The following is a 57,671-nucleotide window of genomic DNA, read 5'->3' on the forward strand; positions in this document are numbered from 1 at the left end:
TACGAACATCGCAAAACGCGTAATCCAGGAATATCAATCTATAATAAACAATAATGTCAATGATCTATAAATTTCTTACTTACCCCTTGTATTGTCATATGACATTATCTAAAGGGGACTTATAGAGAGTGCAGGATATAAATAGAATTTCATAGTCAAAACATTCATTCGCTCTGTTTTTCATTTACTTACTGCGACAAAAGTCCCCTTTAGAGGGATTTAGGGGCAGTAAACAAAGAACAAAACATTTCTCTCATGAAGAAATCAATCATAACAAAATCACTCCTCACCCTGGCGACAATCGGGTACACGATTCTGGGAATAACCGGCTGTAAAGGCAGTGACCCGGTCGTCAATCCCATCGATACGACTAAAACCGATACCACAACCTTTGCCAAAGGAGCCGACATCAGCTGGGTGACAGAGATGGAAGCCAGCGGCAAGAAGTTTTACAATTCGTCAGGCGTTGCCACCGAATGCACCGCTCTGATGAAAAGCCTCGGAATGAACAGTATCCGTCTGCGCGTGTGGGTAAACCCGGCCAACGGCTATTGCAACACCAACGATATCCTGATTAAGGCTACGCGCGCTAAAAACCTGGGGATGCGTATTATGATTGATTTTCACTACAGCGATACCTGGGCCGATCCCAGTAAACAGACCAAACCGGCAGCCTGGACCTCACTCAGCTTCACCGACCTGAAGGCAGCGGTAGCCACTCACACAACCTCAGTCCTGACCACTTTAAAGAACAACGGGATTACCCCAGTCTGGGTACAGGTGGGCAATGAGACCAGTGACGGTATGCTGTGGGAAGATGGAAGGGCTTCAAAATCGATGGCCAACTATGCCGCCCTGACCAATGCCGGATACAATGCGGTGAAGTCGGTTTTTCCCAATGCCAAGGTCATTGTGCATCTCAATAACGGGTACAACAACTCCCTGTACCGCTGGATATTTGACGGACTGAAGAATAACGGCGCGAAATGGGATGTCATCGGCATGTCGGTCTATCCAAATTGGTTCACCACCGCCAACGACTGGGCGACCTGCAATACTCAGGTTTTGGCAAACATGATTGATCTGGTGTCACGCTATGGAACGCCGGTGATGGTCGTGGAGTGTGGCATGAGCTGGGATTCACCGGTTGCCTGCAAAAGCTTTCTGACCGACTTGATTACCAAGGTAAAATCCGTTTCCGGCAACAAAGGCTTGGGCGTCTTCTATTGGGAACCGGAATGTTACGGCGGATGGAAAAGTTATACATACGGCGCATTCGACAACTCCGGCAAACCGACCGTTGCACTCGACGCTTTTAAATAATCCTACGATATGTCTGAGTATGAAGCCTCCCTCCCATTTCTTTTTGTGATGGTTTAAAGGTTGGGAACCGGAGGCTTCTTCACTTTCAAATAGAATTCGATTCAGCTGAAGATATTGATTTGGGAAAATAGTATGCTGAAAGAACAATAGGTTTTCATTTGGTAGATAGTATGTTTAGGTAAATTTGAAGAGACTCTCTCCGCAAGGGGAGGGTCTTTTTCATGCCTATCCTTTTCCCGGATTATCTAAACTCAAAGGTTTTGGTAGAGTTATCTGGCAAAAACACCCCGGAGGCCCCCAGAAATGCGAGAGCGGCAGACAGAAATGCGTGAGAAGCAGACAGAAATGCGAGGGAGGCGGTCAGAAATGCAAGGGAGGCACGCAGAAATGCGATAGCGGTAGGCAGAAATGCGTGAGAGGCAGACAGAAATGCGAGGGAGACGGTCAGAAATGCAAGAGCGGCAGCCTCCTGACCATTTTTCAAAGAAGAAACTCAGTTCGTCATAGTCTTTTTTCTATTTGTAAAGAACGTCAGGTCCAGGTAATATGCCTAATACAAAAAAGCCGCATATTCAGGTATGATCCTCCTGACAATGCAGCTCGTTTGTATTAAGTCTTAATCCGTTTCTGAGAATAAACCTAACAGGTCTTCAAGACCTGTTAGGTTTGATCTTTCGGAAATTCTCTCTCGTTTTTATCAATAAAAAACTTATCGTCGTTTATCAATCTCAGCCAGTTTCTCACAGGCCAGTGCATCAAGCACCGACACTACTGTGAGATTGACAATATCACGCACAGAGCTTTCGATATCGGTAAAGTGGATCGGTTTGTTTAGTCCCATCTGGATCGGACCGATGATCTCGGCACCACCCATGTTAGCCATTAGTTTGTATGCAGCATTTCCGGAACTAAGGTTCGGGAAGACCAATGTATTCACATCCTTACCGGCCAACTTGCTGAATGGGAATTTCGAATCGCGTAGATCTTTGTCCAGTGCGAAATTCACCTGCATCTCCCCATCGACATCGATGTGCGGATAATTTTCGTGAAGCTGTCTCACCACCTCATGAATGGAAGCCGGACTACCTTCGGTATCCGTTCCGAAGTTCGAGAAAGAGATCATCGCCATCACCGGTTTGATGTTGAAGAATTTTACCGCACGATTGGTCAAACGGGTAATGTCAATCAACGTCTCGGTCGAAGGGAGACGGTTAATCATCGTATCGGCGAAGAAATAAGGCCCTTTTTTGGTGTTGACGATGTGCATCGCACCAAAGCAGTTATACCCTTCACGGATGCCAATCACCTCTTTGGCAATACGGCTGGTTTCGGAATATTTCGTATAAGTACCGGTGATAAAGGTATCAGCATCTCCCGATTCCACCATCATCATACCGAAGTAGTTGCGGTCATTCATTCTCTCCAGGGCATCGTTAAAGGTAATCCCCTTACGCGCATTCTTATCAGCCAGGATGTGTGCATAGCGGACACGGCGTTCCTCTTCGCGGTCATGACGCATGTTTACAATCTCCACGCCTTCGAGGCTTAGCCCAAGTTCTGCCGCAATCTTCTGAATGCGCTCCTCATTTCCCAACAATATAGGGAAACAATAACCGTCTTGTTTGGCCTGAATAGCCCCTTTGAGCATATTGGCATGATTTGCTTCTGCATATACTACACGACGAGGGTTTTGACGGGCAGTTTCAGAAAGGCGGCGCATCAGTTTATTGTCATAGCCCATCATCTCCTGCAAATGCAGATCATAAGCTTTCCAGTCTGTAATCGTTTTCAGTGCAACACCTGATTCTATAGCCGCCTTAGCCACAGCCGGAGCTACCGTGGTCAACAGACGAGGATCAAGCGGTTTCGGGATTATGTATTCACGTCCGAAAGTCAGGTTGGTAATGTTATAAGCGGCATTTACCACATCCGGAACAGGCTGTTTGGCCAATTCTGCAATGGATATAGCAGCAGCCAGCTTCATCTCTTCGTTGATACAACTGGCATTTACATCCAATGCACCACGGAAGATGTAAGGGAATCCGAGCACGTTATTGATCTGGTTAGGATGATCCGAACGTCCGGTTGCAAAAATCAGGTCTGAACGTGACGCTTTGGCATTCTCGTACGAAATCTCCGGATTCGGGTTTGCTAATGCAAATACGATAGGATCATGATTCATTGAACGTACCATCTCTTTAGTCAAAACATCGGCAACTGAAAGTCCGAGGAATACATCGGCGCCTTCCATCGCTTCGGCCAAAGTCTTTATAGTGCGGGTGGTGGCAAATTCCTTTTTAGCAGGAGTCAGGTCACTGCGATGTATCGAAACAACGCCCTTACTATCCACCATCGTGATATTCTCTTTTTTCGCCCCCAGCATCTTATAAAGCCGGGTACAGGAACTGGCAGAAGCACCGGCTCCATTCACCACGATCTTGACCTCATCTATCTTTTTGCCAACGATCTCCAGCGCATTGATCAATCCGGCGCCTGAAATAATAGCCGTACCGTGCTGGTCATCGTGCATGATGGGGATATCAAGTTCCGCTTTGAGACGGTTTTCGATCTCAAAACATTCCGGCGCCTTGATATCTTCCAGATTAATACCGCCGAATGTCGGAGCGATAGCCTTTACGGCCTGGATAAACTTCTCGGGGTCTTTTTCATTAATCTCAATATCGAAGACATCGATTCCTGCAAATATTTTGAAGAGCAGGCCTTTCCCTTCCATCACCGGCTTACCGGCTAAGGCGCCAATATCACCTAAACCCAATACTGCCGTACCGTTTGAAATTACAGCAACCAGGTTTCCTTTTGCCGTGTAACGATAAGCGTTTGCCGGATCTTTTTCGATTTCGAGACAGGGATCCGCTACTCCCGGAGAGTATGCAAGAGATAGGTCCGCTTGCGTACTGTAGGGTTTGGTAGGGATCACCTCTATTTTGCCCGGTTTGCCTTGTTCATGATAGGCAAGGGCCGCTTCTTTGGTAACTTTTTGCATAGATGTGTAGTTTATAATAGGGAGAAAAGGGTTATTCTCAGTCGTTTGGCTGATAAAAGCAAATTTAGCCATTTATTTATCGGGAAAGGAATGAGCCCTATTAAATTATAATAAAACTTTGACGGTTGGGCTTATCTGCTTACAAAATGTAAGGGTATCGCGTACTTGCGGATAGAAGTGTAATACCGGCATTACAAACACTGCAAATCCGGAGTTCGGCGATTGACTTTTTTTAATGGCAGGGGCGTGGGAAACTCATTAATAATGATTCGTTTAACAATTAATCGTAGAACTTTACTTATTCATGTAGTGTTTTATATCTGTGGAAAGCGACAATATCCGACAACCTAAATCAATGAAATGAATCAATTTTGAAGGGATAAACCTGATTTCAGGGTTTTAAAAGAATTTTCCGGGAATATAGATTATTGACGGTGTAATTCTTAAGCAATATGTTATATGTAATACAAAATGTGATGAATAAAAGAACGAATTCATCATTTTAACCTGAACATTTAAGTAGGAAGAAAGACTAAATCTGAAAGAACTTTTCTCTTAACTATTCAAAGAAACTTAATGGAGGGATTGGTAACCCGTTGAATCAGAAGCCGAAGTAGATTTACAATTAAGACAGAAGAAAAATCTGTTTTTAACCTAAACCCGAAACGATATGCTATATGGAGCATATAAGAAATAACGCAACAGTAAACTACCTTTCAACTATCTGACTTTCATTCTCAAATAAGAAGATGCACAAAATGTGACAGACCGATCAACCGTTTGTCACCTGTTTTGGGCTCTATTCGTGGCTACTACCCTCCTCTTTATCAGCAATTAACTTAAGCCTATAATATGAAAACAAGTCGTCTAAATCAGTTATTAAGAAGCAGGCTTTTCATTATTATGACAATGCTTCTCATTTCATGTATGCTACAAGGACAAACTTACCGGTTACTGAAAGCATCCAATGATCCCGGCGGATATGCTGATCGGGACGAGGTGACCAGGGTATTGACTACTGATGAGCTGAACAGCTTTAATTTTCTGAGTGTCACCGCTAATCTGATTGGCTCAAAAGATGGGCAGGAATTTACTTTGACCTGCATCCCTGGTATTTGCCAACGTGCACATAGTACTATTCCTGATTTTAATGCCATGGGATCAAACTGGATCAATACCAATCCTGCACTGGAAATGGTCGTTCTGGATATCTCCAATGCTGAGGATATTAACCAGATGACAGGAGTTACCAATTTACTGAAACAGGCCTCATCTGTACATTATCTGGTATTGCAGACTTACCCTAAACTCTACGAATCCGCTGATCCGTCGATGTATGAAGCGCGAGCAAGGGAGCTGATAGCCCCGGCTATCAATGACCAACTTAGCGCACTATACGATAAGGGGATCAGGGTCTTTATTGCAGCAATTAAATTTAAATAGTCAGTAACCTTTAAAGGTAATGGATATGAAACCGAAAAATTATAACTCCAAACGGACTTTCGCATCTCCTATCGGAAATGTCGGAAGTATTGGCATGTTTTGGGTAATGCTTATCGCCATAGCGGGATTGACACTTACTCAGTCGGCATTCGGCCAGGGGGGAGTCAAAGTGCCCTTTATGATGAGACACCACCCGACAGATGTCCCTAATGGAATTTTTACCATTAAGGGGGATTTCCATATTATAGGTAATACGAACCTACTCGGTATTGCTTCCGGCGATAATGGTGCAGGTACAAACTTTGACTTCAGGTTTGTAGATGTTGACAATGATGACTCTACATTCAACTCTTCGACAGCAGAGCTAGTGCTGGCCAATAAAGCAGCCTTAGACTGTAATCCATCCAAAATCAAATATGCCGGATTGTACTGGACCGGACGGGGAGATTACAAAGTCCTCGCAGACCCTCTGTCTGCAACTAAAACCCAAAGGACAGAAAGTTTTCCCAAACCGCCTACGAAGTATTATTACTGGACAAGGGCTAACCTGAACGGTGTAACAAATACCTCTTACTACAGGCTTTATTACAATGATCAGAATCTGACCAATCCGTATGCTTATGTCTATCTGACTTCACCCAATGGGAATCCTTATATTTCCAAGTCAACACCTCCGGGAGCTGCAGGCACTAGTTCCTGGGGGGGCGGTAGTACTAAGTATTACTACTCGACTTCCACAATATGGAAGCAACAAACCAGCACATGGACACCAGTTGAAAAGGGTCATGTATTATTAAAAGGCCCCGGAGCTACATCCTATTTCCCTCTTGATGCAGCACCAGCTGATCGTTGGACACTCGGTACAAAACAACAGTATGTCTGCTTTGTAGATGTTACACCATACGTTAAAGCTCATGGTGTAGGAAATTACACCGTTGCAAACATCAAAACCCAGGAAGGCTCCGGTGGTGATATTGGAGACTACGCCGGTTGGGGTATGGTCATTGTGTATGAAGACCCGGATGAGATCACCCGGAATATTACCATTTTTGATGGTTTTGCCGATCTTGATCCAAACGGAACCAGTGGATATGCTTTTAAAATCGACGGATTTAAATCCGTGCTATCCGGCCCGGTTAGTCTGAAACTGGGAGTAATGGCCGGAGAAGGAGACTCTTCTATTGTACACGACTGGTTTAATGTGGCATACAAAACATCACTGGACAATTTCACAACTGATTATCTGGTTAGTAATCCACCGAATGCCAATAATAGCTTATGGTATTATATTCCTAATCCTTACAATCACGATCCCGATAATTTCTTCTGTTCATCTATCTATACCGAAGGGAATCGTATTCCCAGAATGGGGGATAACGCAGGCATGGATGCCGATGAATTCCTATTGGATAATTCCAATAAGCAATTGATGGGTAACGCCCAGACCAAAACTGTATTCAGTTACAGAGCAAATACGGATGAAATTGTGGTATTCATGGTGGCTATGTCGGTTGACGCTTATACGCCTGAACCCATTTTGGTATTCAATAACAACGCCACTATTGTAGGTGGTAATCCACAAGTTAATCCGGGTGACCAAATACAATATGACCTGAAAATAACGAATATTGGAACCGAAAGTATAGACAGTTTCTTTGTTAAAATTCCGATCCCTTATAATACATCTTACGTCAACGGTTCTTTATCCGGAGCATTCTATTTGCCCAATGGCACCTGCTACCAACCGAACAGTATGATTTATAATCCGGCCTTGCACCAGATTGAAATCAGCATGAAGCATTTGCCCGGTCCTAATGATAAAACCGGATCCTGCACCTTCAATCCTCCGATAGCCAACTGGGATTCTACCTATATTTGGGCAGATGCGACATTCAAGTTGCGGGCTACAGATAGTTGTGTTTTCCTGAATAATGAATGTGCCCGGGATATAAAACTGATCGGATATGTCTCCGGTATTGGAACTCTTAGCGGAACACGTTTTAATGCAACTTCGGTAAATGGATGGACTATACCTTCCGGCCTTTGCAAAAGTAAACCGATCTACGGACCGGATACAGTCGCCATTCATGTTAACGGATTCTGTGAAGGAAAACCCGATTATATAATGATCAATTTCTGTCCGGGAAAATATCCGACTGGAATTCCGCTGGCACAGATTATATCAAAACTTCCGGATAATACATACTCATTCTATGCGGCTGATGCTACATGGAAAAAGACTGGTTCAGAATTAAGTGTACTGGACGGTGTAAACGGTGGCAATTATCTGGCCATTCCGGTGAACAAGTTTGATACGCTATGTGATGCTGCAATCAAGATCAAGATAACCATCATACAACCACCGAAACCTAAAGATAATGGAGACAAAGTCTATTGTATGGGAGATGAATCCATATCATGGTTCAATGTTGTAGAAGCAACTAATGGTAACGAACTATACTTTTCTGAATTGGACGGAACTCCGGTCGCTTACAGTAATCTGATGGATATGACCAAAGTTATTCCATCACCGGGAAGCTCCTTTACCAAGACTTATGTCGTAACGCAATCCAAAGACCCGTCATGTGTAAGCGATACCATCCACGTATCTATTACGATTACTTATCATGACCCGACTTTAGTCGACATTTTGGCGGATACAAAAACTTGCGGAAGCTTACGTTGGTGTACCCGAATGGCCCCTGATGGTTCCACAATCACATTCGCCCCGGGATTACCACAGAAAGGAACAATCTCTTTGAATTCATCTTTTGGACCAATACCGATCAGCAACAAAAACCTGACCATTGATGGTTCTGCATTGGTATTACCGGTAATGGATGGACAGAATGCTATTCGTCTGTTTGATATTATCAGTACTGATTGTGCTTCGCCAAAGAGTGTTACTTTCAAAAACCTGGCATTGGCCAATGGTAAAACAACCGTGACAGGCTTAGCCGGTCGTGGTGGTAGTATTCACAATGCGGGTAATCTGACTTTAATCAATTGTGAGCTATACAACAACAAGGACATCACAGTCAATACAGGTAGTCAATACGGTGGAGCCGGAGCTCTTTTCAGCGAATGTGGAAATGTCAGTCTGCAAAACTGTTACGTTCATAATAACAGTGCCGAAGGAACTTCTAATTCGGCCTCCGATGGTGCTTATGGCGCTTCCGGAGCAATGTCTGTAATCAATGGCAACCTGACTATTACCAAATCAACAATTTCCAATAACAGTATAACCGGTACCAGTACCGCTACCGGTCAAACTGAGGCTTATGGTTCAGCGGGAGCTATAATGGTTAAAGCCCTTCCCACTAACAATGTAACCATCATTAATTCTACGGTATCTGATAACACCATTGCGGTTAGCGCTGATGGCGGATCCAGATTAAATCCAGGCTCTCCGGCAACTGCCGATAAGAGCGTTGGAGCTGCAGGCGCCATGATGATAATTGATGATGGCACGGTTACGGTGAAATCAAGTACTCTGTTTAATAACTGTATTCTGGGAAGCGGTAATGACAACGATAATACGTCAAGGTTAACCTCTACCGGAGGTATCTGTCTGGCAGCAGCCGGATCCATCGCCTTTGGTGGCAATATAATGGCCGACAACCATGCCAAAACAGAAACCGGAGGAGATTACATGATCGACTTGCGGATTATTGATGGCATTTCAATAACAGACCTGTTTACCAGATTAGGTTACAATGTATTTAATGGTGGCACCAAAATGGGAGACGGACTTCCGGAAACTTCCTATGGGGCAACTGAATATTACTTCAACCATTCAAGTAGTGAAGTGTTGAGCAATACATTGTCCGGATTTAATGTAACCGCATCCAAACTGACTGCTCCGACTGATTCTCTGATCTATGGCAGCCCTGCACTGACATTTGTTCCGAAACCAACCTGGGGACCAGCCGACGATGAAAGAGATGTCGTTCGTCCTACACCGACAACTGATGCAGCATTCGATGCAGGAGCCTATGAATATACCAATTACACGGATCAGGCTGTTTCACTGCTTAAAAACTGTGGTTCTTCCAATACAGAAGCAGTCCTGACATGGCAAAGGGATAATCGTTCAGGTGATGGTACGGTTGTGTTTATTGCGCCTAAAAATGTACCGCAAAGCAAATTACCTATGCTGCATATGCTTACGGAAGGTGCAGCAATGACAGCCGGTACTAACCTGGCATCTCCCGGTTCTTCATTTAAAATTGGAACTGCCCCGAATGATACAACGTGGTATTGTGTTCAATTTGGAAAAACCGGCGAAACGACAGTCAGTGGATCAACTGTAAGAAATAACGTAACGATAACCGGTCTGACCCCGTCAGTTGATTATACCGCTTACGTATTGACATTCAAGAATAACGGTGGTGTTTACCAGTACAATGTCAAATCAGCTACAAATTATCTGGCATTCAACGCATCTGCCGAAGCTCCACCGGTGATTACCTGTAATTCAGACGCGACCATTTATATGGATGAATCTGAAAACGGCTGCTCTAAAGCGCTTTCATTTACAGCTCCGGCTGCCTACGATCCTTGTGATGGTAACAAAACTTTAACTCCTCACTGGGAACTAAGTGGTGCTACTTCAGGATCTGGCAATGGAAACATTAGCAATGTCGTATTTAATACGGGAGAAACAACAATCACCTGGACAGCGACTGGTATTGGTGTGGGCAGAACAGCCAGCTGTACTCAAAAAATAACATTATATAGCGGTAAATTACCTGTTGTGGTAGGTGGAAGCATTACCAATGAAACCGTAAATGTGGCATCTGACCAATGTTCGGCTACTGTTGTAAAACAATACACCTTTGACGATGCCTGTACAGCAGATAATACACTAGATATCAGGTTAACAGTTAATGGCGTTGCACAAAGTCCGGATGCAGGCACTTCAGCCCCTAATCCTAAATTCACTTTGTCAATTCCTGATTATGGAACAAATCTCCCATTCGGAACCTACAATCTGGTTTGGACAGTGAAAAACACAGCACAGAAAGAAGCTACATTCAATCAAACAATTGTAATTAAAGATGCACATAATCCTGTCATTAACGGATTGCCTTCAAGCCAGACAATCACACGGGAAGACAGCGTTTGCGGCGGATATTATACTGCTCCTGATGTTACGACAACCGATTGCAACGGTCCGGTTACCTTAACCTGGCAAATTATCAACAACAGTGTCGTACTATGGAGTGGCAACGACAATATGGGTAAACACCTGTTGCCTGAAGGCGATAATATCCTCCGATGGACCGCTACGGACAACGCTGGTAATGTCACCACAAGTCCTGATATTATCATCACAGTTCCTGCTGTAACTTACGTCAACCGGGATCGGATTTACGTAAGACAAGGCTGGTGTAGTGACGGTCGCGACTGGGCTCACGCTATGGGAGATCTGCAACATGCTATCAACCTTGCAAATAAAGAAGTGTGGGTAGCCTGTGGTGAGTATGATGCCAGTGATTACGGAAATAACGGCTATTTACTCAAAGACGGATTGAAGATTTACGGTGGGTTCAGACCATATCCGAACGATGCGATTGATAATGACATCAAATACCGCAATCCGATCTATCGTCCAACCCGACTGAGACAGTCATCGACTGCCACAATGCCGATATTGAAGAGTCCGGCAACTGTAGAACAGGGGATCAAAGTAAATGGATTCTTTATTGAAGGAAATGGTCCCGGTACTATTAATTACGGAGCTGCCGATTTAATAAGTGGTGTTTCTTTGGAGTATTCCGTAGTCCTGCTTAACAATACAGCAACCCGTCCGGTAATTAATTGCAATGGTGGTCAGGTAATTAACTCTCTGATCGGTAAAAACGGCAGCACCAGTGCAATTCTGAACTTAACCGGTACCGGTGCTATGCACTTCTCAACCCTGGTTGAAAATGAGGGAACCGGAGTAAACGGTGATGGAACGATTACGAATTCTATTATCTATAATAATACAGTTCAGGTCAACGGCTTACTTAACATTTCCTATTCCGGAGTTCAGGATCTCAATGGTACGACATACGGACCGACGACAAACAACAACATTGCTCTTGATCCTGTAAACGATCATACCTGGGGACCAAACTTTGGCGATGCACCAAATTATTCATCTGACGATTACTACAGGGGATACTGGTTGAATCTGTTCTCCAAACTGAAAGCCGCAGGTGATAATAGCAAAGTGGCAGCCCTTGGCTTAACAGCCGACCTGAAACTTTCACAACGGATCAAAGGGCGCAATGTTGACATGGGCGCATTTGAATCACGTTACCTGTTGACCGAGCCGAGCGATATAAGCTGGTCTGGAAATACCGTCAACTTAACCTGGCCGACAACAGCACAACAGATTAATCCTGAAAAGAAAGACTTTGTGCTTCTTGATCCAGGCTCACACCTGAAACTAATGGGAGATGTTGATATAGACGGACTGATCTTCAATGAAGGTAAAGACGGGGCTCTATCGGGTGAATTAGGTTACGGAACAACTGGTGTTGCAAGTGTTTATTCCGGAAGTAATACCCTGAATGTTGACAATGTTTATTACGCACGTCGGTTTGCGCCTAACAAATGGCACTTCATCTATCTACCATTTGATGTAAGCACCACAGGCGGAGTATTAGACTCTTTGATGAATCCATTACCATTCAATGTTTCCGGAGGATTCTCCGTAAGAGAATATGATGGTATCCGCAGATCATCAGAAGGTAGCCTATATAACCAACCGAGTAAGAACTGGAGCTACCTTGATGTCAATAACGGTATGACCAAATACAAAGGTTACAACTTTGCTGTTCTGCCGGATGAACGTTTGGTTTACTTTAAATCATTGGATAACAACGGTAACCGCGACTTCCTGAATGACCAACCGAAGTCATTGCTCATGAGCTACAAATCACTCTCTTTGAGTAATAGTGGCACCGGTGGTGGCAATGATGGAGACCAGGGCTGGAACCTTGTCGGAATACCTTATTCATCTTATTATAAGATTAAAGGAAATGTACTGTTGCCTCAATGGCCTTATGAAACCAAAAACTTCTGGCCTTTCAACGTGGTATATTGGAAATCCGACGAGACTACTTACGATAAATATATCCCAACGGTAGTGAACCTGGAAACCAATGCTAAGGCATTCAGTCCGTTTACCCCGATGTTCATTGAAATTCCTGACACCGTTCCGTTCAAGTGGAATACAGACTATCAGTTACAACCTGAAGGTCGTCAGGATATCTCAAAAGCTGATATTTTGAATACTGACAATGTCTATCAGGCACGCTCTGTTACAGTAGGAGATCCGTTATTATTTGCCCTGAATATCAAGAAGGCCAATTATAGTGACCGTGCATTGATTGTCCTCAACGCTGATGCTTCCAAATCATTTGAAGTAGGACGCGATATGGGCAAATTCGGAAGCAGCAATACTAAATTACCTCAGTTGAGCATGATCGTGGATGGTAAGGCATTATGTATTAATGATATTCCGGAAGATCCGGGAGTTACCCGAGTTCCTTTGAATGTCTATATAGGTGAAGAAGGTTTCTACCGGATCAATCTGGAAAATAATCCGTCCATTGCCGCCAGTGGTTACAGTGTTGTATTGGAAGATACCTACACAAACGCTGCCAATGTGATAGATGGTACAGACTATGAGTTTACATCATCTACCGGAACATTCAGCAACAGGTTCGTCCTCAACATTGTGAAGTCAGCAACCGCGGTAGTCACTCCGGTCGGCTCGCTTTGGATGTATGTAAATAACGATCAGTTAACCATCAAAGGTCTTGAAGCGGGTAACCGTATCGAAATCTTCGATGTCACAGGTCGAATGCTCTATACTTCAGTGGCTCAAAAAGATACCGAAATCTTCGGGTTGAGTCAGAAGGGTGTCTATTTTGTAAAGGTTTACCAGTCAACCGGAACAGTATCAAAGAAAGTTATTAACGAATAACACTGCAAGATTATGAAAACCTATATTATTATAGCACTGCTGTTTCTCGGGTTGTCAGTGTATGCTGAGGATGCTGTACCGGTCCAACCATTCAGTAATGACTGGCCCTCTCAAAATACAGCAATGAGAAGTGCTCAAAGCGATAATCCGTTTGATGATATCAATTGCAATCCGGATCCCGACCCGGTTCCACTGGGAGATAGTCTCGGCTGGGTATTAATACTGGGTGTTGGATATGTTGCCGTCAAATATTGGAAACCGGCGATTAAAAGCTTTAAGAAGAATAAATAAGAAACGATAAAAGGCGGGAAATCCCGCCTTTTATGCAAAAGAGGAAATTCGTTGCTGAATTTCCTCTTCTGTTATAGATAATATCTTATTAAAGAATACCTTCTATTTTCGATACAAATGTAGCTTTTGGTGCCGCTCCTACCTGTTTATCAACAAGCTGACCACCTTTAAAGAAAAGGATGGTTGGAATATTACGGATACCAAACTGAGCTGCTACTTCGCTGTTTTCATCCACATCAATTTTACCGATATTCACTTTGCCTTCATATTCGGTGGCAAGTTCTTCGATGATTGGTCCAACCATACGGCAAGGTCCACACCATTCTGCCCAAAAATCAACCACTAAAGGTTTACCGTCTTGCAGAAGCTCCTGGAAGCTTTCGTCTGTAATTGTAATAGCCATAATATATAATATTGAATGTGTAAAAAATTGTTGTTTTAATTCGCCTCAAAGGTATAACTTCCCGTCAAAAAGGACAAACATCAGTTGATTTTAAATGCGAGATTTTCATTTTCCTGAATGAAATTGATCAGCTCTTTGGAAACGTTGGTTTTGACATTCCGGGAAACAAGCGGCACCTGATAGTGGTTTGCGGCATCTATCACATTAAAGTGAAGCTCGCATTTTCCCTGGCCCTCTTTCAGTAATGCGGAGATATCGGTAATAAACTCTCTTGTAATCTCTTCCAACGGCACATGAATGGTTATTTTCTCAATCAGAGACTCTTTCACATCAGGCAAAAGCTGAACCGATACGATCTTAAAATCAAGCTCGTTTTCGTTGTACCTCCGGGGGATATATTTTCCCTTGATATATAAGAACAAGTTTTCCGTAAAATAGTTCCTGTACTCCAAAAAATCATTTCCGAACAAAGCAATCTCTCCGGCACCGGAATAATCTTCTATTTTCATTACGCCAAATGGCTTTCCGTTTTTCGTTGTTGCCATACGCACATTGGTCACCAATCCCCCCATGGTAATGTCACGTCCGGCTAATGCCGCCCGGTCGGATAGTTCCGCCAGTTTAGTGTTACAAACGTGATTCAGGATAATGGCATACTCATCGAGCGGATGAGCTGAGAGATAAATTCCGACCAACTCCCGTTCCCGGTTCAGGCGTTCAAGGTCAGACCAGGACTCTGCCTGAGGAATATCGGGGGTTGCAATTTCCACTTCATTTACTCCACCGAAAAGAGAGTTTGCCTGAATGGATTTATCCGTTTGCAACTTGTTCCCGTAGCGAAGCAAAAGCTCCATGAAAGTTTCGCCCTTGTTATTCTCACCAAAGAACTGTTCCCGTTTGATTTCGGTGAAAGCATCAAATGCTCCGGCCAATGCCAGCGCCTCGATGTTTTTACGGTTACAGGCCGTCAGGTTTACCCTTTCCACAAAATCGAAGATACTCTTGAACGGTCCGTTTTGTCTTCTCTCTTCCAGGATCGATTGCACGGCATTCTCCCCTACACCCTTGATAGCACCAAGCCCGAAACGAATATCCCCTTTCTTATTTACAGAGAATTTGTGCCAACTTTCATTGACATCCGGCCCCAATACCTGAATCTTCATGGCCTTACATTCGTCCATGAATTTGGTAATATCGGCAATATTCGAGATATTTCGGCTGAGTACCGCTGCCATATATTCCGAAGGATAATTAGCCTTCAGATAAGCGGTCTGGTATGCCACCCAGGAATAGCAGGTCGCGTGCGATTTGTTGAACGCGTATGAGGCAAACTTTTCCCAGTCGGCCCAGATCTTTTCACAGACCTTGGTATCGTGTCCGTTAGCTTTGGCGCCTTCGAGGAATTTTGCTTTCAGGGCATTCATCTTGTCGATGAGCTTTTTACCCATCGCCTTACGCAACTCATCTGACTGACCGCGTGTAAAGTTGGCCAACAGACGAGACAAAAGCATCACCTGTTCCTGATAGACGGTAATCCCGTAGGTATCTTTCAGGTAACGCTCCATGACCGGAATATCGTACTCGATGGGCTCATGACCGTGCTTACGGGCAATAAACGACGGGATATAATCCATCGGGCCCGGACGGTACAGGGCGTTCATCGCAATAAGGTCTTCAAACTTGGAAGGCTGCAGCTCGCGAAGATATTTCTGCATACCGGCGGACTCGAACTGGAATGTTCCGGTTGTCTTACCGGTACTGTACAGCTCGTAGGTCTTTTCGTCTTCCAGGGATATTTTGGAAATATCGAGATCGATATTGTTTGTCAGTTTGATATTATCAAGAGCCTCCTTGATGATGGAAAGAGTCTTCAACCCAAGGAAGTCCATCTTCAACATACCGACGTCTTCAATCATCGAGCCCTCGTATTGAGTCACGAGCATCTCCTCGTTGGTCTCTTTATCCTTTGCCGTACTGATCGGCACAAAGTTGGTCAGGTCATCCCGGGCAATGATGATACCGCAGGCATGTACTCCGGTATTCCGCACTGTACCTTCCAGCATCTGTGCATACTTCATCGTATTGCGAAGCACCACATCCGGAGATTCGGTCGCCTGACGGAGTTCCGGCACATATTCAATCGCATTACGCAGATTGACTTTTTTGTCGGGGATTTTATCCGGTACCAGTTTGGTTAACCGGTCTGATTCCTGCAATGACAGTTTCTGTACACGGGCCACGTCTTTGATAGACGATTTGGTTGCCATAGTACCAAAAGTTACGATGTGGGCAACTTTCTCCTTACCGTATTTTTCAGTTACCCATTGAAGGACCTGTCCGCGGCCGTCATCATCGAAGTCGATATCGATATCGGGCATGGAGATACGGTCCGGATTAAGGAAACGCTCAAACAGCAGGTCATATTTAATCGGGTCAATATCCGTAATTCCCAGACAGTAAGCCACAGCCGAACCTGCAGCCGAACCACGTCCCGGACCAACGGCAACCCCCATATTGCGGGCAGCGGCAATAAAGTCCTGCACAATGAGGAAGTATCCGGGGAATCCCATGTTGAGAATGGTCTCAAGCTCAAAGTCAATACGCTCCTTAATATCTTCCGTCATTTCAGGATAGCGCTTGTTTGCCCCGATGTAGGTAATATGCTTCAGGTATTCACCGTCGTCTGTAAAGCCTTCCGGAAGAGGAAACACAGGCATAATCGGCTTACTATTGATGCTGTAAACTTCTACTTTTTCGGCAATCTCCAGCGTATTTGCCAATACATGAGGCATATCGGAAAAGATGACATTCATCTCCTCCTGAGTCTTAAGCCACTCCTGTTTGGTGTAGCGCATCCGGTTCGGATCATTCAGGTCGGCACCGGTATTGAGACAAATGAGGTGGTCATGTGCCTCGGCATCTTCCTCATTTACAAAGTGAACATCGTTCGTGGCAATCAGTTTTACACCGGTCTTCTCAGCCAGCTGAATGATCACCTCATTTACCTGCTGCTGCTTTTTGAAAGTCTCGCGGTCAGCATTCGGGTTATCGGTCTGGTGACGCTGCATTTCGAGGTAATAATCCTCCCCGAAAAGATTTTTAAACCAAAGAATTGACTTTTCGGCTTCTTCCAGTTCTCCGTTGGCAATCAATCGGGGAATCTCACCACCCAGACAGGCTGAGCTGATGATAAGGCCCTCTTTGTGTTGCTCCAGCAAATCCTTATCAATACGCGGACGACCGTAAAATCCATCAATCCACCCCATCGAAACCAGCTTCACCAGGTTGTGGTAACCGGTTTTATTTTTAGCCAGAATGACAAGGTGATTTCCGCTTCGGTTCTCCTTGCCGTTCTTGACATGACGACCATTACGCGCTACATAAGCTTCACAACCAAATATGGGTTTGAATATCTTCTTCGAATTCTCCTCAATCTGAGCTTTAAGCTCTGCAATCTTAGCTTCATCAGGAGTCCCTTCTTCTGCTTTGAGTAAAGCATCCAATTCCTTTTTCAGCCGGGATATTTCATCGTTGTATTTTCCGTTCTTTTTACTGACGTAATTGAAAAACTCCTTCACCCCAAACATATTACCATGGTCGGTCAGGGCAATGGCTTTCATGCCATTGGCCATAGCCTTATCGACAAGAGCCGGGATTGACGCCTGTCCGTCAAGGATAGAATACTGGGAGTGAACGTGTATATGGATAAATGGTTGCATAGAATCTGCATAAATTGATAGCTTGCAAAATTACGATATTCTCATGTTACCCGGGACATAAAGCTTCCAAATTATAGCTAATTCGGGGCCTGCGTTTAAGTTAATTCGGCAAGCCAGTTAAATAAACACGAATGCACAAAAAGCCTTTTCAGGGCAGATTCAGAGACCGGTTATTAATTCCAGAACAATCATCCGGTGATGACAACCCGACTATAGGCGATTAGTAAGATTATCTGATGTTCAGCACGTTGTCTTTTCTTTTATTATAAGTCTTGCATAGGTTGACTTTAGGTATTCATTATCCTTTTGCAATCTTGAAATAAAGATAACACAGAGATAACATAGTACTTATAAAGAGTATTTTATCACTATTTTATCTCTATGTTATATTTGTGTTATCACTATATTATCCTAAAGTCAACCTATAGCGAACCTATACTAAACCATAGCATAACCCCAAAGGAAAATATTGTTTGAAATAGAAGAATTTGCCCGTCTGATGTTTTTCCTTTGAAACAAATATGCCATTCTAAAAATCCTTAATTTCAATCTAAATGCTCATTTATCAGGGATTAGAAGGTTATAAAGTGATAATGGCAAAAAGCTTAACTCGAAAAAAATCATTTACTTTGCATCCTGCATTTGAAAAACAGGGATTTGCCTGTTTTTGAAACCACAAAATGAGTAATCTTTTTTATTAAGTATGGCACAACAGGAAGAGGTTTTTAAGAAACTTGTATCGCATTGTAAAGAATACGGATTCGTATTCCCTTCGAGTGAAATCTATGACGGTCTTGGCGCTGTGTATGACTACGGTCAGATGGGTGTTGAGCTGAAAAATAACATCAAAAAATACTGGTGGGACAGCATGGTGCTGCTCAACGAGAATGTAGTGGGGATCGACTCTGCTATTTTCATGCACCCAACCATCTGGAAGGCGTCGGGTCACGTGGACGCATTCAATGACCCGTTGATCGATAACAAAGACTCTAAAAAACGCTATCGTGCCGACGTGTTGATTGAAGACCTGATGGCGAAAATCGACGATAAAATAGAGAAAGAGGTGGAAAAAGCCGCTAAAAAATTCGGCGAATCTTTCGATGCTGATCTTTTCCGTCAAACCAATCCACGTGTTCAGGAGAATGTGGCAAAAAGAACTGAAATCCACACCCGTTTTGCGAAAGCATTAAACGATGGCAACCTGGAAGAATTGCGCCAGATCATCATTGATTACGATGTGGTTTGCCCGATCAGCGGAACTAAAAACTGGACAGAAGTTCGTCAGTTCAACCTGATGTTTGCAACTGAAATGGGATCGACAGCAGACGGAGCGATGAAAGTTTATCTTCGTCCTGAAACTGCTCAGGGTATCTTCGTAAACTTCCTGAACGTTCAGAAAACAGGCCGTATGAAGATTCCTTTCGGTATCGCTCAGATTGGTAAAGCGTTCCGTAACGAAATCGTTGCCCGTCAGTTCATCTTCCGTATGCGTGAGTTTGAACAGATGGAAATGCAATTCTTCGTTCGTCCGGGTGAAGAACTTCAGTGGTTTGAATTCTGGAAAGACCGCCGCCTGAAATGGCACAAAGCTATCGGGCTGGGTGACAAAAAATACCGTTACCACGACCACGATAAACTGGCACACTACGCAAATGCCGCTACCGACATCGAGTTTGAAATGCCATTTGGATTCAAAGAGGTGGAAGGTATTCACTCCCGTACAGACTTTGACCTCGGTAGCCACGAAAAATTTTCAGGCAAAAAAATTCAGTATTTCGACCCTGAACTGAATAAATCATACGTTCCTTACGTTGTAGAAACGTCTATCGGTGTTGACCGTATGTTCCTGAGCGTTTTGGCCGCTTCTTACGATGAAGAAAGACTGGAAGGTGGCGATACCCGTGTGGTATTGAAATTGCCTGCACCATTGGCTCCGGTGAAACTTGCAGTGATGCCATTGGTAAAAAAAGACGGCCTGCCTGAAAAAGCACGTCAGATTATCGATGACCTGAAGTTCGACTTCAACTGTCAGTACGATGAAAAAGACTCTATCGGAAAACGTTACCGTCGTCAGGATGCAATCGGAACTCCGTTCTGCGTTACCGTTGACCACCAGACTCTGGAAGACAACTGTGTAACCATCCGCCACCGTGATTCTATGCAGCAAGAGCGCGTTGCAATCAGTGCACTTCGCGGAATCATAAGCGAGCAGGTGAGCATGAAGAACTTCTTCAAAAAAATCACTGAGTAATCCAAAATACAAACATTTCCAAGGCGTAAAAACTTTGGAAATGTTACAAATACATCAACTTGCATGAAACTCAAGTCTTTATTATTGCTCCCATTAATATTGGTTGTTTTGTTTCTGACATCATGCCTGGACACCCAGACTACAGCAGAGCAGTATGCAACCTGGAAAGCGGCCAACGAAACTTTCTTTGAAAGCTATAAGGACTCTGCTGGATTTAGTAAATTAAGCATCCCAACCGACAGAGGTGGAGGTTATATCTACTATAAATCTATCTACTCCGGCGATCCAACAACCGTGACTCCGTTATATAACGACTCGGTATTTGTCCATTACAAAGGGTGGCTTATGGGTGGCACAGTATTTGATAAAACCTACTCCGGAGCTGATCCAGTATGGGACAATAATGAAGATTCGACAAGCTTTCGCGTCAATAAACTGATTAAAGGTTGGACTGAAGCGTTGATGAGCATGCATGTCGGTGACAAATGGAGAATAGTCATTCCCTGGACTAAAGGATACGGAGAATCCGGGACTACAGGTATTAATCCTTATTCCACTTTAATATTCGACGTAAAACTCACCCGGATTGTAAAATCAACAGATAAATAAAAAAAGCCGCAAATGCGGCTTTTTTCTTTTACAACACCTCACATTTATAACCAAATCCAATATATAATTGTTATAAATAAAGAGGTTGAAATGTTTTCAGTTTGATATTGTTATGAGACACAAAAAAGGACCGTTTTCTATTCGAAAACGAATCAAAAGCTTTGAATATGCAATAAACGGCATTATTTTACTTTGCAAAAATGAGCAAAATGCACAAATCCACTTATTGGTACTGTCTCTGGTCGTGATTTTCGGATTATTCTTTGAGATCAGCCCCTCCGAATGGATATCAATAACCATTGTATCTGGCATGGTCTTGCTATCTGAAGGATTTAATACAACCATAGAATACCTTGCGGACCATGTTACACCCGACTTCCACGAGGTTATCGGCAAAGTAAAAGACGTTGCCGCGGGTTCAGTATTGATCGCCGCAATATCAGCCGCTATTACCGGCGCTATTATTTTTATCCCCAAAATATTGGGATGGCTGGCCTTTATGCGATTTACAGTATAATCTCTAAAACCACCGTTAGCACCGAACGTAAAAAAGGAAGCGACCTCAAGCTATAACGCATGAAGTCGCTTCCTTTTCTTTTCTCATACCTACCTGTCAGTCTGGTGTATATATAACTGCCAGTATTTTCGCTTTGTTATCATTTGCGCATCTAACATGGTGAGCCACGATAGAGTCGTAATATATACTATCCCCTGTTTTCAGCGTATAGCTATCGTCGCCATAGTTTATCTCCACAGCCCCCTCCAGAACATAAAGGAACTCTTCCCCTTCATGGGAGGAAAGCACAAAATCAGAATCAGCACTCGGTTCGAACACAATTTCAAACGACTCCATACATCTACCGGCTTTTGACTGCGTCAAAGAGCAATAGTGCATATCTTTACGTTTGGATGTTGTTGACCCCATACTCAGCCCCAGCTTTACCTGCTCGTGCGTAGTAACTACCGGCCCGTTTTGTGCCTGTTCTTCAAGGAATGTTCCCAGTCGAACCCCCAATGCACGTGCGATTTTAACCAACGGTTCTACAAAAGACAACCCCTTACTACTTTCAATAGCGCTCAACACGTCAGCATCCACACCTGACTTTTCAGACAGGAAAGACAGGGATATGCCCCTTTCCTCTCGGATGCTTTTAATTTTTACTCCGGTATAAATTTGGTTTTCCATGATGATTTAGGTTGGTTAATAATTAACCGATCAACAAAATGAAGTCAGTCTCACCGCAAAAATAACGATATTTCCTAATCCGGAAAGTTAAAACTACGCCTATTCACAAAAACCCATCATGTTCTATAACACAGTCTATTATATGCAAAAGGCTCCTATCCATAAACGGACAGGAGCCTTTCATATATCGTATGTTTGAGAATAAGGCTATTCTCTTGGACGTGCTTCTTTAACTACCATGGTACGGCCTGCAAATTCAGCTCCGTTTAATTGTTCGATAGCAGTTTTGCCTTCGTTGTCGTTTGACATTTCAGCAAAAGCAAAGCCTTTAGAACGACCAGTTTCACGGTCTTTGATTACTTTAACGGACTCAACTGATCCGTATTCTTCCAGTACTTGTTTCAAGTCTCCCTCCTGAACACGGTAGTTCAGGTTTCCAATGTAAATGTTCATAAATTAATAATTAAAAAATAAGAGTGTAATTTATAGGGAAGAGAAATGTTTTACATGACTTACAAATCAGAGACTTGATGCCGGTTTCATGAACAGGTGATTGATCAAAGAGCTGAAAATCCGGTAAAGACAATCTATTCACCGCAAAGAAAAGCATATTTTTCCGATTTCCAACAACTAACCTCTAAAAAATATGTGTATAGTCTATTATTTTTCGATAAAAAACAGCGAGCAGTTTGATAATAAAAAGAATAGCACTAATTTTGCAGCCCAATTAAGCATATTCACATTATTAAAAATACGTCAGAATGAACGTTACACTGAACAAAATCGATAGTGCAAACGCAACTATCGCTGTAAAAGTTGAAAAAGCAGACTATCAGGAAAGAGTAGAAAAAGCATTACGTAACTATCGTCAAAAAGCTAATATTCCCGGCTTCCGCAAAGGCATGGCTCCGGCTGGAATGATCAAAAAAATGTTTGGAAAATCTTTACTGGCCGAAGAAATCAACAAATTGGTAGGTGAAGGATTATTCGGATATATCCGTGAAAACAACGTCAACATTCTGGGCGAGCCCCTTCCAAACGAAACAGAACAACAGCCGATTGATTTCGACACTCAGGAAGATTTTGAATTCCTGTTTGACCTCGGCATGGCTCCTGAAGTAAATATCTCTTTGTCAAAAGATGACAAAGTTGACTACTACCAAATCGAAATCACTAACGAAATGGTACAAAAACAGGCTGACGCATTTGCTGAACGTTCTGGCAAATACGAGCAGGTTGAAGTAGCTGAAGGCAAAGATATGCTAAAAGGCAAACTGGTAGAACTGGACGAAGCCGGAAACGAAAAAGATGGCGGGATCCAGGCTGAAGCTTCAGTTATGATTCCTTTCTACTTCAAAAGCGAAGATGAAAAAGTAAAATTCGAAGGCGCAAAACTCAACTCTTCAGTTGTTTTCAATCCTAACGCAGCATGCGCAGGAAACGAATTCGAAATGGCTCACATCCTGAAAGTTGAAAAAGAAGCGGCAAAAGAGATCACTTCTAACTTCAAATTTACAATCGAAGAGATCACCCGCCACGTACCGGCTGCTCTGGATCAGGAACTGTTTGACCAAATCTTCGGTAAAGACAATGTAACTTCAGTTGAAGAATTCAACGCTAAAATCAAAGAGATGCTTGCCGCTCAGGTTAAACCTGAAAGCGACTATAAATTCCTTTTGGATCTTCGTCCGGTACTTGAAGCTAAAGCTGGTGAACTGAATTTCCCTGAGGCATTCCTGAAACGCTTCCTGCAACGTAACAACGAAAACAAGACTGCAGAATCAATCGAAGCTGAATATCCTGAAACGGTAAAAGAACTGACCTGGCACCTGATCAAAGAGAAACTGGCGAAAGATTTCTCTGTTAAAGTTGAAGAAGCTGACCTGCTTGAAGTTGCAAAAGCTGCAACCCGCGCTCAGTTCGCCGGCTACGGAATGATGGATGTTCCTGCTGATATCCTTGAAAACTATTCTAAAGGCATGATCAAAGACGAAAAATCACGTCACGGCCTGATCGAGCGTGCTATCGAAGATAAAATCCGCGATTCAGCAAAAGAACTGGTTACCCTGAATGAAAAAGTAGTTAGCCAGGAAGAGTTCTACAAATTGTTTGAAGGTCAAAACTAATCCTCAAGATTAAAACTTTATAATTGAACGCCCCGGTAACGCAAGATTACCGGGGCGTTTCTTTTTCTTGTAAATGCAAAGCAGCCAATTACATTGGTATTAAATATTTTTACCGAAACATGAGAGGTTGCATTCTTTGTTTTCTGATTTTATTTATACCTTTGTTACTATGTAGAGTGCAAAAATTCTGCTGCACAACATATTTTGGAATTAATTCAACAACATAACCATAATACAAAAGATTATGCACAGCGATTTCAGAAAATACGCCACCAAGCATCTGGGAATGAATGGCTTGGCTTTGGATAAATATACCGATATTGTCAGCAGCTATATCTCTCCGACCATTATCGAAGAACGCCAGTTGAATGTGGCTCAAATGGACGTTTTCTCCCGTTTGATGATGGACCGCATCATCTTTATGGGAACACAGGTGGACGACTATTCTGCCAATGTTATCCAGGCTCAATTGTTATATCTGGATTCTTCAGATCCGGGCAAAGACATTTCGCTCTATCTGAATTCTCCGGGCGGCTCTGTATATGCAGGATTGGGAATTTATGACACCATGCAATATATCAGCAGCGATGTATCTACCATCTGTACAGGAATGGCCGCTTCTATGGCTGCCGTTTTGATGGTGGCAGGTGCAAAAGGAAAACGTTTCGCACTGAAACACTCACGTATTATGATCCACCAACCGATGGGTGGAGCACAGGGTCAGGCTTCGGATATTGAGATTACGGCCCGTGAAATCCAGAAACTTAAAAAAGAACTTTATACAATCATTGCCGACCATTCAGGTAATCCATTTGAGAAAATCGAAAAAGACTCAGACCGCGACTACTGGATGACTGCTGCTGAAGCACAAGAGTACGGCATGATTGACAGCGTATTGCTCAGAACTAAATAATTATATGGCAGGAAAATCATCAGACAAATGTAGTTTCTGCGGTAGAAGTTCGAAAGAGGTGGGTATGTTGATCGCAGGTATGTCAGGACATATCTGCGATCAGTGTGCTGAACAGGCGCACATGATTGTAGCTGAAACTCTACAATCATCTAAAACCGGCAACTCTTTTGCTCTAACCGGCAAACAACTCCCTAAACCCGTTGAGATTAAAGAATTCCTAGATCAGTATGTGATTGGTCAGGACGATGCAAAGCGTTATTTGTCAGTGTCTGTTTACAACCACTACAAACGTATTTTGCAGAAAAAACAGGAAGATGATATCGAGATTGAGAAATCAAATATCATCATGGTAGGTCCTACCGGGACAGGAAAAACCCTTTTAGCTCGTACTATTGCAAAACTTTTGCATGTTCCGTTTACCATTGTTGATGCAACGGTATTAACAGAAGCCGGATATGTCGGCGAAGACATTGAAAGCCTGCTTACCCGTTTACTGCAGGTGGCTGACTATGACGTTGATGCAGCACAGCGTGGCATTGTATTTATCGACGAAATTGACAAAATTGCACGTAAAGGCGACAATCCATCTATTACCCGCGATGTTAGTGGAGAAGGTGTTCAACAGGGATTGCTCAAACTTCTGGAAGGTTCGGTAGTAAATGTTCCGCCCCAGGGAGGTCGTAAGCACCCGGAGCAGAAGTTTATCCAGGTAGATACCAAGAATATCCTCTTTATTTGCGGAGGAGCATTTGACGGTATCGAAAAGAAGATTGCGATGCGACTAAACACCCGTGTGGTGGGCTATGCGGCTGCGAAAGAAACAGCATCTATTGACCGGAACAACCTGATGCAATACGTTGCTCCTCAGGATTTGAAATCATTCGGTCTTATCCCTGAAATCATTGGCCGTCTGCCTATCCTGACTTACCTGAACCAGCTGGATCGCGATGCCTTGCGACGCATTCTGACCGAGCCTAAAAACTCGATTATCAAGCAATATGTAAAATTGTTTGATATGGATGATGTGAAACTGACATTCAGCGACGAAGCCCTGGATTATATTGTAGACAGAGCTATTGAGTTTAAACTGGGGGCTCGCGGATTGCGTTCTATTACTGAATCCATCATGACTGATGCGATGTTCGACATCCCGTCATCCTCTGTTAAAGAACTGGTCATCTCACTGGAATACGCTAAAAACAAACTTGAAAAATCAAACCTGAGCCGTTATCAGGTAGCAGAATAATTTGGTTGATTTAGCAGAAAAAAAACACCCTTTTATTTGTAGAAGTCATATTCTTCTGTATAACTTTGTTATTGCAGCATCAGTTGCTGAATTTTAATCACTGAAAAACATGGCAGGTCAGATTAACTTAGCTGAAGAGCTAAAAAAGCACTTCGGATTCGACACCTTCAAGGGGAATCAGGAAGGTGTAATTACCGAAGTAATGGCAGGTAGAGATGCTTTTGTATTGATGCCTACCGGTGGAGGAAAATCGCTTTGTTACCAATTACCTTCATTACTGTTGGAGGGAACGGCGATTGTTGTTTCTCCGTTGATTGCCCTGATGAAAAATCAGGTGGACGCTATGCGAAACTTCAGTGAGGAAGATGGTATCGCCCATTTCCTGAATTCATCGCTGAATAAGTCTGCTATTGACCAGGTAAAAGAAGATATAATGTCGGGAAAGACCAAACTACTCTATGTAGCTCCCGAATCTTTAACCAAAGAAGAAAATATTGAGTTTCTGAAACAGGTGAAAATCTCTTTTTATGCTGTGGATGAAGCACATTGTATCTCCGAATGGGGACATGATTTTCGACCGGAATATCGACGCATTCGTCCTATCATCAACGAAATAGGACCACGTCCGTTAGTGGCTCTTACCGCCACTGCCACGCCGAAAGTGCAACATGATATCCAGAAAAACCTGGGAATGATGGATGCGAAGGTGTTCAAATCGTCATTCAACAGAAAAAATCTTTATTATGAAGTTCGGCCGAAAGACGAAAATATTGATAAGGAGATTATCAAGTATATCAGGCAACATAAGGGAAAATCAGGGATTATCTATTGTCTGAGCCGGAAGAAGGTGGAGGAACTGACTGAGATCCTTCTTGCAAACGGCATCAAGGCTTTGGCCTACCATGCCGGAATGGATTCGGCTCAACGCTCAGGAAATCAGGATTCTTTCCTGATGGAAAAAGTCCAGGTAATTGTGGCTACGATTGCATTCGGAATGGGCATCGACAAACCGGACGTACGATATGTAATCCATTACGATATTCCCAAAAGCCTGGAAGGCTATTATCAGGAGACAGGTCGGGGCGGTCGTGATGGCGGAGAAGGTCAATGCATAGCCTTCTACTCCCACAAAGACCTGCAAAAGCTGGAAAAATTCATGCAGGGAAAACCCGTGGCAGAGCAGGAAATAGGGAAACAACTGCTTATGGAAACGGCTGCCTATGCAGAATCATCGATATGTCGCCGAAAATCTTTGTTACACTATTTTGGAGAAGGATACAATGAAGAAAATTGTGGAAATTGCGATAATTGTTTAAACCCTAAAAAACAGGTGGAAGCGAAAGAATTACTAAGTACTGTGATTGAAACGGTCATCGCCCTGAAAGAGAAATTCAAGGCTGACCATGTAGTTGATGTTATTATTGGAAAAGAGACTTCAGAAATTCAATCTTACAAACACGACGAACTGGAAGTATTCGGTTGTGGAACCGATGAAGACGAAAAAACCTGGCAAACGGTTATTCGTCAGGCATTGATAGCGGGATATCTGGACAAGGATATCGAAAACTACGGCTTACTTAAAGTAACGCCCGCAGGCAAGAAATTCCTGGACAAACCCGTATCATTTAAAATTGCAACTGATAACGACTTCGAGGAAGAGGAAGAAGATACCACTCCGGCTAAAGGCGGAGGTTCAGGCGCTGCTGACCCTGAACTCTTCGGCATGTTGAAAGATCTGAGAAAGAAGATGGCAAAAAAACTGGAGCTACCTCCGTATGTTATCTTCCAGGATCCTTCACTTGAAGCTATGGCGACAACCTACCCGGTAACCATCGAGGAGCTGCAAAATATCCCCGGAGTTGGAGCTGGTAAAGCTAAACGTTACGGTGACGACTTCTTGAAATTGATAAAAAGACACGTTCAGGACAATGAAATCGTGCGCCCGGAAGACCTTCGCGTACGCACAGTTGCCAACAAATCGAAACTTAAAGTGTCAATCATCCAGAGTATCGACCGTAAAATTGCATTGGATGATATCGCTGAAGCTAAAGGTCTTGATTTTGGTGATTTGCTCAACGAGGTAGAGGCTATTGTATATTCCGGTACTAAAATCAACATCGACTACTTCCTCGACGAAGTTATGGATGATGACCACATTGATGATATCTTCGAATATTTCAAAGAAGCAGAAACTGACGACCTGAGCGAAGCTATCTCTGAATTAGGCACCGATTACTCGGAAGAAGAGATTCGTCTGGTCCGTATAAAGTTCTTATCTGAAATGGGGAACTAACAGATAAAAGAGCATATCTGAATGCCCGGTATTCCACGAATGCCGGGCATTTTATTGTAATAAATATCGGGACAATCCCAAACTAGCTGTCCTTTCTCTTAAAATATTACGAGGCTTAGCACCTTTGCTTTCTTTCCAGGAATTCTGGTCTATACAAATACCACGGAACTTTGCCTCTTATCGGGAAGACAATTGGCAAAGTATATCTCATGAGTTGTATCGCCGAAAGGCCTGGCGAATATCCGGAATTCCGTTTTTTAGTCAAATATGAAGCGAAGAGATACACTGAAGATTTACTTCAAATAAAACGGGGCTTCCTCTAAGAAAGAAGAAGCCCCGTTTTATCTTACGCTGAGACAGTATTTATTTACGTTTCTGGCGTTGTTTTTGTTGTTCGCGCACAATTTCCTGCTGACGTCTTTGCGCTTCTTCTATGCGAGCCATAAAGCTTGATTTCTTTTTAGCCGGCTTTTTAGCAGCATTTGCATGAAGCTTAGCCAACAGTTTTTCCTCATTGATAAATTTGCGGAACGCCAATGTCTGCAAGATCGTAATCAATGTTGAAATAAAGTAGTAATAGCTCAAGCCTGAAGCAAACTGATTCAGCACAAAAAGGAACATCACCGGCATCAGGTACATCATGGTCTTCATACCCGGCATTTGTGCCTGACCTGTATTGGTTGCTTCCATATTAAATTTTGTGTAAACGATGTTGGTCGCGGTCATCAGCAGACAGAACAAGCTGATGTGGTTTCCATAAAACTGACTCAGAACAGGAATCTGGGTGGACCAGCTGAAGATTGAATCATAGGTTGACAGGTCAGTTGCCCACAAGAAACTTTGCTGACGAAGCTCAATGGATGACGGGAAGAACATGTACATCGCAATCAGGATAGGCATTTGCAACAACATAGGCAAACATCCGCTCATCGGATTTACTCCGACCTTTTTGTACAAATCCATAGTTGCACGTTGTTTGTCCATCGCTTTATCCTGTCCCGGATATTTCTCATTTAACTCTTCTACCTGAGGACGAAGAACGCGCATTTTAGCCGAAGATATATAGGATTTGAAAGTCAGCGGAAACAACACGGTCTTAATAACCAACGTCAGCAAAAGAATAATCAAACCGTAGTTGCTGATGTATTTCTCAAAGAAGTTAAACAATGGAATCACAATCCACTGGTTAATCCAACGGAACAGTTTTGCGCCCAGCGGAACCAGTTTGTCAAGTCTCAGTTTATCCTCGTCATTTTTAACGCCCTTATCCAGATTTTTCAGTGTCGGATAGTGGTTCGGACCAAAGTAGTAACTGAATGAAATTGGCTTATTGTTTTTAGCATTGAATTCAATTAATGCATCTGTATCGTATTGCTTGATATAACCCGGCTCATTTTTCAAGACTCTTGAAGCAATATTTACCGAGCTGATAGGATTCTGGGCTATCAATACACTGGAGAAAAACTGATCTTTATAGGCAATCCATTTCACCTTGTTGGGCAGTTCTTTTTGGTCATCTTTCGAATCGCTCAGATAGTCAACCTCATCAGTAGTGTATTTGTAATAAAGGTTTGCATACTTATTTTCATTCTTCTCCCCTTTCTCCTGTTGACGCAGTCTCTGGCTCCATTTCAGTTGCATTGTATTTACATTAGAAGCTAGCAGAGAATCCATTCCCGATGAAACAATATCAAATTTCATCATGTAGTTTTTCGGACGAATGGTATATACGAAATCCAGACTGCTGTTTCCACCTGCATTCAGACGCATCGTAATGGTGCTATCTTTCAACATCGGAGTAAAATACAAGTCACCGGTATTAATCAACTGGTTATTGACTGCATGCAAAGTCAAATTGAAGGAGCTTTCGTTACCGTTGAAAAGATACAATGGCTTCTTGTCAAAGGTTTTGTACTTTTTCAGTCTGACCGAATAGATACGTCCCCCTTTGTTGCTGATTTTCACCTCCATCAGGTCATTCTGAAGAGTTTCAATCTTTTCTGTACCTGTTGCAGCAGCAGCGAATGAGCCAAATTTTGCGGCCTTGGCTGAATCTGACAACTGAATCTGCTCAGCAGGAGCTTGTTTAGCCTGTTTTTCTGCAATCTGGCGCTGTTTTTCAACCAACGCAATAGAATCGTTATATTTCTGCTGCAATTTCAACTGTGCGTCCGACGGTTTATTAAACCAGCTGTACGCAAAAAGAATCGCACCAATCAATACAAATCCGAGAACCGTATTTCTATCCATCTGTTTTTTCTGTTTGACTTAATGAAGAAAAGGGGAACGAATTCCCCTTTTGCTTAGGACATTAACCTGTTTATTTTTTGTTATTAATAGCCGCTTTGACGAAATCAATAAAAAGAGGGTTAGGACGCAATACCGTACTATTGTATTCCGGGTGGTATTGTACGCCGACAAACCATTTCAGAGAAGGAATCTCAACCACTTCAACAAGTCCGGTTTCAGGATTATGGCCTACACAGCTCATACCTGCATTTTCGAAATCCGTTTTGTATTTGCTGTTGAATTCGAAACGGTGACGGTGACGCTCCTGAATAGTCGTGCTTCCGTAAGCTTTTGCCGGAGTGGAGTCTTTCTCAAATTCACAATCGTAAGAACCCAAACGCATAGTACCACCCATATTGGTAATACCCTTTTGTTCTTCCATCAGGTCAATTACGTTGTATGGAGTTTTGGTATCCATTTCGGTTGAATTGGCATCTTCAAATCCAAGTACGTTACGCGCAAATTCAATTACCATACACTGCATACCCAGGCATATACCCAATGTCGGAACATTGTTTTCACGGGCATATTTGATGGCGGAGAATTTACCTTCGATGCCCCGCTGACCAAATCCAGGAGCGATAAGGATACCATCCAGGTCTTTCAACTGCTCTTCCGCATTTGCATCGTTGAGCTTTTCAGAGTGAATGGAGATAAGCTTGAGCTTGTAATCGTTATAGGTTGCAGCCTGAAGAAGTGATTCGTTGATAGATTTGTAGGCATCCTGCAACTCCACATATTTTCCCACCAATCCGATTTTTACCACTTCGGTTGCTGATTTCATGCGGGTAAGGAACTGTTTCCATGGTCCAAGGTCAGGCGCTTCACCCACAGGCATTCCCATTTTCTTCAAGGCAACTACATCAAGTCCCTGCTCCTGCATTTTCAACGGTACTTCGTAAATGGAAGGCATGTCGATTGACTGGATTACGGCATTAGGCTCCACATTACAGAAAAGGGCCACTTTGCGACGAATATCCTGGCTCAACTCATGCTCGGTACGCAACACGAGGATGTCCGGCTGGATACCCAACTCCTGAAGCTGTTTTACTGAGTGCTGAGTCGGTTTGGTTTTGAGCTCTTTAGCAGCTGCGATGTATGGAACGTAAGTCAGGTGGATACAAAGGCAGTTTTTGCCCAGCTCCCAGCGCAACTGACGTACGCTTTCCACGAAAGGAAGAGATTCGATATCGCCAACCACACCACCGATTTCGGTGATTACGAAGTCGAATTTATATTTTGTTCCCAGCTGTTTTACACTACGTTTGATTTCATCTGTAATGTGAGGCACAACCTGAACAGTTTTTCCCAGATAGTCACCGCGACGCTCCTTGTCGATTACGCTTTGGTAGATGCGTCCGGTAGTAATATTGTTAGCGCGGGTAGTTTCGGTATTGATGAAACGTTCGTAGTGGCCCAGGTCAAGGTCAGCTTCGTGACCATCAACAGTAACATAGCATTCGCCATGTTCATAAGGATTCAGGGTTCCCGGATCAATGTTGATGTAAGGGTCAAATTTCTGAATGGTGACTTTGTAGCCGCGAGCTTGCAAAAGCTTTGCCAATGAAGCAGAAATAATGCCTTTTCCCAAAGAAGAGGTAACTCCGCCTGTAACGAAAATGTACTTAGTTTCGCTCACAATATTTAATAATTAGGGGTTTAAAAACAATCTGCAAAAGTACATCTTTTTTTCCAATGGGGAATCAATAATCGACGAAGTCTCTTTTTAGTCCGTCCATTTTATGCTATTTTTGCGGCAAAATAGATAGGGATGATGATTAGTTTAGGTAAATACAGAGTTATTTTAATCCTTTCGGGATTCATTATGTCAATGACCGGTTATGCCAATGAACCGGCACAGGATTCGTCAAAGGACTCAACAACAACGAAGCAGGACGAGAGCATTAAAAGCCTGATTGACACGACAAACACGTTTATTCCGGACGGTATGGAATCCAATGTGGATCTGATGCCGCACCAATCCACGGAAACACCGGCCCAGAATGTAGACTCGGTAGAACAGGAGGAATCGTTCTTAATCTACAACCGGCTGAATATGCCCCTGGAGTATGAACGCCCCTACCCGACCGACGTATGGCGGATACCACCATACCTATACGAATACGAAAAAGAGAAGAAATATCTGGATGTTTCGGTGGAAAAAAACCCGGAACTGGAAGAGTATTTCCGGCTTGACACGCTACGTCTGGAGATTTTGCATCACATCATGTTTTACAACCCCAATCTCATAACCGGTATCAAAAACAGTCATCCTTCCGAATACAAAGATGACGAAGTGCCGACCATTGAGACTTCAACTTTACTGGAACATCTTACCCATACCAACCTCGATATTACGAACCTGAAACCATCTAATAAGATGGCAATCGACCTGGGTAAAAAGGGGTATTGGGCGTATGCCAACAAGTCCTCACTTCAGTTTTCCCAAAACTATATCTCTGAAAACTGGCAGCAAGGGGGTGAAAGTAACCTGGCACTCAACGGAACACTCAACATGAAAGCGAACTACGCGCACGAATCCGGCCTTACCCTCAACAATGAGTTGGACTGGCGGGCCAGCTTTTTTACTGCTCCCAGTGATACAGTCCGTTCATGGCGGGTAACGGATGACCAGCTTCGCCTCACATCAAACCTGGCTTTTAAAGCATTCCAAAAATGGAACTACTCGACAACCGCCGAGTTTAAGACCCGTTTCTTCAACTCGTTCAAGACCAATTCGAACACTAAGCTGGCATCGTTCCTATCTCCTGCTGAATTTAGCTTCAGTATCGGTCTTAGCTATGCCAATGACCTGAAGAAGTTAAAGATAAAGGATCTGAATCTCGCGCTCTCGCCTCTATCTTACAACTGGAAATATGTGAGAGAGTACAAACGTATCGACGTGACCCGATATGGCATCACAGCCGGCGAACATGCCCTTGACCAGGTGGGATCCCGTCTTGACCTGAGGTTTTCACAGGATATTAAAAAGAATGTCAGCTGGAATACACGCTACTACTATTTTACCACCTATAAGAGCGTGGAGTCAGAATGGGAAAATACACTCAACTTTACCGTAAATCGATATTTCTCGACGAAAATATTTTTTGATCTGAGGTTTGATGATAAGCGTAAACTGAAAAGTAATGAAGACTCTTACTTTCAGTTCAAAGAACTGCTAAGTTTCGGATTTAGCTACGTTTGGTAATCTTTTACGATTACAAGGAAAAAGACCGGCTATCAGGTGATAAAACCTGGCAGCCGGTCTTTTTATAAAAACACAACCCGCCTGTGAATATCATCTCAGGCCTTAGAGTTTATTTTTTGGCTTTTGGAAATGGTCTCCCAGGTCTTGGAAAGTCAGTAAAATTCATAGAGACATTCGGTGGGAATGTTGGTACTTCTATGATAGTGCAGGCTACCGTTGACACATGCCAGACTTTTGGCCATTGAGCGCACCGAACTGATATTGTGCGAAACCATCAGGATGGCCAGGTCTTTACTAAACTCCTGAAGTAAATCGTTCAGCTTCCCTTCCGAATCCTTATCCAGATAAGAGTTAGGTTCATCGAGTATCAGCAATTGGGGATTACCCACCAATGCCCGTCCCAGAAAGGTTCGTTGTAATTGCCCTCCGGAAAGCTGGCTAATCGGTCTTTTTCTCAGACTTTCAAGGTCTAGAAGTTTAATCATTTCCTCAACCGCATGTTTATGACTCTTTGAAAATTTAGAGAAAAGGCTACTTTCACCCGTCAGGCCTGACAATATCACATCATATACACTAATCGGGAATGAGCGGTCAATATTATTGCTTTGGGGCACGTATCCAATGCGAAGGTCAGGAACCTTTTCGCCATCTTGCAGGAATTCTATCTGTCCCGATTGAATGGGAATAACGCCCAGAATGGCTTTGAGCAGCGTAGTTTTCCCACCGCCATTCGGACCAATCACTCCGATAAAATCATCGTTATGGATGGTCAGGTTTACATTTTTGAGTATGACCTTGTTTTCATACCCGACGGTAATATTTTTTATTTCTACGATTCTATTCACTTGCTAAAGCTATTGCGACATCAGTTAAACCTTTGCTCCACTGGTACGAAAGCGGGTCAATCACTACGATTTTGCACCCTGACTCCTGGGCCAGTATCTGAGCGTTCTTGCTATCAAATTCCTTTTGGATAAAGATGACCCTGATATCATGTTTCTTCGCTGCATCCACAAGCATCTTCAGATGCTGGGGCGTTGGCTCTTTTCCGTTAAACTCGACGCTGTATTGATTCAATCCGTAATCCCGAGCCAGATAGGTCAGAGCCGGATGATAAATCAGAAATGAGCGGTTTTTAACAGTCCGGAGCTTTTTCGACAAAACGGAATCAGTCTGGTCTATCTCATTGATTAACCGAACAAAGTTTTTGCGATAAAGTTTTTCGTTTTTGGGGTCTGTCTCTATTATTGCCGAAAGAATATTTTGGGCAATAACACGGGCGGTTTTGGGGGAGCTCCAGGTGTGAGGGTCCAAACCGAAGTGACCACCATCATCGTCATTCCGATGAGAATCATTGTGCTTATGCTCAATCAACGGAATACCTTTCGATGTTTTGTATATCTTCAACGCGGGTTGGTTCTGCTGCAGTTTGCTTAACCAGGCCAGTTCAAAGCCCAGTTCACCGACAGCCAGATAGGATTTGCTTTTGCTCAGGGTTACCAGTTGATTTGGTGAAGGATCGTACGATTCCGGATTGGAGCCGGCAGGAACCATACACATCACATCCATTTTATTGCCAACAATCTGGTCCGCGAAATACTTCAATGGTAGGATAGTAACGGTGATTACCGGCTTATCTTTCTTTTCGGAAATACATGAATTCAGGCCAAAAGAAAAGAGCCCGACAATCAATATGCTGATAAATTTATTCATTGTAGTTAGTAAAAGGGTATTGCTTATAACAAAGGTAAAACTAAAAGTTTGGATAAAATGTCATACTGATTACAAAAACGTAGGATTAGACTAAAGATTGCCCTGGCCGGGTTAAAGATGAAGAGTTGCCGTTTATTGACAGGGTTTGATATTACTGCTATCTTTGCAGCATGAACAATCCGAATATTATTCTTGAAGAAACAAAAGACGGTTCACACACCCTGTTTGTGCCGGCGATGAATGAGCATTACCACTCGGTGAACGGTGCTTTGCAGGAGTCGATGCATGTATTTATTGATGCCGGATTACGGAAGGTTGAAGCTAAAAAAATCTGCGTATTGGAAATCGGGTTCGGCACAGGATTGAATGCCTTCATCACTTTACTGGAAGGCGATAAACTGCAGAAAGAGATTCATTTCACTTCGTTGGAGTTATATCCATTGCCCGAAGATATTTACTCGAAGCTCAATTACGGAGAGATAATAGCGCCCGAAAAAGCCGGTTTGTTTACCAAACTGCATCAGGCTGAATGGGAAAAGAGTTGCGAAATAACCCCGTTATTCCATTTGCAAAAAAAGAAGGCGGATTTATGCCAATACGACTTTGGCGATGAGATGTACGACCTGATATACTTCGATGCTTTTGCACCTGACAAACAACCCGAGATGTGGCAACCGGAACTGTTTCAGAAGCTATCCGACCACACCAATCCCGGTGGAATACTGACCACTTATTGTGCCAAAGGAGTCGTGAGACGGGCTATGCAGGCGGCCGGTTATACTGTAGAAAGACTACAGGGTCCTCCCGGAAAGCGGGAAATGCTGCGGGCAACAAAGATTTAGAAAAGCTTAATCACACCGTAAACCATCTGCATCCAAACAATATAGCGGATAAATTTCCCTGCAAACATGAAGAGGGAAACCGCATATACATTCGCCCGGAGAAAGCCTAGAGCAACGGCAATAATATCTCCGACACCCGGTAGAAAGACAAAGAACGCCATGGCTGAACCTTTTCCGTTGAGCCAGTTCTGAAGCTTATCTACCTTTTCTTTTTTAATCTTCAGGTATTTCTCAATCCATTCCACATTCCCCAGATAACCGAGGTAGTAACAACTCAATCCTCCCAGAAAGTTTCCGATAGTCGCAGCAACTGTGCATCCCCAGAGATTCATTCCCGCCAGGACCAATGCACTGAATACGATTTCAGAGCTGAATGGCAGAATGGTTGCCGCCAGAAAAGAAGCCAAAAAGAGGCCGAAATAGCCCCATTCGGCAAAGTTTAGGATAAACTCCATATATAAATGAGCGCATAGGTAATGAAGAGCGCCTGAAACAAGAAGTTAGAGAAGCGTCCTTTTTCCGATGCATAGAGATAAGAAATCAGGAATGTCGAAATCAGATAGTTCAGGTAAATGATGGAACCGCTGTGCTGAAAGTCAACGACTATCAACGCGTAGGTGCAGAACAGGATGAAAAAGAGGAAGTTCAGGAAAGTCTGACTACGGATTTTATCGTTGTAGCTACTGAACATACAGTGACCGATAGCAAACATTGTAGTCAGAATAGTAATTCCAAGGTGAATCCAGTTAAAGAGTTTTACCTCAGTAAAGTTAATCAAATGGAAGTCAATTCCGGTTTGCAGGTAATTGAGCAACGGCGTATAGTCGTTATAATAGGCAAAATAGAAGAAGGCAAACCAGTACGGTGTTAGGATACCGATAATGGAAGCCAGGAAGCTACGGAAGCTCAACGTCTTCATCATATACATCCCAATCCAGAAGACCGGCAGCAGGTAAACCGTTTTTATCCAGAAAAGGCTGGAAAAAGAGAGCAACAGCGAAATGTCAAATGCGTGTTTCTCTGCCCGTGGAGCCTGGTAAGAACTGAACAGAGACGCAATTGCCACAATGATAAGCAACGCGCTGAAACTTTCGCCCCAGTTGCCCAGCAATTGGTTATTGGTCACCAGGATAATTCCGGAAATAAAGAAAGGTAAAGATGTGCGGATACGATTGATACTGAAACGCGTGTCGGCATGATTGAGCAGGAATGCAAACAATACCAGAAATGCTCCGTCTATCGCATATTTCACGTAGTTATTCTGAATAAGATTGGTCAGGACATTTGAAAAAAGTCCAAAGTCAGGTTTAACCGGAATAGAATGCGGATAAAGCAGGATACGGGTTACAATCAGGCTTAATACCACTAAAAGAGTCAACAGTACCGAGAAACGGCCTGTGGCAATATGTTCAATTATGCTTTTGTTTCTCATCGACACAATTACCTTTTATATTAAGAGAGTAAGGGCAGGCTATTCTCACAGCCTGCCCGGAATATGAATTATAAATCGAATCCGATATCTGATCGGAAGTATTTTTTGTCAAAGTCAATCACTTTTGCATTGGCAAATGAGGTAGCCAACGCTTCGTTTTTGTCTTTACCGTAAGAGCTGACCGCGATGACACGGCCACCATTGGTCACAACGTTGCCGTCTTTTTCGGTAGTACCTGCGTGGAAAACGATGCTATCTGTTACTTTGTCCAGACCGCTGATTACTTTGCCTTTTTCGTAATCGCCCGGATAACCGCCTGATACCAACATAACAGTCACAGCGCTGCGTGGGTCAACTTCCAGTGTTTTTTCATCCAGCTTGCCTTCAGCAACACCTTCAAGCAGATCGACGAAGTCAGATTTGATGCGGAGCATAACGGCCTCTGTTTCAGGGTCGCCCATGCGCACGTTGTACTCGATCACTACCGGCTCACCTTTTACCTTAATCAGTCCCAGGAATACAAACCCTTTGTAGTCGATATTCTCTTGCTGAAGACCTGCAATGGTTGGTTTCACGATGCGCTCTTCCACTTTCTGCATAAACTCTGCATTGGCAAAAGATACCGGAGAAACAGCACCCATACCGCCGGTATTCAGGCCGGTGTCGCCTTCGCCGATGCGTTTGTAGTCTTTCGCTTCAGGCAGGATTTTGTATGATTTACCATCGGTCAGTACGAATACCGAACATTCGATACCGTCGAGGAATTCTTCGATGACCACGGTTTTGCTGGCATCGCCAAACATACCGTTGAGCATTTCTGCCAATTCTCTTTTCGCCTCTTCCAGGTCAGAGATAATCAATACTCCTTTACCCGCAGCCAATCCATCCGCTTTCAATACGTAAGGCGCTTCGAGAGTTTCGAGGAATGCGTAGGCTTCGTTCAGGGTTTCGGCCGTGAAGCTTTGGTAAGCTGCTGTCGGGATGTTATGACGCATCATGAAGGCTTTGGCAAAATCCTTGCTGCCTTCGAGTTGTGCACCCACTTGTGAAGGGCCGATGATGGCTACCTTCTGCAATTCGACATCGTTTTTAAAAAACTCAACAACACCTTTCACCAATGGGTCTTCAGGTCCTACGACTACCATCGAAACCTGGTTGGCTAATACAAACTCTTTGATTTTAGGGAAGTCGGTAGCCGAAATGGCAACGTTGGTACCGACAGTCGCTGTACCGGCGTTACCCGGAGCGATGTAAAGGTTTTCTACTTTTGGACTTTGTTTGATTTTCCAGGCCAAAGCATGTTCGCGGCCTCCCGAACCTAATAGAAGAATGTTCATTGTTGCTTTAAATAAACTATTTGTCAAATGTTATATTCAATCAGTTTGCTCCTTGGTTGAACCCCTTCAGGGTTCTTCAGGAACTTGGATTTGTCTACCACGGGTTGCACCCGTGGTTATTGAGATTCAACCACGTTGTGGTTGTCGGGAACAGAAAGGGATTCGAGTTGATTTACCTCAACCTCTTACTGTCTTCCCTCGTATTTATTTTTCTTGAACACCTTGTGCTTACCGGCAAAGATTTCATACTTGCGGAATTCGCACTCCAGCGTACCATTCAGCAAAGGAACTTTAGCCGATGGTTTCAGTCCGATTTTCTCGAAACACTCCTCGCGGTAGCTGAGTATCCAGGCCTGGTAGCCGGTAAATACGTGCTTGAGGCGCTCACCAATCATCTCGTATAAGCCCAACAGGTCGCGGGTAGAGATACGCTCGCCATAAGGCGGGTTGGTTACAAGAATACCGTTTGCCGGCGGGTTGGTGATTTGCTGGAACGGTTGTGATTTCAGCACTACGTATTTACTCACGCCGGCACGTTTGATATTGGCTTCGGCAATCGCAATGGCATTCGGAGAGATATCCGAACCGTATATTTTAAATTCAAACTCTTTCTCGCGGGAATCGTCGTTATAGACCATATCGAAAAGCTCTTCATCGAAATCGGTCCATTTCTCGAACGCAAACTCCTTGCGGTGAATGCCGGGAGGGATATTGAGCGCAATCATGGCCGCTTCGACCAGGATAGTACCAGAACCACACATCGGGTCAATGAGCGGACATTCGCCTCTCCAGCCGGTCTTCAGGATCATCCCCGCAGCAAGTACTTCGCTGATAGGCGCTTCTGTCTGCTCCTGACGGTAGCCACGTTTGTGCAGCGATTCACCCGAGCTATCGAGCGAAATGGTGCAGCTGTCATTTGCCACGTGCACATTGAGGTAAATGTCCGGATTGGTGAGACGTACCGACGGGCGTTGCTCAAACTTCTCGTTGAAGTAATCCACGATAGCATCCTTTACCCGATAGGTCAGGAACTTGGAATGCTTGAAGTTATCAGAGAAGACCACGGTGTCAATCGAGAAGGTCTGCTTCATTCCGATAACGTTTTCCCAGGCAAACTCTTTAATCTTCATATACACCTCATCGGTGCTTTCAGCCTTGAAAGTGTAGATTGGTTTCAGGATACGCAACGCCGTGCGGCAATGCAGATTTGCCTTGTACATTAAGGCTTTATCACCGGTGAAAGATACGGCGCGACGGCCAATCTCCACATCATTCGCCCCGAGGGCAATCAATTCTTCAGCCAAAACGTCCTCCAGATTATAGAGGGTTTTGGCAATCATTTGGTATGTATTTGTCATTTCTTTGCTTTGGATTGTATGATGCGAGCATCCGGAGCCACGTCATCGGTTACCCAGATGTTGCCACCGATGGTAGCACCATGTCCCACAGTTATACGGCCGAGGATGGTAGCATTTGAATAAATCACGACATCGTCCTCGATAATCGGGTGGCGTGGAATTCCTTTTATCGGATTACCGTCTGCATCAAGCGGGAAGCTCTTCGCACCGAGGGTAACGCCCTGGTAAAGCTTCACGTTCTTGCCGATGATGGCAGTCGCTCCGATTACCACACCCGTGCCGTGGTCAATGGTGAAATACTCGCCGATGGTAGCTCCCGGGTGAATGTCGATACCGGTCTCTGAGTGAGCCATTTCGGTGATCATACGGGGAATAAGAGGCACATCGAGCAGCAGCAGTTCGTGTGCCAGACGGTAGTTGGTGATGGCGCGGATGGCCGGGTAGCAGAAGATCACCTCGCCGGTGCTTTGAGCTGCAGGGTCTCCGTTGTATGCGGCAAGCACATCTGTGCCCAGTATGCGGCGCAGTTCGGGCAGCTTTTCGATAAACGAAGCCGCCTTATCCATCGCCTTTTCCTGATATTCGTTGAAGTGGGTGACATCTTTGGCTGCACATTCGTAGCACATACCGGCGAGGATTTGCTCCACGAGCAGTTCGTACATACGCTCCACTTTTACCCCGATGTGGTAGTTAAGCGTGCGGCTGTTGATGGTAGAGTTTCCGAAAAAGCCCGGAAAGAGAATCGCGCGGGCCAGGTTGATAAAGTCATTCAACTCCTCGCTTGATGGCATGGGTTCGCCTTCGCGGTGTTGATGACTCAGATTTTTAAATGATTCAGGATCTGACAGTTTCTTAACTGTAGAGGTGATTATATCTGAGTGACTAATCGATGTCATACCTATTGCTTATAGTTAGTGTGCAAAGATAGTCAAAAATGCACAAAGCTGTTGATTTTGAGATTAAGAATGCTTGATTAGGGTTGATTAACAGGGAGATTGAGGCGGTTATGGCAGCCAACTGAAAGGGTGACTTTTGTTAAATGACAGTTCTATCGAAAAGGATTTTCCTTAAAAAAAGTATCGCTTGCTATTGCGGGATTAACGGCATTTACATAGATTTACAAATAACCCTTTGATTGAAGACACTTTTTAGTTAATGCAAAAGACCTTGTATTTCGTTTCGTGAGTGTTTCTTTTATTTGAATATTTACCTTTAAAACGAATGTTTTTATGTCAGAAATCAAACATCGCCTGAAGGCGAACCTGTTCGAAAACGTACTAACAGAAGACCCGAACGATTTCATCGCGCGGGTAAGTGCTGAACGCACATTGTCGATTCCCGACATCTGCAACTCTGCCGCAGGACGTGGCGGGGCTGACGTGTCGGCCACGGCCATGGAGCACAGCGTGAATCTCTTCCTCAAAGAGATGGGTTACCAACTGAGTGACGGATTCTCCGTCAACACGGGCTACTTCACTGCCACTCCGCTGATTAAGGGAGTTTTCAACAGCCCGATGGAAACTTTCAACCCATCGAAACATTCCGTCCTGTTCCAATTTAACCAGGGGGGATGTGCTACGCAAAATGCTCTCCGACATCGGGGTGGATATCCTCGGTGTGGCTGAAAGCGGCATCTCAATTGCCCAGGTGACCGACGTGAAGACGGGCCTCATCAACGACCGCATCACCCCCAACCGCAACCTCCGCATCAAAGGTTCGAAGCTCAAAGTAGTGGGTGAGCACGAATCCGTGGGCATCTTCTTCGTCAACGAGGCAACCAGCGAACGCACAAAAGTGGATCCAACCGACATTGTGACCAATAATCCATCGGAGCTGGTGATTGTCACGCCGGGATTGGCGGCGGGGAGTTATGTGTTGGAGGTGGCTAGCCAATATAGTGGTGCTCAATTGCTAAAAGATCCGAGGTCTATAACTTTTGACAAAGTGTTGACCGCTCAATAAGTCGTTTGTGACACCTACAATCGAGCGATTGTGGGTGTCACAATAACGTTATTGTGAGTATCGCAATCGTACGATTGAAAATTCTTAAGTTTTTCCGCTATAGATAATAATGTTTTAAGTTCTTATCATAAACAACTATATTTAATTGAATTACAATGAAGAAACTATTTTCTCTTTCACTCTTGGTTTTATCGTTAAGTATCAACGCTCAACTTCCCTTAAAGGGATTGGTTGCATATTTCCCATTTAATGGCACCGTAAACGACGAGGGTCCAAATGACAACAATGGACAGATTCTTAGCGCAACTTTGACCAGTGACCGATTTGGGCACGACAATGCAGCATATGCTTTTAATGGTATTAACGACCATATCGTTTTACCCTCATCGATAAACACTAAATTATCCAATAGTTCTTATTCGATTTCAATCTGGGTATTACCAACTGATACAACCCCAAAACTCGATGGTTATGAGTTTTTTAATGATAGAAGTGCCACTAACTGGAATTATCGCTACAGAATAGTTTACGGGTTATCCAATAGTCAAAACCTTAAAAAAGTGACATACATCCAAAGTATATATCCGGGAAAAGTATCAACAATATATGACAAAACCCCTATGATTTACACCTGGACCCATTATGTTATTTCATATAACAATGCTAGTTCGGTAATGAAAGTATATAAAAATGGGGAATATGTTGATTCGGTCGCTCAGGTTCCTTTTGTAACGGGGGATAGAGAGATTAATCTTGGATGCACATTTTCACCTAACTTCCCCAATGGAACAGCATTTTTCAAGGGTAAACTTGATGACATTGCTTTCTGGAACAGACAACTAACTCCTACCGAAATAGCAAAAGTCTTTAATGATGGGATGTGCAAACAATTAGTATCAGTAACCGACACGTTGGTAATCAATGCTAATCTGTTGGGGATATCTCCTATTACCTATCAAAATACCATCAAAGTATATCCCAATCCTACCAAGGATTTTTTAATGGTAGACTTCGGAAATAACTTTTCAACATTGAATCAATACTCAGTTAAGATAAAAAATGCTTTAGGTTCGGAAATCTACTCTACTAACATAAATGAGCAGGTTTCTAAGATAAACATGTCACAATGGACCGGTAATGGCATTTACTTTATTCAACTAGTTGATGCAAAAGGGAATACCGTTGATGTAAAGAAAATCATTCTCCAATAACTTCAACTGACTATAAAAGCAGCAAATTCTAATTGCTCCTCTGCAACCATTGAGAAACACATACTATATTAACCCGGACGATATTTCAACGTTTTACCCGTCCGGGTTATGTATTGAAAAGAAATGAAACCCTTATGGTTGAGCTCTATAAACGATATTCTGCAAATGGATTCACGCAAATAATCAAAACAGATGGTAATCATATTCGCATATCATTATGAATTGGGCAACCAAGATTATAGGGTAACCACAAGGGTTACCCCTACAGAAATAACAAACGGTCGGAATCCTAAAATTCCGACCGTTTGTCGTTTATCGTTACCTCAACACCCGACTCTCCATATCCTGAAAAGCATTCTGCTGATTCATTCGATCTTTATCCGTAGCATCTGTCCGGAGGTCGAGCCGTGTGAAGACATGCAGCCGCGAATCCACCATATCGATATCGATCAATCCTCCTGAGGCCGTGCGCATTCCTTTGTAAATCAACACAGCACTCACCGGGTCGGCCACATCATCCTTCTTCGACTTATAGACTTTCATCGCGCATCCGGCAGGCAGGGTGACGCCTTTCTCCAAATCCTTGCGCACCCGGTTGAGCAGTGTCTGCAACTCCTGCAACGTTTCCTGCGGACGGAAGTGATACCAGTATTTATCCTCAGCGGCAGAGTTTTTAGTATCAATGTAGCCCAGCATCGGACCGAGTATGCCAACGAGTGACAGCGTTTTATTCGAAGCAATGACAATCGGATCCACCAGCAGAATGTTCTTCGGTATCACTTTTCCGTTGAAATACCCCGAAGCCACCATCTCCATAATCAGAGGCCCACTCGTGGATGAACCGGTGAAGCTGATATTGGTGTAGCCTTCTTTGACCAAACGTTCGTATTCCGATTTGATGGAGTCCTGCCAGTCCCGCCACGTGGATTGTTTAAACGTCTCATAGCTGCGACCGTGACCGCCCAGCAACACCTGAGAGACAAACACCTTTGCCGAGTCCGGCTTCAACCACGTACGGAATTCATCCCACTCGAAGGTAGTCGCACTGTAACCGTGACAGGCTATAATAACCGGTCGCGTCTTCTCAGCGGCCGTCGGATTGGGGTGAGCAATCGATGTCAGGTATTTCTCCGGATGGTATAGCGATGGGTCAAAGAGCTTCCCGCTATCCAGCATTGCATCGGCATAGGGCGGTGTTTTGTCGCAACCGGCTACCAATCCCATAATCATCACCATTCCAATGTAGAGACGCATGATTATGCGTCTCTGTGACGAAATGCATCTCGTTGATCCAGCGTTATTTATTTGAATACGTTCCATGATAATGTCGTTTGAAAGTAAAGGGGAAACAGGGTGCCGGCGCCATTCACACCATTACCCGTAATTACATTGTATCCCATCGAAAGGGAAATCTTGATGGGAAGATGCGTCTCAAAACAGACTCCTCCTTCGGGAGAAAGCAACACTGAAGTGTTATCCAGGTCATCAAATATCGCATATTCATAATCGGCATGAAAATAACCTGTATTCAACCGGGCAAAAGGGCGCACGACGTGTTGCGGGCGAAACATCCACGTTCCCGAGAGGATATAGTTATCCTGCTTGATGGCATTGCTGTTAATCGCCGTTCCCAGTCGGCTGGTCACGTAACTCAGCCCGAAATAGAGCTTGTCATAGCACAACGTGGGATGGGAATATTGCACCGAAAGGCCGTTCTCATTGTAGAGATTCACCGTCTTTTGCAGACGAAGACCAACATCAAGGATGGGCTTCTGCGCCAACCCGGGCAAGGTGAAACCGACAAGCAACAGGAGCAGAAAGCCGCAGAGGGTTGAATGTTTAGGCATAATAAAAGGGTTTTGATTAGGAGCTTGAATAAAGAACACACCTGCAAAGGTATTTGTTTGTGGGGTATCTAAAGCAAAACCGCCCTGCTGTGGGAGCAAGGCGGTCAGGAGATATATGGTGTGGGATATTTATTGCTTAATCACTTTAACGGTACTGGTTGTCTGTCCGGTTTTCACAGTAAGCAAATAACTACCGGATGCCAAACCTGACACGTTTAAGCTTACCTTGTTCTGACCGTTAATGGCGTTACACTGTTTATGAAGCGCCACTGCTCCCGCCTGGTTAATCAATATGATTTCAGCCTTATCCGTTACTTCTGCATTGTAAGAAAGATTCAGGGATTCTTTCACCGGATTGGGATATACCCGTAACAATGCATTTGTCTGAACTTTCTCAACCGCCGAGGCGCTGCTTTCCACCCGGAGGCCGATGGTACGCGTAGTGGTAGCTCCGGCGGCATCGGTAACGGTGAATTTGAATTTAGCCAAACCGGTTTGTGCCGGAGTAAACTGAGCCGTCTTTGCAGACGAATTTACGGTAACCACCCCGTTAGCCACATCCGATGTTGTAAAAGTCAACGTTCCGCTATAACCACGGGTAAATGCTGAAAGATCTATCTGCAACGGTTGGTTCTGAACGGCAGTGAAATGAGGATTCGCCATCCATTCCAGGTAAGTGTCAAGATTCGTATAACCATCGTGGTCGGCATCGGCATTCGCATCGCTGAAATCTCCGGCTACCGAATTGGCATTCGTGCCAATGATATTCTCCCACCAGTCAGGGAGTCCGTCATGGTCACTGTCGAAACCGGCAGGACGCGTTTCCTGCGGATAGTTTTCATAACCACCCGCGTCAGCCTCATCGTCAATCAGACCTTTATAACCGGTATAACTACCTTTATAAGTATATGTTCCGTTGAATGTTTCATTGATAATCCGGATATCATGGTCGTCAAATAGCGGTTGCGTACATCCCACATCAGAGAGCACACTCTTGTAGGCATCGGTTGCCGAATGGATTTTAGCAAAAGAGGGAAAGAACGGCGCATCCACCCAGGGACTGTACCCATCAGGTGTTCCGGAATATTTCCGACCTGCCGTTTGATTCGTTTCATCAAATACCCCGGGCATTACATTGCCGGCAAAGTAATATTTCTGTGTACCGGGAAAAGCATCGTATTGTGCGTTCAGTGCGTATTTCATCGAACATTCAGGTCCCGGTTTGTAGTAGTTGTTGACAAAGTTCACCTCATGGGCGCCACCGTCGGTAGTCCGGTTGTCCCAGTTATACACTATGTTATTGAAAATATCGAGACTTCCGGCATAATAACCGTTACCATCTAGGCCACCCGCCAGGCTCCAGTTGCGTCCCGAGCAGTGAGCCAACAGATTGTGGTGGAAGCTGCCCTTTTCACCGCTGATACTTGCCGCATAACCGTGAGCCGTTCCAACCGGATAGTTCTGGTGGCCGGCCACATTCAGGGCTTCAGAGATCAAAGTCCGCTGCAGGGTGATATTTTTCCCGTTACGCGAGCTGAATGCTTCGTCTATAGTCCAGCTGATGGAACAGTGATCGATGATGCAGTGGTCGCTTCCGGCCATTCCCATCCCATCGTATGTCTGGCCTTTACCCAAACGCACGCGAATATCACGAATCACAGCATCTTTAGCTCCACTCATTCCGAAAGGTGCACTTCGAATACAAATCCCCTTACCCGGTGCGGTTTGTCCAGCTACTGTGATGTAAGGTTGAGTCAATGTAAGTCTGGATTGCAGTTGAATGATTCCCGAAACGGAAAAGACAATCGTGCGCGGACCAATATCAGTTGTCACAGCAGCACGCAAGCTACCCGGACCATCATCATTCAGATTGGTTACCTCAACGACTTTTCCGCCTCGGCCACCACGGGCAAAACGGCCATACCCTTCCGCATCGGGGAATGCCAGCTGACGGGGACGGAAGTACCAAACGTTGCCTTTCGTAACGAGTCCTACCGATGTTATCTCATCTACCCGCCAGTAACAGGTATTCATGCTGTACAGGTTTAATAAAGTATAGGTGGTATCCGACTGTATCCCTTTGTAAAGTGGTGAAGTTACAGTTGCATTAGCTACGCTGGCAGAATCATTGCCAAAATAGACCTGGTGTTGGGTAACACCGGGAGCCGGGCTCCATAGAAGAGTCTCAGTTCCATTGTCTGCATCTACATGTTCGTCACGATCGGCAGGAACCGGATTTTTAGCAGCTGCTGCGATATTGGTCGTATTTATTTCAAAGCCACACAAGGTTACGTTTTTCTGTGTCGCTGAAGAGGTCCGATCAGCTTCAAACAGCACAACCACGTCTTGTCCGTCAACTGCTTGTATTTTGAAATATTTCGTCGGAACATCTGAGGTTTTGAGCGCACGATTGCTGGGCATCAATTTCTCTACAGTCAACACCCCGTTCACATAGATATTAATCGGGCTAAAAGTGTATGCCAATGGGCTGTCAAAAGTATTGTGAAATGTGAGAAGAGTATGCTCCCCGGCTGGTAGACCACTAATGCGCATTTCTATTTTTGCCCCGTTATTGGCATTGGTTCCAGCGACCATGACACCATCATCAACGAGGCGGGCATAATACGGAGATGAGATGCCGGCTTTGTACCATTGGGTCGTCAATCCTGTGCCAAATTCATCTACTTGTGTGAATTTGATTTTAACGCCGCTGATTGTCATGCTATCGCTCTTCGCCCCATCAACAGCGAGATACCATGAAGTGTACCCCGGCTCATTAACTTCTGATGCTTGTCGTCCTGATTTGTTTAAATCGACTTTTATAACCGGGGAATTTTGTGCAAAAACAGCTTCGGGTTGAAATAAAAAAGTGACGCATGCAATTGCAATCCAATATCGCCACTGTGAAAGGGTTGGTTTGTAGAGAATTCTCATTACGGTCTTAGATTTATAATTTAAGTCCGTAAAATTAGTTTGCATTAGAAATTCCGATGGGTGGAAATTGGTAAATAAAGTGGAAAAACTGGTGGATAAGCTGCTTATAATATAACCGTTTCCTTCTTTTTGATGTAAAAATCACAAACAATGCTCCCGCTGTACATCTCCGGAAAAGAAGTGCGGACAGCCAGTTTCAGGTTCTCATTCCGCTTCGCAGTGAACTGTTTTTTATCCTTGTAAAATGAAGTTACCGCTTTCCAGATTGCTACCGCATTTCCGGTTTTTCCGCCAACCAACGTTACAAAGAATGCCAAGATATCCAGAATCAATCTGATAAACAGCACTTTGTTAAGCTCCTTCTGCGGAAGGTTTTTATACAGCATCAGCAGGTTATTACGGAAATTGAGGTAGGTTTTTCTCGGGCTTTCGGTCGAAAGTGTTGCTGCTCCTAGGTGGAAAACCGTACTTTGGGGAATGCAATAAAGGTCATAACCTCTTGACTTCAATCGCCAGCAGAGATCAATCTCCTCCATGTGGGCAAAGAAGTCTCCATCGAGTCCGCCCACTTCGTAATAGAGTTTAGTCCGGATGAAAAGGCACGCTCCGGTCGCCCAGAAAATCGGAATAATGGAGTCGTGCTGTTGGTTGTCTTTTTCCAGGGTTTGAAAAAGCCTGCCCCGACAGAAAGGATATCCGAGGTGGTCAATAAAACCGCCGCAAGCTCCGGCGTGCTCGAAGTATTCGGGACTGCGGTAAGCGCGGATTTTAGGTTGGCAGGCAGCTACTTGCGAATGGGAATCCATAAAGGAGACCAGCGGCTCTATCCAGCCCGGAGTAACCTGTACATCAGAGTTCAACAGGACGGAATATTCTGTCTGAATTGCTTTCAGCGCCTGGTTGTAACCTTCGGCAAAGCCCCGGTTCTTATCCATAGGGATAATTCCTACTTCGGGAAACTCCGATTCCAGAACTGCGATGCTGTCATCCGTAGAGCCATTATCGGCAACGTAAACATCGGCCAGTTCGCTGTTGGTATTGGCTATGACCGACGGCAAAAACTCGCGCAACAGGGCTGCACCGTTCCAGTTGAGTATGACTACAGAGACTTTCTTCATGGAATTTCCTTAAAACAGAATGTAAAAGTAATGAAAAAGCGGGAAATACCCTATCGGATACTTCCCGCTCACTATTTTTCAGGGGTTAATCTTCCCGTTTATGTTTCCACCGCTTGTGTGTCCACAGCCAGTAGGCCGGGTCACGCATAATGGTTTCCTCCATCAACCTGGCATACTTTTCAGTAATTTCAAACTCCCGTGTTTCGGTTGGATTTTCAGTTATCACTTTTATCTCAGCCTCGTATTTCCCCCGTCCGGTTTTACGGACATCAAAGTAAAACACGTCAAAATCAGCCTTCTGGGCAATTCGCTCAGCTCCCACCAGTATTGATGTCTCGTGATTCAGGAAGTTGGTCCAGTAAATCAGATTGTTTCTTGATGGTGACTGGTCCGAAAGGAATGCGATAAGCACCTGTTTCTTTTGCTTTTTCAGCATCAGGATTTCACGCATCGTCTTTTTCTTTTCAATGCTGAGCGCACCATATACCGAACGGATTTGAAGGAATATTTTATCCATCAACGGACTCTTCAGCTGGCGATATATCTGTCCGGACTGTGTCGTATTCAGGCGATAGTTAATTGACGAAAACCACTCCCAGTTACCGTAATGCCCCAGCATGATAATGGCTGAACGCCCTTTTTTCTCCCACTCATTCATGACCTCCATATTTGTGATCCGGGTACGGCTAAGTACCTCTTCTTTTGTTATGGCAGCCTGTTTTACGCTTTCAACAATGTAATCGCAAAAATGGTGATAGAATCGTTTTTCCAGTTGGACAATCTCCTTTTCTGACTTTTCGGGGAAACATTCCGTCAGATTCTGTCGAACCACTTTCCGCCGGTACCTGGCAATATAGTAGGTGATGGGGAATAAAATATCCGAAATCACGTAGAGGCAGCGCAGCGGCAGCTTGGCGTGAATCCGGATAAGGGTGTATAGTAATAAATACAAAGCTTTTTCCATTCTGTGTTCTTATTGCAATGAACCGTTCAACAGCGTTTTGTCGCCATTAAACTCCTGCAAAGATACGGATTGGGTCGTATTTATCAATTCCTCCTGATAGGGAACCTGCACTTTGATGTAGTTTTCGGTAAAGCCGACCATCATTTTCCCACTGGATGAATGTTCAAACAACACCTTACGAATTTCGCCCTGATACTTCTGGTAAAACTGGTGTTGACGCTCGTCAGAAAGGTCAAGCAACCGCTTGCTGCGCTGCTGTTTTTCCTGCGGCGTTACCACATGTTCAATCTTCAGCGCCTGGGTATTAGCCCGCTCGGAATAGGTAAATACATGAAGCTGAGCAAAATCGAGAGATTCTATAAAACGGTAAGCGTCTTCAAAATACTCTTCCGTCTCTCCGCGAGAACCTACAATGACATCTATTCCGATAAATGCATCGGGGATAATCTCTTTAATCAATTGGACTTTATGCGCAAACAGAGCCGTATCATAACGGCGGCGCATCAGCTTGAGCACATCGTCGCTGCCCGATTGCAACGGAATATGGAAATGCGGTGCAAAACGTTTTGAACCGGCCACAAAGCGGATAATTTCATCGGTGAGCAGATTCGGCTCGATGGATGAAATCCGGAAACGGTCGATCCCTTCCACATTATCCAGGGCCTGAATCAGTTCAAAGAAAGTTTCTCCGGTAGTACGGCCAAAATCACCGATGTTCACACCGGTCAGGACAATCTCTTTGCCACCTTCGGCTGCCACCTTTTTAGCTTGTGCTACCAACTCTTCAATGGTTCCGTTACGACTGTTACCACGGGCATTAGGGATAGTGCAGTAAGTGCAATAGTAATCGCAACCGTCCTGTACTTTCAGAAAATGGCGGGTGCGGTCATCGCTCGAGCAGGAGTGCACAAACTTTTTCAGGTCGTTTTTGGACGAAGAGACCACTTCTCCTTTTTGTTTCTTACGCAGGTCGCCGAGGTGAGCCAGGATATCCATCTTTTGGTTGGAACCCAAAACAATATCTACTTCTGGGATTTCGGCGATCTCCTGTCCTTTAAGCTGTGCGTAACAACCTGTTACCACAACATAAGCGCCGGGATGTTCCTTGATAAGTTTGCGGATAACCTGACGACATTTCTTGTCAGCAAGTTCGGTAACGGAGCAAGTATTTACCACACAGATATCGGCTTTCTCGCCTTTGCGCACAGGGCGCACACCGTGCTCATTCAGCATCTTGCCGATAGTGGAAGTTTCAGCGAAATTGAGTTTGCAGCCTAAGGTAAAATAGACTGCAGTTTTATTTTCAAATTGTGTATTATCAATCATTTGTAGGAAATTGGACTGCAAAATTAGCCATTTTTCCTGCCAGCCGCTTATCTGGAACGAAACTTAACTTTGTTTCAAGTTTATGGTATATATACGGAAAGTGATCTGAATACCATCTGGTTCGTTGGCTTTTCCCCCAATCGTTGTATCCTGTCAATAGTGTCAAAAAATATAACGATACAGTCGATTTGGCTAAAGCCGATAAAAAAAGAACTCCCTTGTCCGTCGGCTAAAGCCGGACGGCAATGCAACAACTGCAACAATAATAAATTGCCGTCAGGCTTTAGCCGACGGTCAGATATGAAACAGAACAAATCCGGCTTTAGCCAAAGACTTCGAATCTCTAAATGGGTTCCCCACTCCTCCGTGTACAACCCAACGGAACTTTGCCCCGTCACAATTGTTCTAATTTTAACTGAGATAAGAAATGAGAGACCTTCTCAAAAAATTAAAGGATGCTGTAATCGGAAACACGCGTGATTTGACCGACAGCAGTACATTCAGCAGAATTTCATTGATTGTCTTTCTTGCCTGGGTTGGACTTGGTGCTGATGCTTTATCATCTTCGTGTTACGGACCCGAAGAGATCTATAAGACATTGGGGGCGCATATCAACCTCTCAATTATAGTCGGACTGTTAACAACAGCAACCATATTTATCATCAGCACCAGTTATTCCCAGATTATCAGATTGTTTCCACACGGTGGTGGCGGTTATTTAGTCGCCAGTCGGTTAATCTCTCCCCAAATGGGAATGGTGTCGGGTTGCGCACTGCTTATCGACTATGTTTTGACCATTTCCATTTCTATTTCGAGTGGGTCTGATGCCGTTTTCAGTTTTCTGCCCATTCAGTATCATGCCTATAAAACAGTTTTCGCACTTACGATATTAGCAGTGCTTGTCATATTAAATCTCAGAGGTGTAAAAGAATCGGTAAAAGCATTAACCCCCATCTTTATTGTTTTCGTATTTACCCACATCTTATTGATTGGATTCTCATTTTCTACTCATATTCCTGATATAAAGAACGTAGCGGTACAGACCGGGGCTGAATTTTCCAATACGGTCCATCAGTTAGGTTTTTACGGAACATTTTTTCTGATCATGAAAGCCTATAGCATGGGTGCCGGAACTTATACCGGGATTGAAGCAGTAAGCAACGGGATTCCGAACCTACGCGAGCCCCGAGTGAAAACAGCCATTAAGACGATGCGGTTGCTAGCCTTTTCATTGTCGGTTGCCGTACTGGGATTGATTGTATCTTTTTTCCTCTTCAATATTCATCTTCAACCCGGAAAAACAATAAATGCGATATTGATCACGTCTGCCATTGACACATGGAATCCGGTTATCGGCCAAGCATTTTTATACATAACATTGATCTCTGAAGCCGCCTTGCTTTTTGTCGCTGCTCAGACCGGATTCTTAGATGGCCCGAGAGTGATGGCCAACATGGCACATGACTCCTGGTTGCCTCACCGGTTTACGATGTTAAGCGATCGGCTGGTCTCCCGGAATGGAGTATTGATAATGGGTATTGCTGCATTTGCCGTTATCTGGCTATCAAAAGCATCGGTAGCATTCCTGGTCGTATTATATAGTATAAATGTGTTTATCACCTTTTCTCTATCTCAATACGGGATGGTAAAACACTGGTTTACCGAACGTAAAACGGAAAAGAAATGGCTTGAGAAACTTCTGATCAATGGAATTGGGCTGTTGCTTACCGTGTTTATCCTGCTTAATGTAATTGTCGTTAAGTTTTACGAGGGGGGCTGGATTACAATGATAATTACCGGAGCATTGGTGACTGGTGGTTTTTACATCAAAAGGCATTATCGGTTAATCGGGCTTGAACTTAGTAAAATACATCATATCCTAATCTCACAGACACCGGAAATTGTCAGCAGCCTGAAGCATAAATTAAATTGTTCATCAAATGAAAACCGGACCATCGGCACGGGGGATATGACAGCGGTGATCCTTGTAAATGGGTATTCGGGAATCGGACTTTACTCCCTGTTTACGATCCTGAATTCCTTTCAGAATGTATATAAGAATTTCGTTTTTATACAGGTCGGCATCGTCGATTCGGATAGTTTTCATAAGAGTCATGTGGTCGACAAAATAAGACAGAATATTGAACAGGACCTGAATAAATACACCTCTTTAATCCGGGAAATGGGATATCATGCCGAATACCATTACTGTATTGGAACCAATGTGGCTGAAGAAGTGATTAAAATGGTTCCCGAAATAGTAAAAAAATACCCGAATGCAACGTTTGTGGGTGGACAACTTGTGTTTAAAGGCACATACCAAATAACCAGAATCCTGCACAACTATACTATTTTCTCCATCCAAAAGCACTTATATAATCTGGGAATCACAACGATCATTATACCCATTTCATTGAATAAGGTGCAGGAAATAAGCAGGTATAAATAATGAGCAAATCTATTGTCATATTTCCCCCCGATTGACCGTAGCCTATCCCACACACAATCCCACAACTGCCAATTACCGCACTCTGTCGTTCGGCGACAGGCTCCGCCTTCGTCGTTGATAATCAAGGCCTCCTGGCCTTACCTTAGTATAAAAAAATCCTGATTATCTGTACAATCATCAAAAATAACCATTCTATTCCAATTACCCCATCCCATACTCATACATTATGCAGAAAGCAGCTCCAGACCGATTGCTGAAACTGCTTTCTTATTCTTGCTTCCGCGTTATTGATGCAAAGCAGGAGCTTTGCTTTTAGCAATGACGACAGCAGAGCTTTCGCCAAACTGCCTAATGATCGGATAACGGTTATCGCACGCTACTGGTGACGGGGGCATCCTTGGATATTAGTCAACCCACTTTGATGCAAAAATCAATGGAACAACCAAAATAACTATCCCAATCAACAATGCGTAGATAAGAATTTCGATATCTGTAAATACCAGCAGCAAAACAATACAAATTACGCTTGCTATCAATTTGTAAATCCATTTACTTACAGGATATCTAGTTGACTCTCTTTTAGCTCTTATTAGCCAATAAAATGAGTCAAAGAATAATCCAAATGCTATTCCAGAGGCAAAAAAAAGAACAATAAGAAGCGATACCTTCAATCCAAAAGAATAAACAGTAAAAACAAGCCCGGCTAAATAAAAAATTGTTTTAGCTCCAGTTTCTGAAGAGAAATACTTTCTGCATTTTTTTATTACATCCATTAATCATTTACTTTTTAGATAGTTTATCAATTGCTGCGTTTGCACTATTTGTTACGATTGTAGAGGCAGTTGATGCAGCTAAATTCGTACGATTCTCAACATAATTTGTCAATTTAGTCTTGGCATCAATAGCTTTAGCAGATAAAGGATTTGATCCTTTATGATCATTTAGTCGATGAGAAGCACTTTGTAGCACTTTGGCTGTAGATGAATTAGATATAAACTTTCTTGCTATTTTACCAACGACTTCACCCGTAACTCTGCCACCTAAACCATCAACTACGGTTTTCCTTATACTAACCTTACCATCTTTTGCCAGTTGACCAGCTGCACTTGCAGCCATATCGTGAGCAGCACCAATTGCCAACTTAGCTACAGATGACATATGACCAATTTTCGATGCTAAACCAACTCCTGTAGCACCGGCAACAGCAGCAACAACAACAGATCCAAAACTGAAATCTTTTGAGAATGTTTTATTGTGACTAAGTCCTATTTCGACAGATTGTACTGCAATATCAAGAGCAGCACCAATTAAAGCACCGGCAACCATTTGTGGCATTCTTCCATCCGGATCTGTCTTAAGTACCATGTTATTATGGCACATGGTATATGGACTCAGGTCATAATCATTCTCCACCTCCGGATCCGGTGTCTGAAACCTCATAATCGCCGGATAGTACTGCCGCCAGACAATGTCATAGGTATCATACCCATGCATCTCTACAAACTCCTTGCCGTTGTACTTACGATGTTGTAAATCCGGATTGTCGCCTGCTTGATATGCCCATGGCAATCCGGATGGGTAATATTGTGTCCGCTGTGCTACTGTATTGGTATTGGCAAGCCATACCTCCCGGTCGTCACTCAGGTGATCTCGACGATAGTAGAAATACTGCGGCGATGCGAGATTCTCCACATACCCCTCGTCGTTATAAATACGACTCAAGGTAGTCAGCGAAGCATTTCCATTTAGGGTCTTGTACTCAAAGTTGCCGATATAGGCCGTACCATTCTGGTCGACTGTCCCCGCCAGATAACTCTGTGCTTTAATCTGCCCGTCGGCCAGTGGTGTGATGTAGGTCAACTGAGTGAAATACTCCGTTCCCAGCTTCTTGCCACTCGCATCGTAGAGGTTGCGTATCTGGTTGCCGTTACGGAACTGGATGACATCGGGCAAATTTAACACATTATACCGGAATGCCACAATGTTGCGATCCAGATCTTTGGTCATATTACCGTTGGCATCGTAGGCAAACTCGCCAGAAGTGGCCTTGGAGATGTCCTGGTACTCCTTGGTATTATTGAGCGCCTGTGTGCCGCGTGCATCGGTGATCCAGTCGATCTGGTTACTCTTTTCACTATTGGCGTAGTGCAGGGTGAGGTCATCCACCAGCACGACTTACACCTACTATGTTTCCGATGGTTCCGGAAACAGGACTTAAAATACCGGGGTCAGTTCTTGCAATGATTTTGACCTTTTAAATTTGTAAATAAACTCGTTTTACAAACTTAAACGGGTTCCTGTTTTTGTTTGTGCTGAAGCAAAGACAGAGGGCTATTTCCAGCAACACAAACACATCAAATTACCTCAAAGCGCTGAAATACTTACAATTGACTCGCTATGATCAATATTATCCTTGAAGGGATAATTCTGGCAGTAAACATTAAGTCGCATTAACCTTATCAGGTATTGGACGATGATTTATTGGGGGCTGCAAGAACCCGATATGTTTCTACATGAGGGCAGAGGATATGATAGCAGAGGGAAGTCCTTTAATTTAAGGAGGGGGATATATGTGGGCATATTCAGAAATTTACGGTGTTTTCTTTTTCTTTATCGCTGTCAGCTCTCCGACGCTGACAAGATAGCAGAATGCGAATCCCAACATCTTTAATCAACCGTACAACAATCGCACACCAACGACCTGACAGCGAGCCTGCTCCTGTCAGCGTCATACCGGAACTCCGACACCACTAAATACTACAAACTATCTATACCCAAACAGCTAACATACTCTACCTCCACGGATCCTCTACTGTAACTCCGGTGATGCTCTAGTAATGCAATCCTGATTAAAAAAGCAAGCAACTTTTAATTCGATTACAAACATCAC

General features: G+C 43.8%; 39 protein-coding genes and 1 pseudogene. 17 read left to right on the forward strand and 23 right to left on the reverse strand.

What is annotated here, in order from left to right:
- Positions 1 to 255 precede the first annotated feature (255 nt).
- Complete coding sequence (locus MLE17_RS16515; RefSeq protein ID WP_243349829.1) at positions 256 to 1,323, forward strand: arabinogalactan endo-beta-1,4-galactanase; 1,068 nt, start codon at positions 256 to 258, stop codon at positions 1,321 to 1,323.
- Between the two features lie 241 nt (positions 1,324 to 1,564).
- Here MLE17_RS16515 and MLE17_RS16520 read toward each other — a convergent pair whose 3' ends face one another.
- Together MLE17_RS16520 and MLE17_RS16525 are read right to left on the reverse strand one after the other, a co-directional pair.
- Positions 1,565 to 1,807 carry a hypothetical protein gene (locus MLE17_RS16520; RefSeq protein ID WP_243349830.1) on the reverse strand — a complete coding sequence of 81 codons (243 nt, stop codon included), beginning with the start codon at positions 1,805 to 1,807 and terminating at the stop codon, positions 1,565 to 1,567.
- Positions 1,808 to 2,032: 225 nt separating this feature from the next.
- Positions 2,033 to 4,327, reverse strand: a complete 2,295-nt coding sequence (locus MLE17_RS16525) for an NADP-dependent malic enzyme (protein WP_243349831.1) — start codon at positions 4,325 to 4,327, stop codon at positions 2,033 to 2,035.
- A 927-nt stretch (positions 4,328 to 5,254) separates the two neighbouring features.
- Here MLE17_RS16525 and MLE17_RS16530 point away from each other — a divergent pair.
- From MLE17_RS16530 to MLE17_RS16540, 3 genes are read left to right on the forward strand one after another with little or no spacing between them, the layout of a single operon-like run.
- The gene (locus MLE17_RS16530; protein WP_243349832.1) at positions 5,255 to 5,770 is read left to right on the forward strand and encodes a hypothetical protein; all 516 of its coding nucleotides are present in this window, start codon (positions 5,255 to 5,257) and stop codon (positions 5,768 to 5,770) included.
- 25 nt (positions 5,771 to 5,795) lie between these two features.
- The gene (locus MLE17_RS16535) at positions 5,796 to 13,754 is read left to right on the forward strand and encodes a T9SS type A sorting domain-containing protein (RefSeq protein ID WP_243349833.1); all 7,959 of its coding nucleotides are present in this window, start codon (positions 5,796 to 5,798) and stop codon (positions 13,752 to 13,754) included.
- A 12-nt stretch (positions 13,755 to 13,766) separates the two neighbouring features.
- Positions 13,767 to 14,045, forward strand: coding sequence for a hypothetical protein (locus MLE17_RS16540; protein ID WP_243349834.1), 279 nt, complete (start codon positions 13,767 to 13,769; stop codon positions 14,043 to 14,045).
- A gap of 88 nt (positions 14,046 to 14,133) precedes the next feature.
- Here the strand turns inward: MLE17_RS16540 and trxA are convergent, their stop codons facing one another.
- Both trxA and dnaE read right to left on the reverse strand, forming a co-directional pair.
- Positions 14,134 to 14,448, reverse strand: a complete 315-nt coding sequence (trxA, locus tag MLE17_RS16545) for a thioredoxin (protein ID WP_243349835.1) — start codon at positions 14,446 to 14,448, stop codon at positions 14,134 to 14,136.
- 80 nt (positions 14,449 to 14,528) lie between these two features.
- Complete coding sequence (gene dnaE / locus MLE17_RS16550) at positions 14,529 to 18,167, reverse strand: DNA polymerase III subunit alpha (protein WP_243349836.1); 3,639 nt, start codon at positions 18,165 to 18,167, stop codon at positions 14,529 to 14,531.
- A 703-nt stretch (positions 18,168 to 18,870) separates the two neighbouring features.
- Here dnaE and MLE17_RS16555 point away from each other — a divergent pair.
- The 3 genes from MLE17_RS16555 (at position 18,871) to MLE17_RS16565 (ending at position 21,544) form a co-directional block, all read left to right on the forward strand.
- Positions 18,871 to 20,418, forward strand: a complete 1,548-nt coding sequence (locus tag MLE17_RS16555; protein WP_243349837.1) for a glycine--tRNA ligase — start codon at positions 18,871 to 18,873, stop codon at positions 20,416 to 20,418.
- A gap of 63 nt (positions 20,419 to 20,481) precedes the next feature.
- Positions 20,482 to 21,027, forward strand: a complete 546-nt coding sequence (locus MLE17_RS16560) for an FKBP-type peptidyl-prolyl cis-trans isomerase (RefSeq protein WP_243349838.1) — start codon at positions 20,482 to 20,484, stop codon at positions 21,025 to 21,027.
- A gap of 112 nt (positions 21,028 to 21,139) precedes the next feature.
- Positions 21,140 to 21,544: a diacylglycerol kinase family protein gene (locus tag MLE17_RS16565; protein WP_243349839.1), complete on the forward strand. Its 405-nt coding sequence runs from the start codon at positions 21,140 to 21,142 to the stop codon at positions 21,542 to 21,544.
- Between the two features lie 96 nt (positions 21,545 to 21,640).
- Here MLE17_RS16565 and MLE17_RS16570 read toward each other — a convergent pair whose 3' ends face one another.
- Together MLE17_RS16570 and MLE17_RS16575 are read right to left on the reverse strand one after the other, a co-directional pair.
- Positions 21,641 to 22,213, reverse strand: coding sequence for a helix-turn-helix domain-containing protein (locus MLE17_RS16570; protein ID WP_243349840.1), 573 nt, complete (start codon positions 22,211 to 22,213; stop codon positions 21,641 to 21,643).
- A gap of 207 nt (positions 22,214 to 22,420) precedes the next feature.
- The gene (locus MLE17_RS16575) at positions 22,421 to 22,666 is read right to left on the reverse strand and encodes an RNA recognition motif domain-containing protein (RefSeq protein WP_243349841.1); all 246 of its coding nucleotides are present in this window, start codon (positions 22,664 to 22,666) and stop codon (positions 22,421 to 22,423) included.
- A 308-nt stretch (positions 22,667 to 22,974) separates the two neighbouring features.
- On the opposite strand from MLE17_RS16575, the gene tig reads away from it, so the two are divergent.
- From tig to recQ, 4 genes are all read left to right on the forward strand, one after another.
- On the forward strand, positions 22,975 to 24,339 hold the full coding sequence (gene tig, locus MLE17_RS16580) for a trigger factor (protein ID WP_243349842.1): 1,365 nt from the start codon (positions 22,975 to 22,977) through the stop codon (positions 24,337 to 24,339).
- 244 nt (positions 24,340 to 24,583) lie between these two features.
- Positions 24,584 to 25,252: an ATP-dependent Clp endopeptidase proteolytic subunit ClpP gene (gene clpP, locus MLE17_RS16585; RefSeq protein ID WP_243349843.1), complete on the forward strand. Its 669-nt coding sequence runs from the start codon at positions 24,584 to 24,586 to the stop codon at positions 25,250 to 25,252.
- A gap of 4 nt (positions 25,253 to 25,256) precedes the next feature.
- On the forward strand, positions 25,257 to 26,498 hold the full coding sequence (gene clpX / locus MLE17_RS16590) for an ATP-dependent Clp protease ATP-binding subunit ClpX (protein WP_243349844.1): 1,242 nt from the start codon (positions 25,257 to 25,259) through the stop codon (positions 26,496 to 26,498).
- 109 nt (positions 26,499 to 26,607) lie between these two features.
- On the forward strand, positions 26,608 to 28,791 hold the full coding sequence (recQ, locus tag MLE17_RS16595) for a DNA helicase RecQ (RefSeq protein WP_243349845.1): 2,184 nt from the start codon (positions 26,608 to 26,610) through the stop codon (positions 28,789 to 28,791).
- A gap of 363 nt (positions 28,792 to 29,154) precedes the next feature.
- On the opposite strand, the gene yidC is transcribed toward recQ, so the two are convergent.
- A complete protein-coding gene (gene yidC, locus MLE17_RS16600; protein WP_243349846.1) occupies positions 29,155 to 31,041 on the reverse strand; it encodes a membrane protein insertase YidC in 1,887 nt (628 codons plus the stop codon).
- Positions 31,042 to 31,111: 70 nt separating this feature from the next.
- The gene (locus tag MLE17_RS16605) at positions 31,112 to 32,719 is read right to left on the reverse strand and encodes a CTP synthase (protein WP_243349847.1); all 1,608 of its coding nucleotides are present in this window, start codon (positions 32,717 to 32,719) and stop codon (positions 31,112 to 31,114) included.
- 132 nt (positions 32,720 to 32,851) lie between these two features.
- On the opposite strand from MLE17_RS16605, the gene MLE17_RS16610 reads away from it, so the two are divergent.
- A complete protein-coding gene (locus MLE17_RS16610; RefSeq protein ID WP_243349848.1) occupies positions 32,852 to 34,288 on the forward strand; it encodes a DUF3078 domain-containing protein in 1,437 nt (478 codons plus the stop codon).
- A 152-nt stretch (positions 34,289 to 34,440) separates the two neighbouring features.
- On the opposite strand, the gene MLE17_RS16615 is transcribed toward MLE17_RS16610, so the two are convergent.
- Both MLE17_RS16615 and MLE17_RS16620 read right to left on the reverse strand, forming a co-directional pair.
- Positions 34,441 to 35,133, reverse strand: coding sequence for a metal ABC transporter ATP-binding protein (locus MLE17_RS16615; RefSeq protein WP_243349849.1), 693 nt, complete (start codon positions 35,131 to 35,133; stop codon positions 34,441 to 34,443).
- A complete protein-coding gene (locus MLE17_RS16620; RefSeq protein ID WP_243349850.1) occupies positions 35,126 to 36,001 on the reverse strand; it encodes a metal ABC transporter solute-binding protein, Zn/Mn family in 876 nt (291 codons plus the stop codon). The genes MLE17_RS16615 and MLE17_RS16620 overlap by 8 nt, the downstream gene beginning before the upstream one ends.
- A gap of 170 nt (positions 36,002 to 36,171) precedes the next feature.
- Between MLE17_RS16620 and mnmD the strand changes: the two genes are divergently transcribed.
- The gene (gene mnmD / locus MLE17_RS16625) at positions 36,172 to 36,843 is read left to right on the forward strand and encodes a tRNA (5-methylaminomethyl-2-thiouridine)(34)-methyltransferase MnmD (protein ID WP_243349851.1); all 672 of its coding nucleotides are present in this window, start codon (positions 36,172 to 36,174) and stop codon (positions 36,841 to 36,843) included.
- On the opposite strand, the gene MLE17_RS16630 is transcribed toward mnmD, so the two are convergent.
- From MLE17_RS16630 to epsC, 5 genes and pseudogenes are all read right to left on the reverse strand, one after another.
- Positions 36,840 to 37,298, reverse strand: a complete 459-nt coding sequence (locus tag MLE17_RS16630; protein WP_243349852.1) for a YqaA family protein — start codon at positions 37,296 to 37,298, stop codon at positions 36,840 to 36,842. The two genes, mnmD and MLE17_RS16630, sit on opposite strands and share 4 nt — an antisense overlap.
- Positions 37,283 to 38,275 (reverse strand): hypothetical protein, encoded by a 993-nt coding sequence (locus tag MLE17_RS16635; RefSeq protein WP_243349853.1) that lies wholly within the window; start codon positions 38,273 to 38,275, stop codon positions 37,283 to 37,285. The genes MLE17_RS16630 and MLE17_RS16635 overlap by 16 nt, the downstream gene beginning before the upstream one ends.
- Before the next feature lie 68 nt (positions 38,276 to 38,343).
- Positions 38,344 to 39,612 carry a phosphoribosylamine--glycine ligase gene (gene purD, locus MLE17_RS16640; RefSeq protein ID WP_243349854.1) on the reverse strand — a complete coding sequence of 423 codons (1,269 nt, stop codon included), beginning with the start codon at positions 39,610 to 39,612 and terminating at the stop codon, positions 38,344 to 38,346.
- A gap of 209 nt (positions 39,613 to 39,821) precedes the next feature.
- Positions 39,822 to 40,970: pseudogene (locus tag MLE17_RS16645) on the reverse strand (class I SAM-dependent RNA methyltransferase); the annotation flags it as partial.
- The gene (epsC, locus tag MLE17_RS16650; protein ID WP_243349855.1) at positions 40,967 to 41,866 is read right to left on the reverse strand and encodes a serine O-acetyltransferase EpsC; all 900 of its coding nucleotides are present in this window, start codon (positions 41,864 to 41,866) and stop codon (positions 40,967 to 40,969) included. The gene epsC and the pseudogene MLE17_RS16645, both read right to left, overlap by 4 nt.
- A gap of 333 nt (positions 41,867 to 42,199) precedes the next feature.
- On the opposite strand from epsC, the gene MLE17_RS16655 reads away from it, so the two are divergent.
- From MLE17_RS16655 to MLE17_RS16665, 3 genes are all read left to right on the forward strand, one after another.
- Positions 42,200 to 42,595 carry a DNA-binding domain-containing protein gene (locus MLE17_RS16655; protein ID WP_243349856.1) on the forward strand — a complete coding sequence of 132 codons (396 nt, stop codon included), beginning with the start codon at positions 42,200 to 42,202 and terminating at the stop codon, positions 42,593 to 42,595.
- Complete coding sequence (locus MLE17_RS16660; protein WP_262920353.1) at positions 42,555 to 42,932, forward strand: DUF4469 domain-containing protein; 378 nt, start codon at positions 42,555 to 42,557, stop codon at positions 42,930 to 42,932. Before MLE17_RS16655 ends, MLE17_RS16660 begins: the two co-directional genes overlap by 41 nt.
- Before the next feature lie 155 nt (positions 42,933 to 43,087).
- Entirely contained in the window at positions 43,088 to 44,143 is a 1,056-nt protein-coding gene (locus MLE17_RS16665; RefSeq protein WP_243349858.1) for a LamG-like jellyroll fold domain-containing protein, read from the forward strand.
- Between the two features lie 318 nt (positions 44,144 to 44,461).
- Here the strand turns inward: MLE17_RS16665 and MLE17_RS16670 are convergent, their stop codons facing one another.
- From MLE17_RS16670 to mtaB, 6 genes are all read right to left on the reverse strand, one after another.
- Positions 44,462 to 45,397, reverse strand: coding sequence for an alpha/beta hydrolase (locus MLE17_RS16670; protein WP_243349859.1), 936 nt, complete (start codon positions 45,395 to 45,397; stop codon positions 44,462 to 44,464).
- A 47-nt stretch (positions 45,398 to 45,444) separates the two neighbouring features.
- A complete protein-coding gene (locus MLE17_RS16675) occupies positions 45,445 to 45,990 on the reverse strand; it encodes a hypothetical protein (RefSeq protein WP_243349860.1) in 546 nt (181 codons plus the stop codon).
- Between the two features lie 129 nt (positions 45,991 to 46,119).
- The gene (locus tag MLE17_RS16680) at positions 46,120 to 48,924 is read right to left on the reverse strand and encodes a T9SS type A sorting domain-containing protein (protein ID WP_243349861.1); all 2,805 of its coding nucleotides are present in this window, start codon (positions 48,922 to 48,924) and stop codon (positions 46,120 to 46,122) included.
- 104 nt (positions 48,925 to 49,028) lie between these two features.
- Positions 49,029 to 50,042 carry a glycosyltransferase family 2 protein gene (locus MLE17_RS16685; protein WP_243349862.1) on the reverse strand — a complete coding sequence of 338 codons (1,014 nt, stop codon included), beginning with the start codon at positions 50,040 to 50,042 and terminating at the stop codon, positions 49,029 to 49,031.
- Positions 50,043 to 50,127: 85 nt separating this feature from the next.
- A complete protein-coding gene (locus MLE17_RS16690; RefSeq protein ID WP_243349863.1) occupies positions 50,128 to 51,006 on the reverse strand; it encodes a lysophospholipid acyltransferase family protein in 879 nt (292 codons plus the stop codon).
- 9 nt (positions 51,007 to 51,015) lie between these two features.
- Complete coding sequence (gene mtaB / locus MLE17_RS16695) at positions 51,016 to 52,332, reverse strand: tRNA (N(6)-L-threonylcarbamoyladenosine(37)-C(2))-methylthiotransferase MtaB (RefSeq protein ID WP_243349864.1); 1,317 nt, start codon at positions 52,330 to 52,332, stop codon at positions 51,016 to 51,018.
- A 427-nt stretch (positions 52,333 to 52,759) separates the two neighbouring features.
- Here mtaB and MLE17_RS16700 point away from each other — a divergent pair, with 427 nt between their 5' ends.
- Positions 52,760 to 54,781 carry an APC family permease gene (locus tag MLE17_RS16700; protein ID WP_243349865.1) on the forward strand — a complete coding sequence of 674 codons (2,022 nt, stop codon included), beginning with the start codon at positions 52,760 to 52,762 and terminating at the stop codon, positions 54,779 to 54,781.
- Between the two features lie 404 nt (positions 54,782 to 55,185).
- Here MLE17_RS16700 and MLE17_RS16705 read toward each other — a convergent pair whose 3' ends face one another.
- Complete coding sequence (locus MLE17_RS16705; RefSeq protein ID WP_243349866.1) at positions 55,186 to 55,554, reverse strand: hypothetical protein; 369 nt, start codon at positions 55,552 to 55,554, stop codon at positions 55,186 to 55,188.
- A 7-nt stretch (positions 55,555 to 55,561) separates the two neighbouring features.
- Positions 55,562 to 56,947: an RHS repeat domain-containing protein gene (locus MLE17_RS16710; RefSeq protein WP_243349867.1), complete on the reverse strand. Its 1,386-nt coding sequence runs from the start codon at positions 56,945 to 56,947 to the stop codon at positions 55,562 to 55,564.
- Positions 56,948 to 57,671: the final 724 nt, after the last annotated feature.

Source organism: Parabacteroides sp. FAFU027, from assembly GCF_022808675.1.
Lineage (GTDB): Bacteria > Bacteroidota > Bacteroidia > Bacteroidales > UBA7332 > CAXXIC01.

Excerpts from the sequence above, each read along its gene's own strand:
- MLE17_RS16515 (WP_243349829.1), top strand. The coding sequence starts at position 256 with ATGAAGAAATCAATCATAACAAAATCACTCCTCACCCTGGCGACAATC.
- MLE17_RS16525 (WP_243349831.1), bottom strand. The coding sequence starts at position 4,327 with ATGCAAAAAGTTACCAAAGAAGCGGCCCTTGCCTATCATGAACAAGGC.
- MLE17_RS16530 (WP_243349832.1), top strand. The coding sequence starts at position 5,255 with ATGCTACAAGGACAAACTTACCGGTTACTGAAAGCATCCAATGATCCC.
- MLE17_RS16535 (WP_243349833.1), top strand. The coding sequence starts at position 5,796 with ATGAAACCGAAAAATTATAACTCCAAACGGACTTTCGCATCTCCTATC.
- MLE17_RS16540 (WP_243349834.1), top strand. The coding sequence starts at position 13,767 with ATGAAAACCTATATTATTATAGCACTGCTGTTTCTCGGGTTGTCAGTG.
- trxA (WP_243349835.1), bottom strand. The coding sequence starts at position 14,448 with ATGGCTATTACAATTACAGACGAAAGCTTCCAGGAGCTTCTGCAAGAC.
- dnaE (WP_243349836.1), bottom strand. The coding sequence starts at position 18,167 with ATGCAACCATTTATCCATATACACGTTCACTCCCAGTATTCTATCCTT.
- MLE17_RS16555 (WP_243349837.1), top strand. The coding sequence starts at position 18,871 with ATGGCACAACAGGAAGAGGTTTTTAAGAAACTTGTATCGCATTGTAAA.
- MLE17_RS16560 (WP_243349838.1), top strand. The coding sequence starts at position 20,482 with ATGAAACTCAAGTCTTTATTATTGCTCCCATTAATATTGGTTGTTTTG.
- MLE17_RS16565 (WP_243349839.1), top strand. The coding sequence starts at position 21,140 with ATGAGACACAAAAAAGGACCGTTTTCTATTCGAAAACGAATCAAAAGC.
- MLE17_RS16570 (WP_243349840.1), bottom strand. The coding sequence starts at position 22,213 with ATGGAAAACCAAATTTATACCGGAGTAAAAATTAAAAGCATCCGAGAG.
- MLE17_RS16575 (WP_243349841.1), bottom strand. The coding sequence starts at position 22,666 with ATGAACATTTACATTGGAAACCTGAACTACCGTGTTCAGGAGGGAGAC.
- tig (WP_243349842.1), top strand. The coding sequence starts at position 22,975 with ATGAACGTTACACTGAACAAAATCGATAGTGCAAACGCAACTATCGCT.
- clpP (WP_243349843.1), top strand. The coding sequence starts at position 24,584 with ATGCACAGCGATTTCAGAAAATACGCCACCAAGCATCTGGGAATGAAT.
- clpX (WP_243349844.1), top strand. The coding sequence starts at position 25,257 with ATGGCAGGAAAATCATCAGACAAATGTAGTTTCTGCGGTAGAAGTTCG.
- recQ (WP_243349845.1), top strand. The coding sequence starts at position 26,608 with ATGGCAGGTCAGATTAACTTAGCTGAAGAGCTAAAAAAGCACTTCGGA.
- yidC (WP_243349846.1), bottom strand. The coding sequence starts at position 31,041 with ATGGATAGAAATACGGTTCTCGGATTTGTATTGATTGGTGCGATTCTT.
- MLE17_RS16610 (WP_243349848.1), top strand. The coding sequence starts at position 32,852 with ATGATGATTAGTTTAGGTAAATACAGAGTTATTTTAATCCTTTCGGGA.
- MLE17_RS16620 (WP_243349850.1), bottom strand. The coding sequence starts at position 36,001 with ATGAATAAATTTATCAGCATATTGATTGTCGGGCTCTTTTCTTTTGGC.
- mnmD (WP_243349851.1), top strand. The coding sequence starts at position 36,172 with ATGAACAATCCGAATATTATTCTTGAAGAAACAAAAGACGGTTCACAC.
- MLE17_RS16630 (WP_243349852.1), bottom strand. The coding sequence starts at position 37,298 with ATGGAGTTTATCCTAAACTTTGCCGAATGGGGCTATTTCGGCCTCTTT.
- MLE17_RS16635 (WP_243349853.1), bottom strand. The coding sequence starts at position 38,275 with ATGAGAAACAAAAGCATAATTGAACATATTGCCACAGGCCGTTTCTCG.
- purD (WP_243349854.1), bottom strand. The coding sequence starts at position 39,612 with ATGAACATTCTTCTATTAGGTTCGGGAGGCCGCGAACATGCTTTGGCC.
- epsC (WP_243349855.1), bottom strand. The coding sequence starts at position 41,866 with ATGACATCGATTAGTCACTCAGATATAATCACCTCTACAGTTAAGAAA.
- MLE17_RS16655 (WP_243349856.1), top strand. The coding sequence starts at position 42,200 with ATGTCAGAAATCAAACATCGCCTGAAGGCGAACCTGTTCGAAAACGTA.
- MLE17_RS16660 (WP_262920353.1), top strand. The coding sequence starts at position 42,555 with ATGCTCTCCGACATCGGGGTGGATATCCTCGGTGTGGCTGAAAGCGGC.
- MLE17_RS16665 (WP_243349858.1), top strand. The coding sequence starts at position 43,088 with ATGAAGAAACTATTTTCTCTTTCACTCTTGGTTTTATCGTTAAGTATC.
- MLE17_RS16670 (WP_243349859.1), bottom strand. The coding sequence starts at position 45,397 with ATGCGTCTCTACATTGGAATGGTGATGATTATGGGATTGGTAGCCGGT.
- MLE17_RS16675 (WP_243349860.1), bottom strand. The coding sequence starts at position 45,990 with ATGCCTAAACATTCAACCCTCTGCGGCTTTCTGCTCCTGTTGCTTGTC.
- MLE17_RS16680 (WP_243349861.1), bottom strand. The coding sequence starts at position 48,924 with ATGAGAATTCTCTACAAACCAACCCTTTCACAGTGGCGATATTGGATT.
- MLE17_RS16685 (WP_243349862.1), bottom strand. The coding sequence starts at position 50,042 with ATGAAGAAAGTCTCTGTAGTCATACTCAACTGGAACGGTGCAGCCCTG.
- MLE17_RS16690 (WP_243349863.1), bottom strand. The coding sequence starts at position 51,006 with ATGGAAAAAGCTTTGTATTTATTACTATACACCCTTATCCGGATTCAC.
- mtaB (WP_243349864.1), bottom strand. The coding sequence starts at position 52,332 with ATGATTGATAATACACAATTTGAAAATAAAACTGCAGTCTATTTTACC.
- MLE17_RS16700 (WP_243349865.1), top strand. The coding sequence starts at position 52,760 with ATGAGAGACCTTCTCAAAAAATTAAAGGATGCTGTAATCGGAAACACG.
- MLE17_RS16705 (WP_243349866.1), bottom strand. The coding sequence starts at position 55,554 with ATGGATGTAATAAAAAAATGCAGAAAGTATTTCTCTTCAGAAACTGGA.